At 47.5% G+C, this 57,671-nt stretch carries 49 protein-coding genes (1 of these 49 running past the window's edge); 25 read left to right on the top strand and 24 right to left on the bottom strand.

Going from position 1 to position 57,671, the window contains the following annotated elements:
* The 8 genes in view from DW896_RS04025 to DW896_RS03990 are tightly spaced (at most 30 nt apart) and all read left to right on the top strand, a layout consistent with a single transcriptional unit that may run on beyond the window.
* Positions 1-162: the 3' end of a sugar transferase gene (locus DW896_RS04025; protein ID WP_087333155.1), read on the top strand. 1,005 nt of this gene lie to the left of the window's left edge; the window shows 162 of its 1,167 coding nt (coding positions 1,006-1,167); its start codon lies beyond the left edge, outside the window; its stop codon occupies positions 160-162.
* 30 nt (positions 163-192) lie between these two features.
* Positions 193-1,029, top strand: coding sequence for a TolC family protein (locus DW896_RS04020; protein WP_165859044.1), 837 nt, complete (start codon positions 193-195; stop codon positions 1,027-1,029).
* A gap of 8 nt (positions 1,030-1,037) precedes the next feature.
* Positions 1,038-3,197, top strand: coding sequence for a hypothetical protein (locus DW896_RS04015; RefSeq protein WP_005827501.1), 2,160 nt, complete (start codon positions 1,038-1,040; stop codon positions 3,195-3,197).
* Positions 3,198-4,655, top strand: a complete 1,458-nt coding sequence (locus DW896_RS04010; protein WP_005827499.1) for an O-antigen ligase — start codon at positions 3,198-3,200, stop codon at positions 4,653-4,655. It abuts the gene before it with no gap.
* 23 nt (positions 4,656-4,678) lie between these two features.
* Positions 4,679-5,884, top strand: a complete 1,206-nt coding sequence (locus DW896_RS04005; protein ID WP_005827498.1) for a glycosyltransferase family 2 protein — start codon at positions 4,679-4,681, stop codon at positions 5,882-5,884.
* Positions 5,881-7,002, top strand: a complete 1,122-nt coding sequence (locus DW896_RS04000) for a glycosyltransferase family 1 protein (RefSeq protein WP_005827496.1) — start codon at positions 5,881-5,883, stop codon at positions 7,000-7,002. The genes DW896_RS04005 and DW896_RS04000 overlap by 4 nt, the downstream gene beginning before the upstream one ends.
* Before the next feature lie 12 nt (positions 7,003-7,014).
* On the top strand, positions 7,015-8,217 hold the full coding sequence (locus DW896_RS03995; RefSeq protein ID WP_057256463.1) for a glycosyltransferase: 1,203 nt from the start codon (positions 7,015-7,017) through the stop codon (positions 8,215-8,217).
* Positions 8,214-9,215, top strand: coding sequence for a phosphoribosyltransferase (locus tag DW896_RS03990; RefSeq protein ID WP_005827492.1), 1,002 nt, complete (start codon positions 8,214-8,216; stop codon positions 9,213-9,215). Before DW896_RS03995 ends, DW896_RS03990 begins: the two co-directional genes overlap by 4 nt.
* Here the strand turns inward: DW896_RS03990 and DW896_RS03985 are convergent.
* The gene (locus DW896_RS03985; RefSeq protein ID WP_057256462.1) at positions 9,150-10,214 is read right to left on the bottom strand and encodes an acyltransferase; all 1,065 of its coding nucleotides are present in this window, start codon (positions 10,212-10,214) and stop codon (positions 9,150-9,152) included. The genes DW896_RS03990 and DW896_RS03985 overlap by 66 nt on opposite strands.
* 698 nt (positions 10,215-10,912) lie before the next feature.
* Here DW896_RS03985 and DW896_RS03970 point away from each other — a divergent pair.
* The 7 genes from DW896_RS03970 to DW896_RS03940 all read left to right on the top strand — a co-directional run bounded on the left by DW896_RS03970 (position 10,913) and on the right by DW896_RS03940 (position 17,133).
* The gene (locus tag DW896_RS03970; RefSeq protein ID WP_117945591.1) at positions 10,913-11,932 is read left to right on the top strand and encodes a DUF4373 domain-containing protein; all 1,020 of its coding nucleotides are present in this window, start codon (positions 10,913-10,915) and stop codon (positions 11,930-11,932) included.
* A gap of 219 nt (positions 11,933-12,151) precedes the next feature.
* A complete protein-coding gene (locus DW896_RS03965; protein ID WP_119992898.1) occupies positions 12,152-13,966 on the top strand; it encodes a bifunctional DNA primase/helicase in 1,815 nt (604 codons plus the stop codon).
* Between the two features lie 112 nt (positions 13,967-14,078).
* Complete coding sequence (locus DW896_RS03960; protein ID WP_005827481.1) at positions 14,079-14,327, top strand: DUF4248 domain-containing protein; 249 nt, start codon at positions 14,079-14,081, stop codon at positions 14,325-14,327.
* Positions 14,328-14,734: 407 nt separating this feature from the next.
* Positions 14,735-15,250 carry an HU family DNA-binding protein gene (locus tag DW896_RS03950; protein ID WP_022401197.1) on the top strand — a complete coding sequence of 172 codons (516 nt, stop codon included), beginning with the start codon at positions 14,735-14,737 and terminating at the stop codon, positions 15,248-15,250.
* Positions 15,251-15,283: 33 nt separating this feature from the next.
* Entirely contained in the window at positions 15,284-15,397 is a 114-nt protein-coding gene (locus DW896_RS21420; protein WP_022401196.1) for a smalltalk protein, read from the top strand.
* A gap of 33 nt (positions 15,398-15,430) precedes the next feature.
* Entirely contained in the window at positions 15,431-15,874 is a 444-nt protein-coding gene (locus DW896_RS03945) for an N-acetylmuramoyl-L-alanine amidase (RefSeq protein ID WP_119992896.1), read from the top strand.
* Between the two features lie 107 nt (positions 15,875-15,981).
* Positions 15,982-17,133 (top strand): AAA family ATPase, encoded by a 1,152-nt coding sequence (locus DW896_RS03940; protein ID WP_181980672.1) that lies wholly within the window; start codon positions 15,982-15,984, stop codon positions 17,131-17,133.
* A 23-nt stretch (positions 17,134-17,156) separates the two neighbouring features.
* On the opposite strand, the gene DW896_RS03935 is transcribed toward DW896_RS03940, so the two are convergent.
* Positions 17,157-18,224, bottom strand: coding sequence for a glycosyltransferase family 2 protein (locus tag DW896_RS03935; protein ID WP_005827470.1), 1,068 nt, complete (start codon positions 18,222-18,224; stop codon positions 17,157-17,159).
* Positions 18,209-19,195: a glycosyltransferase gene (locus DW896_RS03930; RefSeq protein WP_005827468.1), complete on the bottom strand. Its 987-nt coding sequence runs from the start codon at positions 19,193-19,195 to the stop codon at positions 18,209-18,211. Before DW896_RS03930 ends, DW896_RS03935 begins: the two co-directional genes overlap by 16 nt.
* A gap of 94 nt (positions 19,196-19,289) precedes the next feature.
* Here DW896_RS03930 and DW896_RS03925 point away from each other — a divergent pair, with 94 nt between their 5' ends.
* The gene (locus DW896_RS03925; RefSeq protein WP_005827464.1) at positions 19,290-20,825 is read left to right on the top strand and encodes a lipopolysaccharide biosynthesis protein; all 1,536 of its coding nucleotides are present in this window, start codon (positions 19,290-19,292) and stop codon (positions 20,823-20,825) included.
* Here the strand turns inward: DW896_RS03925 and DW896_RS03920 are convergent.
* The 8 genes from DW896_RS03920 to DW896_RS03885 form a co-directional block, all read right to left on the bottom strand.
* Positions 20,819-21,595 carry a glycosyltransferase gene (locus DW896_RS03920; protein ID WP_229031895.1) on the bottom strand — a complete coding sequence of 259 codons (777 nt, stop codon included), beginning with the start codon at positions 21,593-21,595 and terminating at the stop codon, positions 20,819-20,821. The two genes, DW896_RS03925 and DW896_RS03920, sit on opposite strands and share 7 nt — an antisense overlap.
* A 419-nt stretch (positions 21,596-22,014) precedes the next feature.
* Positions 22,015-23,055: a glycosyltransferase gene (locus DW896_RS03915; protein ID WP_005827459.1), complete on the bottom strand. Its 1,041-nt coding sequence runs from the start codon at positions 23,053-23,055 to the stop codon at positions 22,015-22,017.
* A 6-nt stretch (positions 23,056-23,061) separates the two neighbouring features.
* The gene (locus DW896_RS03910) at positions 23,062-24,096 is read right to left on the bottom strand and encodes a glycosyltransferase family 2 protein (RefSeq protein WP_229031896.1); all 1,035 of its coding nucleotides are present in this window, start codon (positions 24,094-24,096) and stop codon (positions 23,062-23,064) included.
* A gap of 16 nt (positions 24,097-24,112) precedes the next feature.
* Positions 24,113-26,014, bottom strand: coding sequence for an asparagine synthase C-terminal domain-containing protein (locus DW896_RS03905; protein WP_009038293.1), 1,902 nt, complete (start codon positions 26,012-26,014; stop codon positions 24,113-24,115).
* A gap of 37 nt (positions 26,015-26,051) precedes the next feature.
* Positions 26,052-27,224, bottom strand: coding sequence for a glycosyltransferase family 2 protein (locus tag DW896_RS03900; RefSeq protein ID WP_034529734.1), 1,173 nt, complete (start codon positions 27,222-27,224; stop codon positions 26,052-26,054).
* Between the two features lie 640 nt (positions 27,225-27,864).
* The gene (locus DW896_RS03895) at positions 27,865-28,533 is read right to left on the bottom strand and encodes a bifunctional 4-hydroxy-2-oxoglutarate aldolase/2-dehydro-3-deoxy-phosphogluconate aldolase (protein ID WP_009038291.1); all 669 of its coding nucleotides are present in this window, start codon (positions 28,531-28,533) and stop codon (positions 27,865-27,867) included.
* Positions 28,534-28,619: 86 nt separating this feature from the next.
* Positions 28,620-28,985: a four helix bundle protein gene (locus DW896_RS03890; protein WP_009038290.1), complete on the bottom strand. Its 366-nt coding sequence runs from the start codon at positions 28,983-28,985 to the stop codon at positions 28,620-28,622.
* A 51-nt stretch (positions 28,986-29,036) separates the two neighbouring features.
* Positions 29,037-30,062 carry a sugar kinase gene (locus DW896_RS03885; RefSeq protein WP_008664335.1) on the bottom strand — a complete coding sequence of 342 codons (1,026 nt, stop codon included), beginning with the start codon at positions 30,060-30,062 and terminating at the stop codon, positions 29,037-29,039.
* Between the two features lie 341 nt (positions 30,063-30,403).
* Between DW896_RS03885 and DW896_RS03880 the strand changes: the two genes are divergently transcribed.
* The 5 genes from DW896_RS03880 (at position 30,404) to DW896_RS03860 (ending at position 36,518) form a co-directional block, all read left to right on the top strand.
* Positions 30,404-31,459, top strand: a complete 1,056-nt coding sequence (locus tag DW896_RS03880; protein WP_009038289.1) for a LacI family DNA-binding transcriptional regulator — start codon at positions 30,404-30,406, stop codon at positions 31,457-31,459.
* 114 nt (positions 31,460-31,573) lie between these two features.
* A complete protein-coding gene (locus DW896_RS03875; protein ID WP_009038288.1) occupies positions 31,574-33,085 on the top strand; it encodes a UxaA family hydrolase in 1,512 nt (503 codons plus the stop codon).
* A gap of 176 nt (positions 33,086-33,261) precedes the next feature.
* Complete coding sequence (locus tag DW896_RS03870) at positions 33,262-34,572, top strand: Na+/H+ antiporter NhaC family protein (protein ID WP_117713713.1); 1,311 nt, start codon at positions 33,262-33,264, stop codon at positions 34,570-34,572.
* A gap of 176 nt (positions 34,573-34,748) precedes the next feature.
* Positions 34,749-35,297 carry a 30S ribosomal protein S16 gene (locus DW896_RS03865; protein ID WP_005837359.1) on the top strand — a complete coding sequence of 183 codons (549 nt, stop codon included), beginning with the start codon at positions 34,749-34,751 and terminating at the stop codon, positions 35,295-35,297.
* A gap of 123 nt (positions 35,298-35,420) precedes the next feature.
* Positions 35,421-36,518: a TlpA disulfide reductase family protein gene (locus tag DW896_RS03860; RefSeq protein ID WP_005827423.1), complete on the top strand. Its 1,098-nt coding sequence runs from the start codon at positions 35,421-35,423 to the stop codon at positions 36,516-36,518.
* Positions 36,519-36,674: 156 nt separating this feature from the next.
* Here the strand turns inward: DW896_RS03860 and DW896_RS03855 are convergent, their stop codons facing one another.
* Positions 36,675-37,646: a hypothetical protein gene (locus DW896_RS03855; RefSeq protein WP_005827419.1), complete on the bottom strand. Its 972-nt coding sequence runs from the start codon at positions 37,644-37,646 to the stop codon at positions 36,675-36,677.
* A gap of 419 nt (positions 37,647-38,065) precedes the next feature.
* On the opposite strand from DW896_RS03855, the gene DW896_RS03850 reads away from it, so the two are divergent.
* Complete coding sequence (locus DW896_RS03850) at positions 38,066-40,273, top strand: anaerobic ribonucleoside triphosphate reductase (RefSeq protein WP_098032254.1); 2,208 nt, start codon at positions 38,066-38,068, stop codon at positions 40,271-40,273.
* Between the two features lie 13 nt (positions 40,274-40,286).
* Positions 40,287-40,793 (top strand): anaerobic ribonucleoside-triphosphate reductase activating protein, encoded by a 507-nt coding sequence (gene nrdG / locus DW896_RS03845; protein WP_005827412.1) that lies wholly within the window; start codon positions 40,287-40,289, stop codon positions 40,791-40,793.
* 164 nt (positions 40,794-40,957) lie between these two features.
* Here nrdG and DW896_RS03840 read toward each other — a convergent pair whose 3' ends face one another.
* Positions 40,958-42,304 carry a threonine/serine exporter ThrE family protein gene (locus tag DW896_RS03840; RefSeq protein WP_005827410.1) on the bottom strand — a complete coding sequence of 449 codons (1,347 nt, stop codon included), beginning with the start codon at positions 42,302-42,304 and terminating at the stop codon, positions 40,958-40,960.
* Positions 42,305-42,416: 112 nt separating this feature from the next.
* Here DW896_RS03840 and DW896_RS03835 point away from each other — a divergent pair, with 112 nt between their 5' ends.
* Positions 42,417-43,139 carry a DUF6064 family protein gene (locus tag DW896_RS03835; RefSeq protein WP_005827409.1) on the top strand — a complete coding sequence of 241 codons (723 nt, stop codon included), beginning with the start codon at positions 42,417-42,419 and terminating at the stop codon, positions 43,137-43,139.
* A 28-nt stretch (positions 43,140-43,167) separates the two neighbouring features.
* Here the strand turns inward: DW896_RS03835 and gpmA are convergent, their stop codons facing one another.
* Both gpmA and DW896_RS03825 read right to left on the bottom strand, forming a co-directional pair.
* On the bottom strand, positions 43,168-43,914 hold the full coding sequence (gene gpmA / locus DW896_RS03830) for a 2,3-diphosphoglycerate-dependent phosphoglycerate mutase (RefSeq protein ID WP_005827407.1): 747 nt from the start codon (positions 43,912-43,914) through the stop codon (positions 43,168-43,170).
* Positions 43,915-43,950: 36 nt separating this feature from the next.
* Entirely contained in the window at positions 43,951-44,247 is a 297-nt protein-coding gene (locus DW896_RS03825; protein WP_005837364.1) for a hypothetical protein, read from the bottom strand.
* 243 nt (positions 44,248-44,490) lie between these two features.
* Here DW896_RS03825 and fldA point away from each other — a divergent pair, with 243 nt between their 5' ends.
* Positions 44,491-44,997, top strand: a complete 507-nt coding sequence (gene fldA, locus DW896_RS03820; protein WP_005837365.1) for a flavodoxin FldA — start codon at positions 44,491-44,493, stop codon at positions 44,995-44,997.
* A 124-nt stretch (positions 44,998-45,121) separates the two neighbouring features.
* On the opposite strand, the gene DW896_RS03815 is transcribed toward fldA, so the two are convergent.
* The 9 genes from DW896_RS03815 to DW896_RS03770 all read right to left on the bottom strand — a co-directional run bounded on the left by DW896_RS03815 (position 45,122) and on the right by DW896_RS03770 (position 57,362).
* A complete protein-coding gene (locus DW896_RS03815) occupies positions 45,122-47,686 on the bottom strand; it encodes a glycosyltransferase family 1 protein (protein ID WP_005827401.1) in 2,565 nt (854 codons plus the stop codon).
* A 30-nt stretch (positions 47,687-47,716) separates the two neighbouring features.
* Positions 47,717-49,378 (bottom strand): glycogen/starch synthase, encoded by a 1,662-nt coding sequence (locus tag DW896_RS03810; RefSeq protein ID WP_005827398.1) that lies wholly within the window; start codon positions 49,376-49,378, stop codon positions 47,717-47,719.
* Positions 49,379-49,673: 295 nt separating this feature from the next.
* Positions 49,674-50,093 (bottom strand): ATPase, encoded by a 420-nt coding sequence (locus tag DW896_RS03800; RefSeq protein ID WP_005827396.1) that lies wholly within the window; start codon positions 50,091-50,093, stop codon positions 49,674-49,676.
* A gap of 33 nt (positions 50,094-50,126) precedes the next feature.
* Positions 50,127-51,953: a V-type ATP synthase subunit I gene (locus DW896_RS03795; RefSeq protein WP_117959241.1), complete on the bottom strand. Its 1,827-nt coding sequence runs from the start codon at positions 51,951-51,953 to the stop codon at positions 50,127-50,129.
* Complete coding sequence (locus tag DW896_RS03790; protein WP_005827391.1) at positions 51,950-52,555, bottom strand: V-type ATP synthase subunit D; 606 nt, start codon at positions 52,553-52,555, stop codon at positions 51,950-51,952. Before DW896_RS03790 ends, DW896_RS03795 begins: the two co-directional genes overlap by 4 nt.
* 120 nt (positions 52,556-52,675) lie before the next feature.
* A complete protein-coding gene (locus DW896_RS03785; protein ID WP_005827389.1) occupies positions 52,676-54,001 on the bottom strand; it encodes a V-type ATP synthase subunit B in 1,326 nt (441 codons plus the stop codon).
* A gap of 140 nt (positions 54,002-54,141) precedes the next feature.
* Positions 54,142-55,896, bottom strand: coding sequence for a V-type ATP synthase subunit A (locus DW896_RS03780; protein ID WP_005827385.1), 1,755 nt, complete (start codon positions 55,894-55,896; stop codon positions 54,142-54,144).
* Positions 55,897-55,915: 19 nt separating this feature from the next.
* Positions 55,916-56,755, bottom strand: coding sequence for a DUF2764 domain-containing protein (locus DW896_RS03775; RefSeq protein WP_005837370.1), 840 nt, complete (start codon positions 56,753-56,755; stop codon positions 55,916-55,918).
* A 16-nt stretch (positions 56,756-56,771) separates the two neighbouring features.
* A complete protein-coding gene (locus tag DW896_RS03770; protein ID WP_119992894.1) occupies positions 56,772-57,362 on the bottom strand; it encodes a hypothetical protein in 591 nt (196 codons plus the stop codon).
* Positions 57,363-57,671: the final 309 nt, after the last annotated feature.

Genomic DNA, 57,671 nt, shown 5'->3' with positions numbered 1-57,671 from the left:
ACGGGACTGTGGCAAGTGGAGAAACGAGGCGGTGCCGGGAAGATGTCGGCCGAAGAGCGCAAGCAACTGGACATTAAGTACGCCAAAGAATTCTCATTCTGGCTGGACATGAAGATACTGTGCAAGACGCTGACGGCGTTTGTGCAAAAAGAGAATGTATAAAAAGATAATAGGAATTATATGGTTTTAGAGATGATAAAAAGATATATCAAGTCCATCATTTACAGTGTAATCCTTTTAGGATTGTTGGGGGTACCTTTGTCTGTGGCTGCGCAGCAGGAGTTGACACGGGAGGAGCGCATCAAGATATTGGAGCAACTCAAGATGGAGGATAAAAAAATAGAAGTCAACACATTGGGTTTAATCAGTCCGAAGACATCAATAGATATTGAGAAATTAGAATTGCCCCCTCTATCTGTCTTTCTTGATGCAGTGACAGAGAATGCGTCAGTAAAAAGAGCACAGTCCCAAGTGGAGCAAGTGAGGAACCAATATCGCCTGGAAAAAAGGAGTTGGTGGAACTACATCAGACTGAACGGTAACTATTCTTACGGACGCTACAATATCATAGGCAATGCCAGTGACGAGTTCACCCCTATGTACCAGACAACCATGTCGAGTGCCCAGCACAACTTCAATGTCGGGGCCAGCTTCGGCATCACCTTAGGAGACTTGTTCAACCGACCACTGAAACTGAAAGACTACCGCTATCAGATAGAGCAATTGCAGTACACGCAGGAAGGAGTTATGGAGGAGCGAAGGCTAAAAGTTCTGGAAGCCTACAATGCGGTTACCGAGCAACTGGCTACCATAAAGGCCAAAGCGGAAACGGCTGCATTGTATAACGCACAGATGAAAATATCTGAAAATAATTTCATACAAGGAGCCATTGATATCATTGCACTTTCTTTGGAACGTGCACGCCGCACCGGTGCCGTGACTAATTATGAGCAAAGCCGCGTAGCTTTACACAATTCAATCGTATTGTTAGAGATGCTGACTAATGTTAAAGTTATAACAGACAAGTAAAACTAATTATGAATATAGTACAATTTTTGGCAAGCTTCTTTTACCGCATCCGTTATTGGTTATTGTGGGGAAGCCTCCTTGTTACAGCATTAGTCATATACTTTACACAGTTTTTACCATACAGTTATACGGTAAACAGCAGTCTATATGCAGGTGTAACCAACAGCACCAATCTGGACGGAAGCCAGCTTATCAATATCAACAGTACCTTCGACAATATCATTAATATAGGCAAGTCCAAAAACACTTTGGCAAAGGTTTCGGTACGTCTGCTTGCAACCAGCCTCGTATACGGTGATGAGTGGAAAGACAACATGTACATTCAAGCCAAACATTATAGGCAGCTCGTCCAAATCCTTCCTAAAGAAGTGCTGGCTTTGGTAGACCGTTCCTCTTTGGATAAAACTACAAATAATCTGATGAATTACCGGAAAGAGAACAGCAGTAATTTTGTCTATTCCATATTCAACCGTCCCTACCCTTATTACAGTTATAGCGCATTAAGCACAATCACCATTAAACGACTGGGTACCAGCGACCTGATAGAATTGGTATATACCTCCTCCGATCCCGGTATTACGCAAAACACCCTCAAGATATTGGAAGATGAACTGTTAAAGGCTTATGAGCAACTCCGGTTCAGTGCCACGAACAGTGCCATCGCCTATTTTGAAGAACAAGTGCGCATAGCCAAAAAAGCACTTACTGCAGAAGAAGATGATTTGACAGACTATAGTGTTCAAAAACAAGTCATCAACTACGACGAGCAATCCAAGGCATTAGCTTTGACCAAATATGCGACGGACGACCGTATGGAAGAAGTGCAGCGAAACTATGGAAGCGCAGTGGCTTTACGCCAGATGTTAGAGAATAAAATGGACATACGTGCCAAGATTATACGCACAAATACTAATTTGTTGCAAGAACTGGAAAAAGTTAGTACCCTGAACCAAAGTATTCTTGAGCAAGAAATATTCACCACAGAACAGAGCCAGCAGAATAGTGATAAACTTCAAAGAGAAAAAGACGCTCTGCAAAAGGCAGAAGAAAAGATAAGCCATCTCTCCGATAATTTAAACGAGTATGGTTTCTCCAAGGAAGGGGTAGGCATTCAAGAAATGGTGACAGAATGGCTGACGGCATGCATCAATGAGGCGAAAGCCAAAGCTGAAGTGAAAGTATTGGTTGACCGCCAACGGGACATTATCGACCAATACCGGGAATTCTCACCCGTAGGCACTCAAATCAAGCGGAAAGAACGTGCCGTAGGCATTGCCGAAGACAATTATCGCCGACAAATAGGAGGCCTTGCCGAAGCACACCTCCGTTTGCAGAATATCAAGATGACAACTGCCAACCTGCAGGTCATAGCATCCCCCGAGTATCCGCTGACAGACAATGGCAGAAAAAGAATTATCTACGTCCTTGCCGCATTCTTCGGCAGTATGATATTCATAAGCGGCTACTTCCTGCTGATTGAATTGTTAGACCGCACTCTCCGCGACCCGGACCGCAGCAAACGCCTGACCGGACTCTCTGTCATTGCAGCATTCAACGGTGTAAGCAACTTGAAGTATCGTGGATTCCTCAAGGCCTGTAACCGGCTTGCCGCTGCCTATAGTTGCCGGCAATTGAACAACTACCTGCACCCGGACCGTCCTACTGTCATAAACCTGCTCAGCATGGAGAAACGTGAAGGAAAATCATTCCTTGCCAAATATTTCATTGATTACTGGGAAACTGAGGGGATAAAAGTGCGCCTTGTAAAATATGACCACGATTTCGATACCCAAAACAAGGGATATGTACAAGCTCAAGAATTGTCTGACTTCTGGGTTCTGAATGAAGCAGAAGAAATACCGGACATCATTTTAGTGGAATATCCTGCTGTCAGTACCGCAACTCTACCTATGTCGGTATTGAAAAAAGCAGATTTCAATTTGCTGATAGCCAACGCCGCCCGATTGTGGGGCAGAGATGACGACACCCGGTTGAAACCGTTAAAGGAAGAATTGGAAGGAACTCCTCTATTTATGTATCTCAACAATGCAGACCGCGAAGTGGTTGAAAGCTTCACCGGAGAATTGCCTCCTCACACCCCGGTTCACAGCTTCTTCAGCCGGTTGGCACAATTAGGTTTAACATCAAAATCAGCAGCTGTCAAATAAATGCAAACGGATATCAAAGGACATAGCATATCTCCCTTGGCGGTAACATTATTAGTGTTCATCATCGGACTGGGTGCACTCATCTATAGCATATTATTCAGTACTTGGGATATCACTGCATACGTTTGCCTTTCCCCTTTCTTCCTGATAATAGCAATACAAGCATTAAGAAACCCTTTTGCCGGTGTATGTTTCCTATTCACATTCAATTACTTTTTCATTCCCTGGTACAGATACACGCAGGGCAGTGGGTTGAGTGTCTGGTATGATGTCGCAACCGTCACCCTGCTTGTGACGCTCCTGATATATTCCTATCACCAACAAGGTAAGATTGCATGGAAATACACCAAAAACATTCTGACGTTCGGAGGTTGCATATGGGCCATATATACTGCGGCTGAAATCATGAATCCAACAGCTCTCACGGAAGCTTGGATTTACTCCCGTGGAATCATATACAGTACCCTTGTCATGTCATTAATTGGCGTTTTAACAATGACCTCCTACAAGCGGTTGCGCGTCATTATGCTTTTTCTGTCCATATTCACATTGACAGCCGTAGCCAAAGCTGTTTACCAGAAATATGCAGGTTTTGATGAGACAGAAACAACCATGCTGATTGAAACGGAAATGTACAAGACACACCTTTTATCCGATGTCACCCGATATTTTTCCTTTTTCACAGATGCCGGAAATTTCGGTTCCAACATGGGCTTTGCCGCCATTCTGTTCGGTATCTCGGCTATCTTCATAAAAGAACGTTCCATAAGAATCTATTATGCAATTATTGCCGTCTGTTCCATATATGCCTTGTTCATTTCCGGAACCCGCGGTGCACTGTTTGTCCCCATCGGAGGAATCATATTGTTAACTTTCCTCAGTAAAAATATCAAGCTCATGGGAGCTACAGTCTTCTTCGGATTGTTTTTTTATGTCTTTTTCGCCCATACCTATATCGGTGAAAGCAACACTTCCATCAGACGCATGCGTACAGCTTTCAGACCTACAGAAGACGCCTCATACATTGTCCGCAAAGAAAACCAAAAAAGATTGGCTGAATATCTAAAATACAAACCTTTCGGAGAAGGACTTGGTTTGGGAGGGGTAGAAGCCAGAAAATATGGTTCCCGTCTCACAACACTCATTCCCCATGATTCTTTTTATGTCAAGATATGGATGGAAACCGGCATTGTAGGATTAGTGCTTTTTCTTACCATATATGTCTGTACATTGTTAAGAGGTTGCTATCTTATCATGTTTCGGATTAAGAATAACGAGCTACGTGGAATACTCACGGCCATTGCTTGCGGTATTTTCGGACTAATGATAAGTGCCTATGGAAATGCCTTTTTCTTTCAATTCCCTACAGGATTTATAATCATTTTATTTTTGTCAGTCCTGATTAACGGGGAGCATATCGACCAACTGCTGACCCAACAAAAAATGAAAAAGAAATAGAAAATATTAAATAGAAAACATATATGAACGACATTTTTTCCATATTCAATCCCGACTGGTGGATGGACGAGAACAACAATGCCTTGCAAATGACAGACGCGGTTCTTTTCTTATTGCTGGCCATCCCCGTAGCCTACTTGTTTATCTATGCATTGGCCTCCTTGCGGAAATACAAGAATCCCTATCCACCGTCCCCCAAGCGACATCGGTTCCTGGTCCTCTTTGTTGTGCTGAAAAACGGCAAGGAAGTGATAGAGTCCATCAATCATTTCCTTGACACGCAGACGTATCCGAGAGAAAAATACGACATCGCAGTGGCTGCCACACAACTGTCCGAAGAAGATTTGGTTACGCTGCTCCAGATGCCGGTCAACATTGTCGTGCCCGATAAAGAACATTGCACAAAGATATATGCCATACAGCAGGTCATGGAGCGCTATTCTCCTCATGAGTACGATGCCATCACCATATTCAATTCAGACAACAAAGTTGTTCCTAACGCATTAGAGCTTTTCAACAATGCCTACTACTCCGGATGTGATGCCATCCAAGCCCACCGCATGACGGAAAACCTGAATACCAACATCGCCGTATTAAACGCCACCAGCGAAGAAATCAACAACCACCTCTTCCGCAAGGCACATACGGCACTGGGATTCTCCTCCGCCCTCATCGGTTCGGGCATGATGTTTGATTTTGAGATGTTCCAGGAAATCGCTCCCAGATTATCAGGAAGCGATTTGGCCAAAGCTACAGAAATGGAACTTCTGAAGGAAAACATATATACCGAATACATGGAAGAAATAGTCTGCTATTGCAAAAAGACGGACGATACATCGGGGTACAGCAAAGAACGCCAGCGCTGGTTGGGCTCACAGTATCGCAGCTCCATACTGGCATTGCAACAATTTCCGATAGCATTCTTACAAGGAAAGTGGGATTTATGCGAAAAATTATTCCAATGGCTACTTCCATCCCGTTTCCTGCTCATCTTATATATCACGATATGTGCCGTGGCAATGACGTTTCTGGAGTGGCCGCTTGCTACAAAATGGTATGCACTTTTAGCCGTTTTATTCATCACTTTTTTGATGGCCATGCCCGAAGGGGAAATCAGCCGCAAATTCCGGAGCGCTTTCTGGTCTCTGCCCATATTGGTAGTCACCTCTTCCATGAGCCACATCACAAGAATCTTTAAACGGAAAAAGAAAAGAAAGGCAGCAAAATGAGAATCGCCATCGAAGCCCAACGCATTTTCCGCAAAGACAAGCATGGCATGGACTTTGTCATCCTGGAGACACTGAAAGAACTGCAAAAGCGGAAAGACGGTAATGAATATTACGTATTCGTTGCTCCGGGGGAGGACTGGTGCCTGGAAGAATCGGAAAACCTCCATATCATTGAGCTTCGCTGCCCTACTTATCCTTTGTGGGAGCAGATAGCATTGCCCCAGGCCGTCAGGAAACTGAAAGCGGACTTGCTGCATTGTACATCGAATACAGCCCCGTTATGGTGTCCCGTCCCTTTGGTGCTGACGCTTCATGACATTATCTATTTGGAGCCGCGTCAGCATCGCAGTCCTTCCTTCTATCAGGAAATGGGATGGCATTACCGTCGCCTGATTGTTCCCCGCATCCTGAAGAAAGCAAGAAATATTATTACAGTTTCTCAGTTCGAGTGTACCCGCATACGCGAAGCGCTGCAACTTCCCAAAGAAGTCATTAAAGCCGTTTACAACGGCTACAGCGCTTACTTTACGATGCAGGAAACACCCGATGAGAGTATTGTGCAGAAATACATACCGCACCCAGACTTTCTTTTCTTTCTTGGAAATACAGACCCCAAAAAGAATGCGGCACGTACCCTGAAAGCATACGCGTTGTATCTGAAAGCATCCCAAACGAAACGCCCCCTTCTCATTGCCGATTTAAAAGAAGAATATATCGACCAGCTTCTTCAGCAAGAAGGAATCACCGGGATAAAAGAACATCTGTATTATCCGGGATATATCGGCAACAAAGATTTAGCAACCCTTTATAATGCAGCATTTGCATTTCTCTATCCTTCCTTGCGTGAAAGTTTCGGGATTCCGATACTGGAGGCTATGGCTTGCGGCACTCCCGTAGTGACGGGCAACGTTTCGGCAATGCCCGAAGTAGCCGGTAAAGGTGCCATTTTAGTCGACCCTCAAGAACCGCAAAAAATAGCAGATGCCTTGCTACGCCTGGAAAATGATGCGACACTCTATCAGCAACAAGTAAATTACAGTCTGGAACGTGTAAAACTGTTCTCCTGGAAACACACTGCAGAAGAATATGTAAAGATATATCACTGTATTCACCAGTAACCGGCAAACATCATGAGAGACTTCATCATCACCAGCCTGCAAACATGGGACATCGAAATAGGTAGTACCATCAAGAATACTGCATTGGAAATTTCAAAGCAGAACCGAGTGCTCTACATCAACACTCCGATGGACATTTCCATCCGGCTGAGAGGGAACAGACAATCTCCGTCCTACATCCGGCGCATGGCTGTCATCAAGGGAGAGACTTCACCGCTCCGGCAAATCAACGCCAACATGTGGGTGCTGGACTGTCCTTTCATGTTGTTCTCGGCCAACTTCCTGCCTGCACCGCTTTTCAATATCGTCAACAGAAAAAACAATGCCCGCATAGCCCGATGGATTGTAGAGCAGGCTGCCGCGCTCGACTTCAAAAATTACATCCACCTCATCGATACAGACATTTACCGCAGCCGCTATCTGAAGGAGTATATCCATCCGTCTGTTAGCATCTATTACCGGCGCGACTACGTCATAGGCGAAGCCTACTGGCGCAGGCACGGCACCCGTCTTGAACCGGAACTGGCTGCTTCGGCCGACCTTGTTCTGGCAAACTCCACCCGTTTTGCCGCAGAGTTGCAAGCCTACAATCCCCATACCTACCCCATCGAAACCGGCGTAAACCTAAAGCTGTACAATCCGGCCAAGAAATACGAAACACCCGGTGACATGCAAGACATTCCACGCCCTATCATCGGATATATGGGTACGATAAACAGTACCCGCCTTGACGGAGACCTGCTCTATCAAATAATAAGCCAGCGTCCCGATTACAATTTTGTGTTCACCGGACCGGAGGACGACGGTTTTCGCCAACACCACATCCACAGCCTGAAAAATGTGTATTTCACCGGGCAGAAAAAGGTGGACGAGTTGCCCGCTTACATCACAGCCTACGATGTCTGTATCAACCCGCAAATGGTGAACGACATTACCGACGGTAACTATCCATTGAAAATAGACGAATACCTGGCTATGGGTAAACCCACTGTCGCAACCAGTACCCACACCATGCGCCACATATTCGCAAATCACACGCACCTGGCCACCACCCCGGAAGAATGGCTTTCGGCCATAGACCGTGCTGTGACCGAAGCCGATGACGAAGAACTTGCCAAACAGCGCATAGCCTTTGCCGAGACCCACAGCTGGGGGCACAGTGTAAAGAAAATATACGACATAATCGATAATTTTTTGAAGGAGAAAGCTACATGAACTATCGTAACATAGACGACCTAAACCATTGCATCCTGCAACATCTCAGCATTCTGCCACGGGATTTCGACCTCATTGTCGGCGTGCCCCGCAGTGGCATGTTTCCCGCCAACCTGCTGGCGCTCTACCTGAACCTGCCGGTCACGGACATAGACTCTTTCCGCAACGGGCATATCTATCAGACCGGAGAACGGGGGAAAACTTTCAACATGAACAATATACATAATGTATTGGTTGTGGATGATAGCATAGCCACGGGAAAAGCCATGAAGAAATGCCGCGAGCTCCTGAAGGACATAGAACATTTATACAACATCCAATATTGCGTCATTTATGCAGTCCCACTACACTCCCATTCCGTAGACTATTTTTTCGAAATAGTCGATTATCCCCGTTTCTTCCAATGGAACATAATGAACCACTCCATCCTGCAAAAAACGTGTATGGACATTGACGGCGTGCTTTGCGCAGACCCCACTCCGGAAGAGAACGACGACGGCGAGAAGTACCGTCATTTCCTGCTGAACGCTCCTCCGCTATTCATTCCCAAAGTCACCATCGGCACACTGGTCACTTCACGCTTGGAGAAATACCGTCCGGAGACGGAAGCCTGGCTCCAGAAGAACCATGTAAAATACAATAAGCTCGTCATGCTGAACCTGCCGGATATGGCTGCACGCCAACGAGCGAATTGCCACGCCTCCTTCAAAGCCAAAGAATACGGTTCATCCACAGACAACATGCTGTTTGTAGAAAGTTCCATGACACAAGCTGTCGAAATCAACCGCCTAACCAAGAAACCGGTACTCTGTACGGAAACGTTCCAGATGATTTATGAATCCAAATCGTTGTACTACAACCTGAAGTCGGGAGAAACATTCCCGTGGCTACGGCGTTTTATGATAAGGATGCGCAACAAATTAAGCTCTCATTCAACCTCTTCCACCTGTAATAATGGCTGTAAAATGTGGAAAAAGTTTTTTCAACGAAGCGTATAACAAAAGATTAACAAGAATAATCACCAAAGGGCTAACAATATAAATAAGCATAAATTGCCAATCTGAAACGGGAGACATAAACTTAAACAGAATACGGACGAACATATTCAAGGGAAGCTGGTGACATGCATACACTAAAAAACAAGAGCTTATCAAAAAATAAGAAGATTTCCATCTTTCCCGTTCCACAAAGTAAGCAGTCAAAGCTATAATCGATACAATGCCCAATAATATGCCGGCATTGGCTACATATAGAAATCCATCTGCTCCTCTTACGCCAATTGTACCTATAGCAAAAAGAAAGTACAAGGCTACTCCCCAAGGAAAAAAAGATTTAAAGTCAGCAACAAAGTTACGTCCGGTAATACTAAACCATGCTCCCACAAAAAAGAAAAAGACAGCATCCATTCTTGGAATCTCCAAAGTTCCCCCTACCAGCCAAATACAACCAAGCACTACCAATATATACCAACGAAAATAACGAAGACACCAGTATACTAATGGAGAAAAGGCCAACATGACCATTAAATCACGTATAAACCATAAAGCTCCATTTACCGGCATTCCATTAATATTCCAAAAACTAATCAGATAATCACAAACAGTATAATCGCTCACTTGTTTATAAGCACCTGATGTCAATTGTACCGGTGATAAAACTGTAACAATCCAATGTCCCACAAGTACTACAAAGTTCCAAAACAAATATGGTATTAATAAGGTTTTAATCCTTGACTTTAGCTTCTTTTTATAGACATCAACAGAAAAGGCAGTGCGAAAGAAAAAGAGATACCCTGAAATAAAAAAAAATAAAGGAACTGCCACTGAAGCCAAAATACGTGATATAAAAAAAGAAGTAGTATGATATATCGGTATCCCTGAATCCGGAATATCCAATCCCATAATACCTTCAAAAAAAGAATGCCACAGAACGACTCCAACAATCATAGGAAACCGCAGTACATCTATAACTCTTGATTGCAAAATATTTTTTTCCATTTGATTTAAATAATCATGTACAAAGTTAATGATTTATAGATGTTTTACAAATTCTCCCCCATTTTTTTCGTGCACTTTTCTTTTTCGTATAGTAAATGGTAGAATACCAATAATTAAGTATCTTTGCCAAGATATTTTTTAACTAATAATGAACATAAAAAAACAACCTTGACCCTCCAAAGCGGAGGTCAAAACGCAGTAAGCATCGAAAAGAATACTGCACACAGTAGAAATCCATTATTGGATCAGTTAGAAATCATTGCAGAGGCAATTGGCGGCTTGTTGGAAGGAAAATCGTCTTTCTCCCAAAGCGAACTGCGCAGTCTGGCCCACATAAGGCAGATGACACGTATGCACAAAACAAAGTCCGGAGAGTAATAGCCACTGTGAGTCAAATGTTTACGAATGTAACAAGTAGAAGGCCGCCTAAAGAGCGAGCTCCACCGGCTACTTTCTATAAAAAAACACATATTTCTCCATTGTAGGCTTCAGTTCCCCAGACGAAGGCCAGAACACCCATACAATAGCTTCTGGACACGCCCAAACATACATTAAGCCTACAAAAGTCCATTTGCAGGCTTATCCTATTATCCCTACCTTTGCATCACCAAACAAAGAGAAAAATACTACGGAAAACGCCGTCGCCACAACAAGCAGCCCCGCTTTACGCACTACTTTTCCCCTCTAAAAAAATATATATGAAAAAGAATTTTTATTTCCAACACTCCTTAATGTCAATGTTCGACCCCAGAATGAAACACTTGGTAGACAACGAAGGACTCAGAGGACTGGGTGCCTACTGGATTATCATCGAAAAACTGTCAATCTTGCCAGAACCGCGCGCGCAACTGGATTATCTCCGTGCCTACTGCGACAGCAAGAAAATCACCTTATGCTACCTTAAGAAAATCATCCTGGAATACGACCTTTTTGAACTGGAAGAAGACGGATACTTTATGCCCAAAGAGTTGAATCCCCTACACAAAAAAGGCGAAAAAACGGAAAAAACTACTCAGGAAAAGCCGGATTCCAAAGCAAAAAATGACGAAAAACAGCAAAAAGTATCGAGGAATAAAAGCAAAAAACAGTCTGATTTGTCAAGCAATACACTAAACAACAAGTATTTAGCTAAAAACGCCACAAATACTAATAAGAAGACTATAGATATTAATAAAACAACAACAGCAACAACAGAAGAAAAAGAAGCTGCTGCTGCCGGTGCACTTTCATCACCCCAAACAACACCCGCTCCCATCGAACCCTGGCATACGCTGATAGACAAACTCACCGAAGAAAGTGCCTGGCTGGACGTGGCCTGCATGCACAGCGGCTATGGCAGTTTGCTGAAGACGCACATCAAAGAGGCTGTGGAGGTATTCAGGCAGCACGTCATACTGCACGACAACGGCAATGTGCTGCTGAACATGAAAGACACCCGACAATATTTCGTCAACTTCGTAAGGGCCGGCCAGCGCACCTCGCAGGAGCTGCATATGCTGTTGCAGGGCCTCGAAAAGCAGCAGTCCGCCGCCGCACCTCCCGACCCCTACCGCTACGAGCTGCTTGTGGACGGACGGCGCACCTACCTGGGCTGCCCCATCCCCGACGAAGCGCCACCCCGACCGGACAATACCGCCTTCTGGAACGAAACGACCCGTTCGTGGACGTCGCAAACCCCGCCGCCGTCATCGAAAAAGCCGAAACAGAAACCCGGCTGAAACGCCACACTCCGGCACCCGGAATGCCACACGTCAGCGTTCCGAATGCCACATGTCAACGTTCCGAATGCCACACCTCAGCACGTCCCAAGTGTGGCATTTACCCCCGTGAAGTGTGGCATTTCAACCCGCTAAGTGTGGCATTTCAACCCCTCAGGCTGCCCTGAAACTAAAATCTGCGTCTAAAAAATTATCAGAAAACTACTAAAGCAAACCTATATGAGAAATTTCCATCAACACGGCATTGATACCCGCGGCCGCATCAGCGGCAAAATCAAGATCATCTGCCCGCAATGTAACGACACCCGCGGACACAAAGGCAACAAGTCACTCTCCGTAGACCTGGACAAAGGCCTGTGCTACTGCCACCACTGCGGCTACAAGCTCTACGTGCCCGACGATGCCGAAGAACGCCTCAAGCAGCAGCGCCGCGACATGCACCGGAAGCCCGCCGCACCGCCCCAGCACTTCCGCCGCCCCACCTTCGACCCTGCCCGGATGCAACTCTCCGAGAGCTTGGAACGCTACTGGACCACCGTCCGCTGCCTGCCGCAGGAACTGCTGCGTACCCTGCGCATCACCGAAGAGACGGTGCGCCTGCCGGAAAGCAACCAGGAGGAGAACTGCATCTGCTTCAACTACTTCGAGAACGGGACACTCGTCAACACCAAGTACCGCAGCGCCCTGAAACACTTCATGATGGTGAAGGGCGCCGAACTCATCCCCTACAACGTGGACAGCATCCTCGGCACCCCGGAGTGCATCATCACCGAAGGCGAGTTCGACGCGGCAGCCATCATCGCCGCCGGACGCAAGGACGTCATTTCCGTGCCCGCCGGCGCCCAGAGCAACCTCACGTGGCTGGACCGCTTCGTGGAGTCGCACTTCGAAGACAAGCAGGCCCTCTACATCGCCGTAGACGAGGACCCGGCAGGGCAGTCGCTCCGGCAGGAACTCACGCGCCGCATCGGAGTGGAACGCTGCCGCATCGTGCACTTCGGCGAGGGCTGCAAGGATGCCAACGAGCATCTGGTGAAATACGGCGCCGAAAGCCTCCGCATCTGCATCGAGCAAGCCGAAGAAGTGCCCCTGGAAGGCATCTTCACCGCCGAAGACTGCCGCGACGACCTGCGCTCCCTCTACGAGAACGGCCTGCAGCGGGGTGCCGACACCGGCTGGGACAACTTCGACGAACACTGCACCTTCGAGCCCCGCCGCCTGCTGGTGATGACCGGACGCCCCGGCGACGGCAAGTCCGAATTCACCGACGAGCTGGTGCTGCGCCTCTGCCTGCGCCACGAGTGGAAAATCGCCTTCTTCAGCCCCGAAAACATGCCCATCGCCTACCATCTGCACAAGCTGGCGGAGAAGCTGACCGGCCACCGCTTCACCCCCGGACCGGGCATGACGGAAGCCGTCTACGGGCAGGCAGTGGGCTGGCTGGACCGCAACGTGTCGCACATCCTGCCCGACGACGGGAGCTACGGCATCGACCACATCCTGGAGAAAGCCCGCCAGGTGGTGCGCCGCAAAGGGGTGCGCATCCTCGTCATCGACCCCATGAACCGCCTGGAACAACGTCTGGAACCGGGGCAGACGGAAATGGACTACATCACCGACACGCTGAACAAGCTGGGACGCTTCGCCACCCGCAACCAGTGCCTCGTCATCCTCGTGGCCCACCCCCGCAAGGTGAACCGCAACGAAAAGGACGGCACCCGGCGCCGTGTCGAGATGAACGACATCAACGGCTCTGCCAACTTCGCCAACATGTCCGACTTCTGCCTCGTGGTAGACCGCAACGACACGAAGCAGATAGCCACCATCTACATCGAGAAGGTCCGTTTCAAACACTTGGGCAGTGCCCACACCGAAGCCAAGTTCGTCTACAACCACCTGAACGGACGCTACTGGCCCTGCGAGGAAGACGTCATCCACACCCCCCAAGGAGAGCAACTGGGACCGGTGAACACGCAGTTCGACAATGAGAATTGGTTGAAAAATAATGAAGAACAAGGCAGGTTATTCGAGTAAAAATCCGTATCTTTACAAGACGGAAAGAAGAGAATAGGTGCAAGCATGTGCAAACTGTGCAATCACGTGTTATCCCTATTAAAGAAAACATACAACCTGAACTTTAAAGAATATGATGAAACAGAATGATTCCTTTGCAGAGCCTCGCTTCCCCGTCCGCAGTTACGGGAAAGGCGAACTGGCCATGTACTACCTTCCGGGCATTGCCCAGCAGACTGCCGTCAACCGGCTGAACGAATGGATACGCACCGCCCCGGGGCTGGAACAACGCCTGCTTGCCACGGGCATGAACCCTTATTGCCGACGGTACACGCCCGCACAAGTGCAGCTTATGATTAATGTCTTCGGGGAGCCTTCTTAGAAGGTTCCCCCCCTTTTCACATAAATCCTCACCCCCACTCTGTCTATATGCTCACGCAATGCCTCGTTTTCAAGATTGGCATATACCACCACTTCACGCACTTCATCAAAACGAGCTAAAACAGCACATATCCTGATTACTGTTTTCCAACATATTCCATATCTTTTTATTCAGTTTACGCACATCTATGCGAATACAAATATACCTCCTATTTGTCACAAATCCAAAACAAAAGAAACAATAACCTCCCTTATCCTCTCCCAACCTCCTCCTACCTCCCCCAACCTCCCTTCCTCCCTGCCCCATGTCCTATCTTTGTATCAACGAAACGGAGCAGAGGCCATCGCCGCGGAGACACCTCCTTTCCCCTTTCGGAATGAAACATTAACCATTAAACATCAAACATCATGTCAACAGCATTAGTAGTGCGCACACAGCGCCACAAGAAAATCGGGGACAGTAGCTCCCCCATGGTCTACACCCTGAAACGCAAGCCCCAAGATGCCAAAATCTTCGACCTTGCCCGTATCGCGCAAGACATTGAAGCACTGGGAGCCATGTCGGCCGAAGACGTGGAGCACGTAGGCAAAGCCATCGTACGACAGATGCGCCAGACGCTGACGGACGGCAACAGTGTCCGTCTGGACGGCTTCGGCATCTTCCACACCACCTTTAAATGCCGTGCCACCGAACTGGCCAAAGACTGCACCGTGAAAAACATCGAACGCGTCAATATCCGCTTCAAGGTAGCCAACACCCTGCGGCTGGTGAACGACAGCAACGCCACCACCAAAGGTGGAGCAAACAACCTCATCTTTGAGCTTGTAACTGCCGACAAGGATAGTACCGGCGGAGGTTCCGGCGGCAATAATCCCGATGGCGGAGGTTCCGACGGAGACCAGGGGGAGAATCCGCTGGGATAAAAAAGAGGGATTAAGGATTAAACATCAAACATCATGAGTACAAAATCATCAGCCTGGGACAAGATTCTGAAAGTAATCATCGCTGTAGCTTCGGCACTTTTGGGTGCATTCAGCGCACACGCCATGAACAGCGGTGGTCCCCTTTAGCGAACAGCCCCCAAAGGCAAACAGTAGAAAGAAATGAGAAAAATTGATTTGATTGTGATACATTGCAGCGCCACGTGCGAGGACCGTCCCTTTACCGGGCAAGCTCTGGAAGCCGCGCACCGCCGACGTGGATTTGATGGCACGGGCTATCATTTCTACATCCGCCGTGACGGACAAATCCTGACCACACGCCCGGTCGAGAGGGCCGGCGCCCACGCCCACGGCTACAATGCCCACTCTATCGGAATCGCCTACGAAGGCGGATTGGACCACTATGGGAATCCCAAAGACACACGCACGGAATGGCAGCGCCACTCGCTCCGCGTACTGGTCAGCGCTTTGCTGATGGACTATCCGGAAGCAAAAGTGGCGGGACATCGCGACCTCAGCCCCGACCTGGACAACAACGGAGAGGTGGAACCGATGGAATGGACGAAACAATGCCCGTGTTTTGAGGTGAAAAAAGAGAAGTGGTAACCAAGAAAAGGGAGGTGACAAAGCATGACAAAAGCTTTGCCACCTCATTTTTTATTCATACATTTGTTTTGATTAAGCAAAAAGCGCATCAAAAAAAATTCAGCCGTATGAAGTACCCTATTGGAATACAGAGTTTTGAGAAAATCCGTCTTGGTGAGTACACCTATGTAGACAAAACTGCATTGATTCACCAATTGGTCAATACAAGTAACTACTACTTCCTAAGCCGCCCACGGAGATTCGGAAAGAGTCTGCTCATCAGCACACTGGAAGCCTACTTCAACGGACAGCAGGAACTATTCAAGGGACTGGAAATAGAACAGCTTGAAAAAGAATGGACGAAATATCCGGTACTGCATTTGGATTTGAACACAAGCAAATACGATGAAAAGAACAGCCTTATCAATGTATTGAACGATACCCTCTGCCAGTGGGAAAACATCTACGGAACTGTCCCCAGCGAAGTCAACCCCGAACTGCGTTTCAAGGGAATCATCCGCCGCGCCTACGAGCAGACCGGCCAGCGCGTGGTCATCCTCGTGGACGAATACGACAAACCCATGCTCCAAGCCATTGGTGACGAAGAGCTGCAAAATGAATATCGCAACACACTCAAAGCCTTCTACTCCGTAATGAAAACGCAGGACCGGTATATCCGTTTCGGCTTCCTGACGGGAGTGACGAAATTCGGAAAAGTCAGTGTGTTCAGCGACCTGAACAACCTGATAGACCTCTCCATGGACCGACAGTTCCAGACGCTCTGCGGAATGACCGACAAGGAGATACACACCTATTTTGAAGAACCGCTGCACCAGATAGCCGAAAACTACGGTATCACCTACGACGAGGTCTGCCTGCGACTGAAAGAACGGTACGACGGCTACCGCTTCCGCCAGAACGGAACCAATCTGTATAACCCCTTCAGCCTGCTGAATACCTTCCGTTCCCTGGAGTTCGGCAGCTACTGGTTCGAGACCGGCACCCCCACCTACCTTGTGAAACTGCTGAAAGACAACAACTTCTGTCTGCCCGACCTTACGAGTGAAGGAGTGACTGCAGAGACACTGACAGACGTGGAGTCGTTCAAGGATAATCCCATTGCCGTGATTTACCAAAGCGGCTACCTCACGATAAAGGAATATGACGAAGAATTCAACATCTATCGGCTGGGATTCCCCAACAAGGAAGTGGCCGAAGGATTCATCAAATATCTGGTTCCCTACTACATGCCGATAAAGGACAGTGAATCCGTCTATTAATAGATGAACAACAATGCCACTTGCTAAAAATGAAGCCAGCGCTTCACCTTATCCTTCAGATTTATATTGACCATGAAGCCAACCAACCACTTTTTAGCGGCCATAGGCATCATATAGAACAGAAGAAAAGGAAGCAGCTTCATCAAATTTTTATCCAAATGCCAATGTGACGGATAAGAAAAATGGCGGGATAAAAGATTTTCCAGATATTGCCGCTTCTTCTCCGGCGAAATACATGCAGAAGCATATACCCGGTTGGCATGATAAAGGCTCATTTTCATGATGTCCAACATCAGTCCGTTATAGAAAGACTCGCCGGTCAAAGAGTGTATATACCCAGACTTCAACAACTGCGTACCAATATATTGTTCTGTCAAAAACTCTGAATACCCTTGCAGCTCTTTCAAACTGGTGACCGATTGAGGATTATAAGTAAAGAACAGTGTACAATCCGGCAACAAGCGGCAAGAACGGGCCCGCAATATCACTTGATACGTAAACCAAGGGTCATCAATCAGATAATGAGGAATACAACGAACCTCATTTTTGCGCAGAAAATCCGTCCGATAAAGCTTGTTCCAAGTAGCTACAAAGATATTCTGCCCCCGTCCGTAACGATATTTAGCCACTGCATAATCTCCATCAGTAATTAGAGTATCCTCGTACTGGCATCCACCGGGATACACTTTTCCTTCCAAATCACGCCGGACGAAGGATGCCGCCACAAAATCCACTGGATGTTCCTGCATCTTATTATACAGCAATTCAATGCACTCCGGTATAAGCACATCGTCGCAATCCATTGTAAACAGATATTCCCCCGTCGCCTTCTCGACAATGGTATTACGTGCCGCCCCCGTACCCTGATTGACCACTTGGTCGATAATACGGACAGCACTTCCGCGTGGATGTTCCCCGGCTACCCTGCGAACTATATCCATACTATCCCCTTTATCATCGACAAAAATAAATTCAATGTTCGGATACGTTTGGTTAAGGGCAGACAATAATGTACGCTCTATAAGACCCGCAGCATTATAAATAGGTATGCCCAGCGTTATAAGCGGAAGAGTATTCATCTTTTTATCCATCGTTTCATTGTACGTAAAAAACGTTGCACATCCAGTATCAACAGAGGGGAAAGCGAAGCCAGACATAAGACAGCATAATCAATGGACAACCGGAAAGGCAATCGCTCTAACGCCGACCTTAGAGCCAATCTCTCCCGGCCAATGAACTCGCCTTTCTCTTTTCTATTATCACAAGCTGTATCCAGCCAAATGTGTACCCGTCGTATATCGTGTACACAAACCCTCATCCAGAAATCAGGGGCCGGATGTTCTTTCACATAGTCACTGTGGTTTTCGAGCCCTTCCAATAAAGACTCTATAATTCTTTTCTGATTATCAACATGATGAGACACCGACTGACTACGCATCCGATAATAATAAGCATCGACCGGAAGTGAACAGACAGCATTGGCATGATAAAAACAAAGAGGATTCAGCACACAATCCTCTGCCTTATTCCCTGGAATATAACGCAAACGGTGCTTTATCAGCAGGTCACGGAGTATCAAGCGATTGGTCAGTACCGGATTGTAATAGAAATCCTGATAGAGCTCTATCCCCGTCTTTATCGGTGATTCAGGTACGTCAAATCCGACAAAACGCCTGCATTTGCCGTCTTCAAAAGCCACATTATTGAATATCAGCATGTCCAAATGGCTTTCGCGGGTCTTCTCATAAAAACGAGACAACAAGCCGGGAGCAATGAAATCATCGCTGTCAACAAACCAGATGTATTTGCCGACCGCCTTTTCAATGGCTTCATTCCGAGTTTCAGCCGCTCCGGAATTAAGATGGGTAAAAACACGGATATTAGCATAATCAGCCCCATATTTCTGTGCTATCCGCAGACTTCCGTCAGTAGACCCGTCATCATAGAGTATTATCTCATATAGCTCTGACGGAACATCCTGATTCAACAAGCTATCTACACATTCAGACAGATAATCTTCCACATTGTATACCGGAACAATAAAACTCAGCCATTTCTCCATAAATTCATTATTCAACCATTTACCTACAAAAATACACAAAAAAAGGGAGCATACTATTTTTTTGTGTACTTTTGCTGGTAATAACAAAAAACTTATGCCTCAGGAGTCACGCCTTAAAAAATCATTGCTCAATGCGCGGGTTAATCTCATTTTTTATTTCCTGAGTTTAGCCCTATCATTTTTTTCCAGAAAAATCTTTCTGGATGCATTGGGCGCAGACTTTATGGGGCTGATAGGTACACTGAACAATCTCTTGGGTTTTCTGAACCTTGCAGAATTGGGTATCAGCACAGCCATCGGCTACGTTCTGTATAAACCCCTCTTTGAACACGATGAAAAGAAAATCAATGAAATAATTTCCGTTTTCGGTTTCATCTACCGCCGTATCGGTTTTATCATTCTAAGTGCAGGATGTGCCTTGGCATGCTTCCTGCCCTTGATATTCCCCAATAATGTCTTTGATTTAGGCGTCATCTATTTTGCATTTTTCTCGTATCTGACCACTTCACTAATAGGATATTTTGCCAATTACAAGCAAACCCTTTTGGGAGCAGACCAGAAGAACTATGTAGTGACAGCCTATTTTCAAAGTGCCGTACTGATAAAGACTTGTCTGCAAATGGGATTAGTCTATTATACGGGCAACTATTACCTATGGATTAGCCTGGAACTTCTGCTGGGCATTGTCTATTCCATTATCCTGAACTGGAAAGTCAACCAGGTATACCCTTGGCTGAAAAGCGAAGTGAAACAAGGAAAGCTGCTTTTCAAGAAATATCCGGAAGTAACCCGGTATACCAAACAGCTCTTTGTCCATAAACTGGGCAGTTTCGTACAGTTCCAAACCACTCCCTTCCTGGTATATGCCTTCGTCTCACTCAAAACTGTGGCTTACTATGGGAACTATACGCTCATTATTGATAAGATAAGTATATTTATCAGCAACCTATTAGGGAGTACCAATGCAGGAGTAGGTAACCTGATAGCCGAAGGTGATTCCAAACGTATCCAGCAAGTATTCTGGGAGTTGATGGGTATCCGTTTCTTGATAGCCGGAACCATTTCATTTGCCCTGATTCGACTGACCGGCGCTTTTATTTCATTATGGCTGGGAAGTGAATACGTATTGCCCCAACATATTCTGTATCTGATTATCATCAACTCGTTCATCAGCTACACCCGAGGTGCCATAGACCAATTTACCTATGGGTATGGTTTATTTCAAGATACTTGGGCTCCCATTGCGGAAGTAATCATCAACCTGACTGTTGCCATCATTGCCGGACATTTTTGGGGACTGCCGGGAATTTTGATGGGCAACATAACCAGCCTATTTCTCATCATAGTCATTTGGAAACCTTACTTTCTTTATTCGCAAGGATTCAAAATACCCGTTCTTCACTATTGGATGGGCTACATCAAGCATCTGCTGATTATACTGCTGCCGGGAATAGTATGCTACCATCTCTATCCAAGCAATGACTTTACACCGGAAAGCTCTTTTACACATTGGATTCTCTATGGAATGATTCTGATTTCCACTTATGGGATATTGACCTGCTCGTTGCTCTATCTTTTCACTCCGGGCATACGTGCATTCGCTCACCGGATACTGAAAAGGCATCATTGACGAGCTGTTGATTTCAGTCGGTCAAAGGCATTTTCCCACTCGTCCGCCACATTCTGTATGTCAAAGCGCCTCACATACTGCACACAATTTTTTGACATCTCCCTGCGCAGTTCTTCATCTTTCATCAATGAGCCCAACTTCCGGGCAAACTCCTTATGCGAGAACGGAGGAACCAACAATCCGTTCTTCCCATCATCAATAATATCTGTGATAGCTGCATACGAATTGAACGCCACCGGAACCGCCCCGAATGTCATGGCTTCGGTCAATACCATTCCCCACCCTTCAAAGTCACTCGTCAGACATAGGATGCTTGCATCCCGGTAAAATGGTTCAGGGTCTTGCCAACCGGTGAAAACAACCCGTTCCATCTTTAAGGCTTTCTGTTCCAATGTCTGCCTTATCGGCCCGTCTCCCACAATGACCAACTCCCAATCGGGAAATTTTTTATATATACGCTTCCAGATATCAATCAGCCGTCCTACACGCTTCTGGCGCCACTCTATCCGGCCTACATACAATATCTGCTTCTTCTTGAGAAAATCTGTATTTTCTTGAGCAGGATATGTATTCGGATTGGGGATGGCAATCACCCGGCTCAAATCTTTTGAATATATCTGCCACAAATCAGGAAGAAATTTCAAGGAAAGTAAACATAATGCATCTGTATATCGAAAAATGCCTCCATAATCTGATTGTAATGTACGCTTGTAATCATACTTAAGCATGGGAATTTTGAGGATACGGGCCACCTTTCTGATTTTTCCCATGATTGTGTTTTTTCCTGATACCCACATTACGAACTCTCCCAAATGATGATATATGCCAAGAGGATTATAATGTATCACGGAAATAATATACACGTCCCGCAAGGTTTTAGAGAAGGAATATAATGTATAATAAGTCTGCGGGTCCTGGTCTATGACCATATCAATACGGTGCTCTTGCAGGAAACTACGGAAAAACAACCCGTTCTTTTCTACTTCCCGAACCTGATATGGGAAAAAATAAGAGGATGCAGGATATGCATAATCCATGCGGCTTTCATCCCGCACACTATGTAAACAAAGAACATGGTGTCCCCGTCTTATGAATTCACGGCACAAAAGGTCACTTACTCTTTCAATCCCTCCCCGTTGGGGATGGAACATGACAGGATGTATAAACAAGATATTCATAATGCCCTCCGTTATTTCGCTCCAAACATTTTCTTGAATTTTATACCTGACAAGAAACGCATCCACCCATCAAAAGCCGATGCCCCCACCCTGCAAAGCAAGAATTTGCCCAACACATCCGCTTTATACTGTGGAAGAAAAAATCGTCTTATCCATTCTTTGTCTGATAAAAGGACTTGATGTAAAAAAGACAACCGTTCCTGCCGGGTATACTTATGCTCTGGTTTATAGATGGCCAAAATCACTTTATGGAAAAAGACAGTCAATGAATTCCATGTTCTATCCAGTGAGCTATCCTCCAAATTAAATTTCTTTTGATACACATAGACCCTTTCCAAAAAATTGGAGAATGCTGCATATTCTGCCGGAAAGCTGTTTATACGCACAGACAACACATCTACAGAATACCCTACTCTATAAACGTAATTATTGTAATCACGAATAACCATAAAATCCGCATACATCAGGTAGTCCAACATAAACAGCATATCTTCCAGTCCGGAAACAAAAGGAACAAAGCCCACCCGGTATTGCTTGATAATCCGATGGTCGTATAGCTTGCTGCCTGCGTACGCAACACGCTTGTCTATCAAGTCTGTCAATATAAGATACATCTGTTCCGAAGCTATATCTTGTTCGGGAACGTGAAACGTTTGAAAGTCCCCATTTGGCAGATACGCATCAAGAGAACCGACTATTACTCCCTCCTTCGTTTTATCGGCAGGCAATGCACCGTACAGCCTTTCAAGATAACAAGGCTTTACATAATCATCTGAATCAATAAAGGTTACATATCTTCCACGAGCATTCATCAAACCAGTATTCCGGGCACAGCTCAATCCTGCATTAGCCTGATGGAACACCCGTATCCTCGTATCCTTCCCGGCATACTCTTCACAAATCTCCCCACAACGGTCAGGGCTCCCGTCATCTACCAGCAACAGCTCAAAATCCGTAAAGGTCTGTGCAAGAATACTGTCAATGCACTGGGGCAAGTACTCTTCTACCTTATAAACGGGTACTATAACGGATATTTCCGGAAGATTATTCATATTCGCTCATTTTGCATGAAACACTGCCTTCATTTTTATAGACAACACCAACAAATAGTAGGCTGACTTTACAAAAGCCTTAAAATACAGATAGCCGGCATACGTAGGAAGCACATAATGGATGTTCTGCAGCATCAGCTTCCATTCGGGACGCAGGCCCGTCATCTCCAACAAAGACGCATACTTTTTGTTCCTGAATACCAAATAACTCTGATAATGAAAGGATGTGTCTTTCGTGAAATACAGAATACGGTCAAAATATTTCGCCTTCAGACTCTCAAAGTATATATATATCAGCCGGTTATCCTGCAAACACCGGGAAGACCGGATAAAGTCGTAGATATAACCAAGCACCAGCACACGACATTCCAAATTACGCATAGACGGCGCTCGCATGATGGAATCTGGCTGCATGGAATAATAGTAAGTGGTCTCATTGACGACATACATACTTTGAGACATACATGCCAACTTAAATGACCATAAATCATCCTCGTGTACAATGCCCTCCTGGAAGTAGAGTTTATGCTGCAAAACGAGGGGACGACTCACCAGCTTGTTCCATGCCATGACATACCATTTTCCCTGCACATAAGTGGAAAGTACAAGAGCATTCCCTTCATAAAACCCGGTGCCTAATGATAAAGGAGGAGCCCAACGTCTGGCGCCGGTCACCTCGTAATTGCCTATCACAAAATCCGGTCGCTTCTGCACCGCTGCATCCGCCAAAAGCTCTATTGCATTCGCTGAAATATAGTCGTCGCTATCCAAGAAGTACAGATAATCGCCAACAGACGCTGAAATACCGGTGTTTCTTGCAGCAGAAAGCCCTCTGTTCTCTTCATGTTCCAGACATCTCACCACCGTTCCGCGCGGATGCGAAGCCACCACCCGTCTGGCTATCTCCATAGAGTTGTCCGGAGTGCAGTCATTCACAAGAATGACTTCCAAATCCTGCCAAGTCTGGTCCAACACGGACAACAAACACCGTTCTATGTACTTGGCAACATTATAAACCGGAACAATAATGGAAACTTTCATGCTTTCAATCATATTTTCAGAATTTCACCTCATGGCCTTCCACAAACTCTTCCCACCACACAACAAGCGTCAACAGATTGAAATATTGCAAAGCCTTGTTCTGCCTATGCCAGAACCAACCACCCTCCTTCTCTGCAACTTGTTCATAATCTGTAAGAAACTTCTCCACTGCATCACGACGCAGATAGTTGTCCATAATGCCGGAAGCAAGAATAAATTCCTTAAAGAAAGCACGTCGGGCCCTATCACGGAAGAACAGTGGCATAGGTGCAAAACCGCCCTGCTTCTTCTTCAAGGTAATGGCCTCGGGAAGTAAAGGTTTATAATGGCGCTTTAACAGATATTTAGAAACGGAACGGCCCCGCGCAATGTCCAGTACACTGTTGCCCCTGCACTTCAACCCTACCGGCAGCTCCTGCAGGAAATGGAAAAGCTCCAGGTCCATAAAAGGATACGTCAGATTGTTACCGAACATGCGTGCCATGCTGGAAGCCTTGAAAAGAATGATACGGTTGATTACAGTCTCCAAATCGGAAAGAATGGCATGCTGCGCGTAAAGATGTTCGAAACTATGGATATCGGGCCGTAGTGATTTTACCGGCTCAAAATCTTCTTTCGGATTTTGCAGAAGGGCACACAAGGCAGAATCGGAGAAGCCGAAACGCTCCCCTTCCAGAATATGAAGTATCTTATCCAAATGGAAATTGATGCGGGAAAGCTTTCCACCGGTATCAAAGGTTTCATGCTCCAGCAGACGGCTGATGCCACGTAGCAAGGGACGCAATCCTATGCGGGCGGATAGATAATGCAACGCCACTTCGCGACCGGAAGTACCGAAATACTGGTCACTGCCGTCACCTCCCAGAATCACGTCGGGCTTGTCATCGCCTATCATGCGCATGGCACAATAGTTTACCATCAGCCCGCCTTCCATAAAAGGCTCACCCAGAAAACGGACAATGTCGGGCAAGGCACTGGTTTCCGTACCGTCAATCTCGTACTCGTGGTGGCGGGTACCAAAGGTTTCAGACATCAGACGGGCCATGGGCAGCTCCGTCCAGGCATCTCCTTTAAAGCCCACGGAATAGGAGTCAATCTGGCCGTCGTAAATGCTGCGCAGCGCAGCAAGGTTTGAACCGGAATCATAGCCGCCACTCAGCAGGATACCTACCCTGCGGCTATGGCCGATACGCCGGCGGATGGCTTGCGCATGCAATTCTCCATAACGGCGGGAGTAGGTTTCTACATCCGGATTCCGTTCAGTCGCCACCTTGGGTTCATGCTCAAAAACGCTGTCGCGCTTCAGACAATAAATGTCATCTGCCACCTTTTCATATAAGCTGGGATTTCTTTCCTTCAGCGAATCAAACATGGAATGTACTTTCGCTTGTGTCTCTAACTTTACAGAAGCCCAAACCGGCATCAGATAACCAAGCTCTGTCAACATGTAGAACTTTTCGCCGGCACCTAAAGAATGAACATCGAATAGGGCGAAATTATTCTTCTTCAAAATGCCACGCTGAAGGAATGTACTCAATGAAACCAGATTAGGCTCGAAATTTTCTTCCAGTTGGTCCTCTAAAAATTGCCAGGAAGTGGCAAAATTACCATCAATGTGACAATAGACGGGATAATGCGTGCCATGATGGTCGCGCACCACTCCGCATTCATTTTCTGAATAATATACTATGGTGAACGAACCGTCCAGGCGTGAAAAGCCATATGCCGGATCGGATAGAAACGCATCAGCAGCAAGCTTGGCATTGGTATCATCCGGAGTTGCCTGCAAGGTGTCCCGATTATACAAAGTTCCGAAAAAGAAAAGTCTCAGATTATAACTTTCAAAAGAAGATTCCGGCTCTTCTCCCTCTACACAGACTGTACGCCAATCTTCTAAAGTGATTTTTCCGTATATCATTTGTTTGCTTATAGACTTGTTTATTGTGTATCCCTTTCTATTTTTCCGCCACCCCATGCCTGGTATGTATAAAGGTCTTGTTTGCTCCCCTCAGCTTGAAGATGTTTCCTGCCATCAGCAGGAATGTATAGGGTATCTTTTGCAGGGCCATTGCCAGGCGGCTGGTGCAGAACCTTTTGGGAACGGCAACGAGCAGTGCGACAGCGAGCAACACCAAGAGCAGCCACCACTTCAGCCCCCATGTCCAGCGATAAACCGTAAACAACACGGAGAAGAGGAACGTGAAGCCCATCAACAGCAGGCGGGGAATGGAAAGCTGCTGGAAAAGCTTGTCGCAGAAGTCCCAGTTACGCGCAACAAGCGCCTTCCACAGAAACTTGGCGAAAGTCTGGCAGTAGTGCCATTGTGCCGACAGCCAGCGGCGGCGCTGACGGGAGAAATCGCCGGTGTTCTGTATCTTCTCATCGAACACAAAGGTTTCGGGCAGATAATAAAAACGCTTGCCGCGATAGAGCAGGGTCAGCTCCAATTCACGGTCGAAACCGCCCACAGCCTTGATGTCAGCCATCGTATCACGAAACAAGTCATAACGGAACGCCATACCGGAACCGATAAGGGCAGCCGACAAGCCCAGCTTGGCATGCCCCAGACGGAAAATGGTATTGTTGATTTCCTCACTGATGGCATCGAGCAGGGCCATGTCATTGTTCAGGTTCTTGGCACTCCGGTGGGTCTGCACAATCTCGACTTCCGGATTGGCGAAGAGGTCGTTAATATCACTCAGATAATCGTAAGGGATGACATTGTCCGCATCGAGCACCAAAGCGATGTCATAGTCATTGCCGATGGCAGCCATGGCGGCATTCAGAGATTTGGACTTGGTGCTTTTCTCAAAATGCACTTCAACCAGGCGGACAGGAAGCACAGCGAGGGAAGCGTTGGTTTCGGGCTGCATACGGTCCGAAATGACAACCGTATCAAAACAGTCGGCGGGATAATCCTGCTCCAGACATGAATGGACGCACTCGTGTATCACGGCATCTTCGCGGTAGGCAGGAATCAGTATGGCAAAACGCTTGTGTTCCTTGGCTGGAGGGGGCAGAGGCAGGTCACGCCGGCGTGACGCCAGACTGTAAACCAATAGATACAGTATGTTTATTGCAAACCATATGTATAAAAGCCAATCGAATATATTCAATATATGTTCCAAATTCAGAGCTATTTAAGCTTTAGAGTTGCTGCTTGTTTTTAATGGGTATCCGACACAAAGATACAAAAAAGAAGTAGAGTCCGGACAAAATATACAAAAAATGCGAAGAATATAGGAATAAAAAAACGAGCAAGCTCTCACGAACCCCTCGCCCCTGTAAGAAAAGCCTTAAAGGCTTTTCTTTTAAACTGCGTCAATGTTACCTAAAAATCAATCTTTCTCTTTACCTGAAAAATAAAACTTCAATTACCTATTCTGAAAACTTCAAAATCCAATTTTTACCTTTACCTAATTTACCTATTTATTCAAAACATTTAGCTTATGAAAAAAATCTATTTTCAATCCTTTTACCTAACAACTAATATCCTTTATTGAAAACTGTTTTTATTATTTATCAAATCCAAATGCAGTTTCCCAACTGCACTGCAAAGGTAAGTGTTTTCTCCGCGCACGCAAAATACCGGCACATTTTTCGCATGTTTTATAACATTGTTTTAGAGTTTAAGGGTGTAGTTTACACTTATAAACAGTTTGTTGTTCATCGGGAGTATACTTTCCAGTAAAAAACAAGCCACCGAAGCGCCGAAACGCTTCGATAGCTGTCCCCTTTAAACACCTTTAAACAAAATGAATTTCTTATTTATTTTCTTGCTTCGGCAATATACCCCAAAGCTTCTTTACATTTTTCTGTAACGTAAGTCCAGTCTTCGGCAGCGACCTTATCCTTCGGGAAGAGTTTGGAACCCATACCTACGCAGAACACACCCGCCTTAATCCAGGAGGTCAGGTTTTCCTGAGTCGGCTCCACCCCACCGGTCACCATCAGCTTGGACCAGGGCATCGGAGCCAGCAGACCTTTCACGAGTTTGGCACCAAGCACGTCGCCCGGGAATATCTTGCAGAGGTCGCACCCTACTTCTTGCGCGAAGCCCACTTCTGAAACGCTTCCGCATCCCGGAGTATAGGCTACCAGGCGACGGTTACAAATCTTAGCAATCTCCGGGTTGAACAACGGGCCTACAACGAAACATGCACCCAACTGCAAATACAGCGCCGCAGTAGCAGGGTCAACGATGGAACCTACACCCATAGCCATCTCCGGGCACTCTTTTGCCGCAAATTTCACCACTTCGGCAAACACCTCGTGGGCAAAGTCACCACGGTTCGTGAACTCGAACGCACGAACACCTCCATCGTAACAAGCCTTTACAACTTTCTTTGCAACTTCTGCATCCTTATGATAAAAGACGGGCACCATGCCGGTAGAACCAATCTTATTCAATACTGCGATTTTATCAAATTTACTCATCTTTTTATTTACGATTTGACGATTTACGATTTACGATTAATATTACTTTACTTTATATCTATTCTTTTTATTTACGATTTGACGATTCAAACTTCCTTTGCTAACCGATTTCTTGTAGTGACAATAGAACTCACTATTATTTTATACAATTCATGCGCCTCTTGTTGCAACCCAAGCAGTTTATTAGCAGGAATCATCTCACTTTCAGCAATAATTTCCAACCAGTGTATAGTTTCATCCAGTTCTTCCTCTACCATTTTCAGTTTATTCAGAAAATCCTTATCAGACTTTTCCAAACAAGCTGCCCTATAATTGGCAGCAGGTGAAGTCCCTGAACGCACTATTTGTTTAGCTATAGCCATTGACGAAATCCGATTAGGCATACAATCTACCATCTTGATTATTCTCAAAGAGAACACCTTCAATCGTATTTTCAATTCCTCCGAGTTCACTGTAGAAGTAATTTCAATCGTACATCGTAAATCGTCAAATCGTAAATGAGCTTAGCGTTGTACTCGTCCGCTTGCATCCCCTCCTGCCAGCGCTTCTACCTCTTCTGTGGAAACAAGGTTGAAGTCACCGTTGATAGTGTGCTTCAAGGCGGAAGCGGCTACTGCAAATTCGAGGGCGGCACCCTGGTTGGGTTTTGTCAGCAGGCCGTGAATGATACCACCTGAGAAAGAGTCGCCGCCACCTACGCGGTCGATGATAGGATTGATGTCGTAACGCTTTGACTCGTAGAATTCCTCGCCGTTGTAAATCATTGCTTTCCAGCCGTTGTGGGTAGCGGAGAAAGACTCGCGCAACGTAGAGATTACGTATTTGAAGCCGAATTCCTTCGCCATCGCCTTGAAGATTCCCTTGTAGCCTTCAGCGTCCGTCTTGCCGCCTTCCACGTCTGCATCGGGCTTGAAGCCCAGGCAGAGTTCAGCATCCTCTTCATTGCCGATACAGACATCCACATACTGCATCAAAGGCTTCATGATGGACTGGGCTTTTTCTTTGGTCCAGAGTTTTTTACGGAAATTGAGGTCTACCGACACCGTAACGCCGTGACGTTTGGCAGCCTCGCAAGCCAGGCGGGTCAACTCGGCGGCCTTGTCGGAGATGGCGGGAGTGATACCTGACCAGTGGAACCAGTCTGCACCTTCCATGATGGCATCGAAATCAAAGTCTGCCGCATCTGCCTCGGCAATGGCAGAGTGTGCACGGTCATAGATTACCTTACTGGGACGCATGGAAGCACCGGTCTCAAGATAGTAGATACCTACACGGTCACCACCACGCGCAATGAAATCTGTTTTTACGCCATACTTGCGCAATACGTTGACAGCCGACTGGCCTATTTCATGTTTCGGCAACTTGGTTACAAAATAAGCATCATGTCCGTAGTTGGCACAGCTGACAGCCACGTTGGCCTCGCCGCCGCCATATACCACATCAAAAGAGTCGGACTGCACAAAACGGGTGTTTCCCGGAGTAGACAGCCTCAGCATGATTTCACCTAATGTAACTACTTTCTTTCCCATAATCTTTCTATGTTTTATTTTAATATGAAATTAATTTGTTTCCTTTCAATTTATCATTTCGAGGTATAAACAGAACCTAAACACCTGAAACTATGGAGAGTAAATCAAAATAATATTCGTTCTTCATAGTCTTCGTGTACGGGCACAAAGATACAACAATTTTTGAAATACAAAAAATTATCATATATTTGTATCGAAAATATTAAGATTATAATTGTGTGCGAGCACAAGAAGATGTACGATGGGACGATTTACGATTAGACGATTGAGATTACATTGTAGAATCGTAGCCAAAGCAACATCAATCGTACATCGTAAATCGTTAAATCGTAAATATACAGATGGAAAGAGTCAGAATAAAGGATATCGCCAAGATGGCCGATGTATCCGTGGGAACCGTCGACCGTGTGATTCACGGGCGTAGCGGTGTGTCCGAGTCCAGCCGGAAGCGGGTGGAAGAAATCCTGAAACAACTGGATTACCAGCCCAATATGTATGCCAGCGCACTGGCTTCGAACAAGAAGTACGCATTTGCCTGCCTGCTGCCACTGCACGAGAAAGGTGAATACTGGACAGACGTGGAGACGGGCATACACAACGCCGTAGAGACTTACTCTGACTTCAACGTGGCCGTGCACCTCTCCTACTATGACCCGTATGACTATCATTCATTCGCGGAAGCCTCCGGACAGATTCTGGCACTGGAGCCGGACGGAGTGATGTTTGCCCCCACCGTTCCGCAATACACCAAGCCCTTCACGGATGAGCTGACGCAACATAATATACCTTATATATATATAGACTCCAACATAAAGGAAGAGCCCGCCCTCTCCTTCTACGGGCAGAACTCGCACCAGAGCGGATATTTTGCCGCCCGCATGCTGATGCTGCTTGCCGGAGAAAACGCGCAGGAAATCGTCATCTTCCGCAAGATAAATGAAGGCATCGTGGGGTCGAACCAGCAGGAACGCCGCGAAATAGGTTTCCGCGAATACATGCAGGAGCATCATCCCGCCTGCCGCATCTGGGAACTGGACCTGCATGCCAAGCGCGACAGCGAAGACACACTGATGCTGGACGAGTTCTTCCAAGAGCATCCTACCGTAAAGAACGGAATCACCTTCAACTCCAAAGCATACATCATCGGGGAATACCTGCTGAAGAAGCAGAAAAAAGACTTCAACCTGATGGGCTATGACTTGCTGCAACGCAACGTAGACTGCCTGAAACAAGGAAGCATCTTCTTCCTCATAGCACAGCAGCCCACCCTGCAAGGATTCGACGGCATCAAGGCCTTGTGCGAATACCTGATTCTGAAGAAGGAAATCACAAGGGAAAACTTCATGCCGATTGACTTGCTGACGAAGGAGAATATAGAGTTTTATTACAATAAATAGTTGCATGTACAATGTACCATCTACAATGTACAATTCGACCATGCGGAAGGGGACTAATACTAGCGCAGCGCAGCCAAATTGTACATTGTAGATGGTAAATGGAAAATTTAAAAGATGGAGGCAAAGTACCTGAAAATCAACCCTGCCGACAATGTTGCAGTGGCTATCACAGCACTCCCGGCCGGTGAAAAACTCACGGTGGACGGAAAGGGAATCACCCTGAACGAGGATGTTCCTGCCGGACACAAATTTGCACTGAAAGATTTTGCGGAAGGCGAAAACGTCATTAAATACGGATATCCCATCGGCCACGCCCGGAAAGCGCAGAAGCAGGGGGATTGGATGAATGAAAACAATATCAAGACCAACTTGTCCGGGTTGCTGGAATACACTTACAACCCCGTCAACGTAGACCTCAATACTACAACCCTAAACCTCAATACCGGCGCGCCAAACCTAACCTTTAGAGGGTACAAACGTAAGAACGGCGACGTAGGTGTGCGCAACGAGATATGGATTATTCCGACAGTGGGCTGCGTGAACGGAATCATCAACCAGCTTGCCGAAGGCCTGCGCCGCGAAACGGGCGGAAAGGGCGTGGATGCCATCATGGCTTATCCCCATAACTACGGCTGCTCCCAGTTGGGCGACGACCACGAGAATACAAAGAAAATCCTCCGCGACATGGTGCTGCATCCCAATGCGGGAGCCGTACTCGTGGTAGGCTTGGGGTGCGAGAATAATCAGCCGGATGTATTCCGCGAGTTCCTGGGAGACTATGACCAGGAGCGCGTAAAGTTTATGGTGACCCAGAAAGTGGGTGATGAATACGAAGAAGGAATGGAACTGCTGCGCGAACTTTATGCCAAAGCCATCCAGGACCAGCGCGAGGATATTCCCTTAAGCGAACTGCGCGTAGGCCTGAAGTGTGGCGGTTCGGACGGTTTCTCCGGTATCACCGCCAATCCGCTACTGGGCATGTTCTCCGACTTCCTCGTAGCACAAGGCGGCACCAGCGTACTGACGGAAGTGCCGGAAATGTTCGGCGCAGAAACCATCCTGATGAACCGCTGCCGCACCAAAGAGCTGTTTGAGGACACGGTGAAGCTGATTAATGACTTCAAGGAATATTTCCTCTCACACGGTGAACCGGTAGGTGAAAACCCGTCTCCGGGAAATAAGGCGGGTGGCATCTCTACATTGGAGGACAAGGCCTTGGGATGCACACAGAAATGCGGCACAAGCTACGTGGAAGGGGTACTTCCATATGGCGAACGCCTGAAAGTAAAGGGACTGAACCTGCTGTCTGCTCCGGGAAACGACCTTGTAGCCGCCACTGCCCTTGCCTCTTGCGGATGCCACATGGTGCTGTTCACCACAGGACGCGGAACCCCCTTCGGAACCTATGTGCCGACCATGAAGATTTCCACCAACTCCACTTTGGCAAAGAACAAGCCGGGCTGGATAGACTTCAACGCCGGAGTTATCGTCGAGAACGAACCGATGAAGAAAACCTGCGAACGCTTCATCGAATATATCATCAAAGTAGCAAGCGGTGAATTCGTGAACAACGAAAAGAAAGGCTACAAGGAAATAGCCATCTTCAAGACCGGAGTAACTTTGTAAATTGAAAATTAAGGGCTGATAGATGGAGGGCGGGACAAAACCATTTTGTGCCGCCCTTTGTTTTTGTTACCTTTGCGGCGAAATTGATTTCACCACAGATAACACCGATTAACATGGAATTGATTGAAAGATAGAAATCTGTGGTGAAACATTAATCTCAACCAAACAATACAACTATGTCAGCAACAACCGATACAACCCCTAAAACCAAAGGCGGCTGGTGGGCACTCAGCCCGTTGGCGGTGTTCCTTTGCCTCTATCTGGTGACCTCGCTCCTGGTGAACGACTTCTATAAAGTCCCCATCACGGTAGCCTTCCTCGCCTCGTCCTGCTATGCCATCGCCATCACGCGCGGCCTGAATCTGGAACAGCGTATCTACCAGTTTTCCGTGGGCGCCAGTAACAAGAACATCATGCTGATGGTATGGATATTCATCCTTGCAGGAGCATTCGCCCAAAGCGCCAAGCAGATGGGCGCCATTGATGCAACCGTAAATCTGACCCTGCATATACTGCCGGACAACCTGCTACTGGCGGGCATCTTCATTGCCGCCTGCTTCATCTCCCTCTCGATAGGAACAAGCGTAGGAACTATCGTCGCACTGACTCCCGTAGCCGTGGGACTGGCGGAAAAGACGGGCATCGACCTGCCCTACATGGTCGCCATCGTGGTGGGAGGCTCGTTCTTCGGAGACAATCTTTCCTTCATATCCGACACCACCATTGCATCGACCAAGACGCAGGACTGCGTGATGAGGGACAAGTTCCGCGTCAACTTCATGATTGTAGTCCCCGCAGCTCTTGTCGTGCTGGGTCTCTACATCTTTCAAGGACTGTCCGTCTCCGCCCCGCCCCAAGTGCAGACCATCGAGTGGATAAAGGTAATCCCCTACCTCATCGTGCTGGGCACGGCCGTAGCAGGTGTCAACGTCATGCTGGTACTGCTGCTGGGCATCCTCTCTACTGGAATTATCGGTATCTATACCGGTACCGCCTTCTTCGACTGGTTCGGAGCCATGGGAACGGGCATCACCGGCATGGGCGAGCTCATCATCATCACCCTGCTGGCCGGAGGCATGCTCGAGACCATCCGCTACAACGGCGGCATCGACTTCATCATCTCCCGGCTGACCCGCCACGTCAGCGGCAAGCGGGGAGCCGAATTCAGCATCGCTGCCCTGGTCAGCATCGCCAATCTCTGTACCGCCAACAACACCATTGCCATCATCACCACCGGCCCCATAGCCAAGGACATCGCCCTCCGCTTCCACCTGGACCGCCGGAAAACAGCCAGCATACTGGACACCTTCTCATGCCTCGTGCAAGGAATCATCCCCTACGGAGCGCAAATGCTGATAGCCTCCGGACTTGCCGGCATTTCACCCATCAGCATCATCGGAAACCTGTATTACCCCTTCTGCATGGGAACATGCGCCATACTCGCCATTCTGCTGAGATACCCCAGGAAATACTCGGGAGAAGGATGAGTGACAAGTGATGAGTTATGGGTGACGTTGTGTGAACATTTAAAAAAAAACACCCCTCGTGCCAACAAATAACTCATAACTCATAACTCAAAACTCAAAATCTTTTCTTACCTTTGCACTCGCTATTACGAGATAGTAGCATAATTCAAATCATTAACTAAAAACATTTTAATTAAATGGCAACAAAAATCAGATTGCAAAGACATGGACGTAAAAGCTACGCTTTCTACTCTATCGTTATTGCAGACGTAAGAGCACCACGTGATGGTAAATTTATTGAGAAGATTGGTACTTACAATCCTAACACCAATCCTGCCACAGTAGATTTGAAGTTCGACCGCGCACTTGACTGGGTGTTGAAGGGTGCACAACCTACTGACACAGTTCGTAACATCCTCTCTCGCGAAGGTGTTTACATGAAGAAGCACTTGCTGGGCGGTGTAGCGAAAGGCGCATTCGGCGAAGCTGAAGCTGATGCTAAGTTCGAAGCCTGGAAGAACAACAAACAAAGCGGTTTGGCTGCTCTGAAGGCTAAGGAAGACGAAGCTAAGAAAGCTGAAGCAAAAGCACGTCTGGAAGCTGAAAAGAAGATAAACGAAGAAAAAGCAAAAGCACTGGCTGAAAAGAAAGCTGCTGAAGCTGCTGCAAAAGCCGCTGCCGAAGCACCGGCCGAAGAGGCCCCTGCCGAAGAAGCCCCTGCTGCTGAAGAAGCTGCTGCCGAATAATAGTAAGCACAGCGTTATCGCTAAAAATGGGATTAAAACTATAAAAATCCTCTCCGGTTCATATCGGAGGGGATTTTTTATTACTATATTTGCAGCTATAATCATTCATTAAAAAAACAAACAATGAAAAAGTTTACTTATCTGCTCGCTGTAGCCGCTGTATTTACAGCTTGTAACAGTGGAAACAACGGTTACACCGTAACCGGAACTGTAGAGGGTGCAGCCGACGGCGACACCGTATATCTGGAAACCGTGGAAGGACGCCAATTCGTAAAATTGGACTCTGCTGTCATCAAAGATGGAACATTTACCTTCAAGGGTACACAAGATACTGCTGTCAACCGCTACATCTCCTACAAAGCCGAAGGAAAAGACGGCGCAGCCATCGACTTCTTCCTGGAAAACGGCAAGATTAAAATCAACTTGTCGCAGGAAAACAACTCTGCCACCGGTACTGCCAACAATGATGCCTACCAGGAAATCAGAGCCCAAATCAACGGTCTGAACAAACAAATGATGAGCATCTACGAATCCATGTCGGACACCACACTGACCGACGAACAACGCGAGGCTAAAGGCAAAGAGATGGAAAATCTGGAAAACAGCATGATATCCGCCATCAAAGCCGGCATCAACAAGAACATCACCAACCCGGTGGGTGTACTCCTGCTGAAGCAGAACTACTACTACATGGATGTGGCAGACCTCGACCCGCTGATGCCCCAAATCCCTGCAGCTTACGACAACGACGAAGCCATCGTCAAGATAAAGAACAACGTTGAAAAGATGAAAGCCACTGCCGTAGGCCAGAAGTTTACAGACTTCGAGATGCAGACGCCGGAAGGAAAAACGGTAAAACTGTCCGACTACGTAGGCAAGGGCAAAGTTGTCCTTGTTGACTTCTGGGCAAGCTGGTGCGGCCCCTGCCGTCGCGAGATGCCCAACCTGGTGGAAGCTTACGCCAAATATAAGAACAAGAACTTCGAGATTGTAGGCGTATCTCTGGACCAGAGTGCTGACGCATGGAAAGAAGCCATCAAGAAGCTGAACATCACGTGGCCGCAAATGTCCGACCTGAAATACTGGAACTGCGAAGGCGCACAGCTTTATGCCGTAAGCAGCATCCCCCACACTGTGTTGATTGACGGTGAAGGAACTATCCTTGCACGCGGACTGCACGGTGACGAGCTTCAGGAAAAGATAGCCGAAGCTGTCAAATAATAAAACCGGACACACCGGAAACTAAAAAAGGAGTGCCACACTTCGTCAATCGAAATGCCACACTTCACGAGGCCCAATCAATGGCATTTACCTCTGTGAAATGTGGCATTTTCCTTGCTGAAGTGTGGCATTCGGAATGATGGAATGCGGCGTTTTTCAAGAGAAGATACGCGCAGCCATTTCCATCCCCAACCTTACGGTTTCCCACTGTTTCTCCTCATCGGCCTCCGAAGGCGAAAGAAGCGCATTGGCATCCGGCAGACATAAAGTGAAACGTTTCAAAGGAATATAGTTCAATACACTTTCGGTTTTCGCCTGCAATTCATCCAATTCGTCTTCCTGAGGATAATGGGACAGCACGAAACCGAACACCGCTTCCTTCTCGTGTATGAACCAGAGCAGACGGTTACGGTCGCACGCGCCACAGTCGTAATTCAGGAAATAAGCATCGGCCCCATGCAGTTGCACCAGCATATCCGTAGGTGCATGGAATGCAACATACATCCCTGCAGGACGCTCACGCAAAACCCGGTTGTTGAGCCGGATGGTATCTTCCATTATCACCGAATGTACCCCGTCGAACTGGACGTAGCGGCAGCCTGCATCATAAAGTTTGGTAAGCAAAAATTTGTAGCAGGAAGCAATATCATCCGTCAAAAGCCGGATGTCGGAGTAAACGGTTTCTATCTGAGTCCGCTCCACACGTTGAATAATCTGGGTCATAACCTCTGCCGGCGAAGGGATATGCTGTTTTTTCATCACCCCTCCGTCCACAATGGAATCAAGAAATGCGAATTCTTCCAGAATAGGATGCCGTAGCAAACTGAGTCGTCCTGTAATCTCCAAAGGAGAGCCTTCGGAGAAAGGCCGGCCGTCTTTGGAACAAATACCCTCCCAGCTTTCCAAAAAATCGCGACTTCGGAAACCACCATCGGAAACAACTTTCATGCCTCCCAGCTCCAGCCGTTCCACCAGACTGCGCACTTCCGCATCTTCAACAGCCTGCAATATCTGCCGGCTCACCTGCCCGTTCTGATATTGCTCGCGGACATCCTTCAATGCACGAGGTACACAAAAAGCCCCAGCTATATCAATTTTAAACGGAGGAAATACATTTGCCATGTTCATCCTTTCTTTGATTATTATAATAATGATACTTTTGCCCCAATACCATGAGCAGCAAAGCAATACAATCGAATGGCAACAAGAAGTATTATCAAGGACTAAAAACCTTAAATAAACCAATTCGTTGCAAATATAACTAAAAAAATCGAAGATTCACAATCTGCCCAAAAGATTTATCTTCATTTGACACTTCGAAATCAGATGATGCTTATGCATGCAATAATAATCAGTAATGAATAACTTTAAAAGTTATTTTTCATTAGAAGTTTTCCACTTTAAACAATTATATCATTAATAATCAATAGATTAACACTTTTTAAACCACAAAAAGTTTTCCAAAAAGCAAAACCTATCAATAACTATAATATCTTTGTTTCCGCAATTAAACTAAAAAAGACAGTCACATTTAAGCATAAAAGGTTATGATACAGACAGTACTCAAGCGCGACGGGCGCGTCGTCGGATTCAACGAAGAAAAAATAGCAACGGCCATCCGCAAAGCCATGTTGCATACAGACAAGGGGGAAGACCTGCAACTGATACACCAGATTACGGACCGCATCTCTTTCAAGGGAGATTCGCAGATGACGGTGGAAGCCATCCAGGATTTGGTGGAAGTGGAGCTGATGAAGAGCAGCCGCAAGGACGTTGCCCAGAAATACATCGCTTACCGCAACCAGCGAAGCATTGCCCGCAAAGCAAAGACGCGCGACATGTTCCTGGAAATCATTAACATCAAGTCCAACGACATCACACGCGAAAATGCCAACATGAATGCCGATACCCCGGCGGGCATGATGATGAAGTTTGCCAGCGAAACCACCAAGCCTTTTGTGGACGACTATCTGCTGAGTGAAGAAGTTCTGGATGCCGTCACCCAGAACTATCTGCACATCCATGACAAGGATTATTATCCCACCAAGAGCCTGACATGCGTGCAACATCCGCTGGACCATATTCTGAAATACGGCTTCTCTGCCGGACACGGCGAATCGCGCCCGGCCAAACGCATCGAGACTGCCAGTATCCTGGGATGCATCTCGCTGGAAACAGCCCAGAACGAGATGCACGGCGGACAAGCCATCCCTGCATTCGATTTCTACCTTGCCCCCTACGTGCGCAACAGCTTCATCGAGGAAGTCAAGAACCTGGAAGAACTGAATGGAAAAGACTATTCCCATCTCTATCAGAAGGAACTGGCCGACTATCTGCTGCAGCCGTTGGACGGACTGACGGACGAGGACCGCATCGTGCAGCATGCTGTCAACAAGACCGTATCGCGCGTGCACCAGTCCATGGAGGCGTTTATCCATAACATGAACACCATCCACTCACGCGGCGGCAACCAAGTGGTGTTCAGCTCCATCAACTACGGCACAGACACCTCTGCCGAGGGGCGCTGCATCATCCGCGAGCTGCTGAAAAGCACCTATCAAGGGGTAGGAAACGGAGAAACCGCCATCTTCCCCATCCAGATATGGAAAAAGAAACGGGGTGTGAGCTACCTGCCTGAAGACCGCAACTACGACCTCTACCAACTGGCCTGCAAGGTGACGGCACGGCGTTTCTTCCCGAACTTCCTGAACCTGGACGCCACCTTCAACCAAAGCGAGGACTGGAAAGCCGATGACCCGAAACGCTACCAGCATGAAGTTGCCACCATGGGATGCCGCACCCGTGTATTCGAAAACCGTTTCGGACCGAAGACCTCCATCGGACGCGGCAACATCTCTTTCTCTACCATCAACATCGTCCGTCTGGGCATTGAGTGCATGAACATCGAAGACAAGGAACAGCGCATCGCCCGGTTCTTTGCCAAGCTGGATAGTATGCTCGAAGTGACCGCACGCCAGCTGCACGAGCGCATGGAGTTTCAAAAGACCGCCTTCGCCAAGCAGTTCCCGCTACTGATGTCTGCCTTGTGGATAGGCAGCGAGAAGCTGAAACCGAACGATACGATTGCTTCCGTCATCAACCAGGGAACACTGGGAATCGGTTTCATCGGGTTGGCAGAATGTCTCGTGGCATTGCTCGGAAAACATCACGGCGAATCTGGCGAAGCCCAGGAGCTGGGACTGAAAATCGTGACCTACATGCGCGACCGTGCCAACCAGTTCTCGGAGCAATACCAGCACAACTACAGCGTGCTTGCCACTCCTGCCGAAGGGCTGTCGGGCAAGTTCACCCGCATCGACCGTAAAAAGTTCGGCACGCTGCCGGGCATCACAGACCGTGACTACTACACCAACTCCAACCACGTGCCCGTATACTACAAATGCAGCGCCCGCCACAAAGCGGAAGTGGAGGCTCCTTATCATGAACTGACCCGCGGCGGACACATCTTCTATGTGGAGATAGACGGTGACGCCACCCACAATCCGGAAGTCATTATGCGTGTAGTGGACATGATGGACCAATACAACATCGGCTACGGTTCGGTAAACCACAACCGTAACCGCTGTCTGGAGTGCGGCCACGAAAACTCCACCCCAAACCTGGAAGAATGCCCGAAGTGCGGCAGCAAGCATATCGACAAGCTGCAACGCATCACCGGCTACCTGGTGGGGACAACCGACCGCTGGAACAATGCCAAGCTGGCAGAGTTGAACGACAGGGTCGTTCATAATTAAAAATTCCCTACTCATGCTTTCTATTCTCGACATTTTAGAAGATACCACAGTAGACGGTCCGGGCTTCCGGACCGCCATTTATGCTGCCGGATGCCCCAACGGTTGTCCCGGTTGCCACAATCCGGAGTCGTGGGACATCAACCGCGGGCACTGGATGAGTACGGAAGAGATTCTGGAAAAAGTCCTTGCCGACAACTTTGCAGACGTCACCTTCAGTGGTGGAGACCCGATGTTCCAGCCGGAAGGATTCACCCAACTGGCACATGCCATCAAGGAGCGGAGCCGGAAAAACATCTGGTGCTATACGGGCTATACTTTCGAAAAACTACTGCGCAACCCGCGCCAAGCCCAACTGCTGAAGTACATCGACGTACTGGTGGACGGCAAATTCAAGAAAGAACTGAGGGATGAGGAACTCTATTTCCGGGGAAGCCGCAACCAGCGTCTGATTGACGTACAAACATCCCTGCAAAAAGGCGAAACCGTCATTTACCACTATAATCCGAAAAAGGGCATTTAAAAAAGAAGAGAAGTTTTCAAAAATATATGAGCACTTTTATAATGTTATAATATCAGGCGCGAATTACACGGAATAACACGGATTCAATAAACAAAATCCGTGAAATCCGCGTAATCCGCGCCTAAAAGAAAGTGTTAAGAGTTTTTTGACACCCTCCACCTATATCACCATTCTATAAATTTCCCTCTTTCCCTGCGCTTCTGCAGCTCCTCCTGAAGAAAGCGCTGCCTATCCTTGGCAATATACCGGCGGGCAAAGATATTGGGCACCGCCACTCCCAGCGCTATGCAGAGAATAATCAGTGAAGCCGTGATGCCGTTGGAAACAACCGCCGTCACCTCGCCTACCACACCGTGCATATTGATAAGCCCGAAAAGTGCACGATACATCAGCACTCCCGGAATCATCGGGATGACAGAAGGAATCGTCAGTACGTGATTGGGAACATGGAACCAATGCACTGCCTTCACGGCTATCAGGCTGACAACCATGCTGCCCATGAACGAACCTATCACCGGTCCGTAACCCAATTCGAAATTGACAAAGTTACGCGTACAAACGGCAATGATACCGCCCACCGCAACAACCCACAACAAGCGCCGCTGTATGTTGAATATCATGGAAAATCCCATGGCAGCTATCGCCGCCGCAATGGCATACACCAGATAACTGTCATGAGGCACCATACTCAATTCGCTGAACTTCTTGTCAATCACGACATCCTCCACCGTCAGCAGGCGCATGGCTATTACAATGCCGAAGGCCATTGCACAGACCATCAGCACCGTATTCACAGCCCGCACAATGCCCACCTGGATATAATTGTCAATCATATCATCCACAAAGTTTATCAGCGGCACCCCCGGAACGATGAACAGTGCACACGCCAACAACGGATGATAGGGAGTTTCCGAGAGCCCGGCAAACGAAGACACATAGGCCAGACAGGTAGAAATCAATGCGGCAATGGCAATACTCATATAGTGATTGATGCCGAACTCCATGCAACGGGCACGGACGCGGAAGCCGGCAAAAGCGCAGATAGAGGTAAACAGAAACGCCATCCAGTCACCACCGAACAGTTTACAGAAACCTCCGCAGGCAAAGCCGGCACCGATGGCAACAACGTATGGCACATAGTTCCGCTTCTTGTTTTTGATTCTTTCCAGTTCCTCCTCATACTGGTCGAGGGAATAGTCATTCTCAATAGCCCGCCAGGACAGTTTGCTGATTTCGGAAATGGCCGTCATGTTGATGCCATGCTTTTCACATTTCTGGAATTTGGAGAACGAATGCAGGCCGTCGCTCACATTCACCACCAGCATGGTATAACTTACGTCGATGTGGAGCTTTTCTTCCGGCAGCCCCAGATAGGCGGCAACACGGTTCAGGTTACGAACAACACGGTTCGTATCAGCCGCACTCTCCACCAGCAGCTGTCCGGTACGAAGCAATAAATCGAGTTTCCTGCGCAGCAGGGCAATCTCTTGTTCAGTCAAAGTCTTATCCATGAATCTTTTTACCTATTTTTTTGGAGGCACAAAGATAGGCAAAATGTAGAAAACGATTTCATTCTTTCGGCAGAAAACTCTACCTTTGCAGCCGTTTTTTTAATGGACACAAATGGAAATATTCTGGAATACTATCGCACAATACAACGAGGCCACCTGGTGGACACAGCTCCTCATCACCGCAGCAGGTATCCTGCTCACCACGCAACTCTACTGGAAACCGACCTTATGGGCAAAACGCTCCATGAAAATCTACATGGTATTTCTGAACGGGTGGATATCCATCGTGTACTACATGATGTATTGCGGAGCGCGCGGACACCACCATATACTCGCCATCTTCTGGGGAGTGATTGCAGTGTTGTGGCTATGGGATTTGTTTACCGGCTACACTCCGTTCGAGCGCAACCCGAAATACAAGGTACTGGTGGGGGTACTCTATGCAATGCCTTTCCTCTACCCGCTCCTTTCGTGGGCACGCGGAATGGAATTTCCCATGATGACCACCACCGTGATGCCCTGCTCGGTAGCAGTTTTCACCATCGGGCTGCTGCTGGCTTTCTCGCGCAGGGTCAACCTGCTCGTCATTCTGTTCCTTTGCCACTGGGCGCTCATCGCCTTTTCCAAAGTCTACATCTACAAGATTCCCGAAGACCTGCTACTGGCAAGCGCCACTGTGCCTGCCATCTATCTGTTCTTCAAGAACTACTTTGAACAGAACTTGCACAAGGAAACCAAGCTGGGCGCACGGCTCATGAACTGGTTCCTTATCCTCATCTGTATAGTGGTCGGGGTACTGCTCAGCATGACGCTGCTCCATGGAATGAGAGGATAAAGAAATAGCGCGCTTCCGCGCGCCAAAATCATTTCTTCTTTCCCTGATTGGCCACAGCCTCCATCAATTTCTTTATCTCCTCGGGATCACCCAAGAAATAGTCTTTCGTCAAGTTCAGCTCATCGTCAAACTCAAAGACGTAGGGCACCGCCGTAGGCAGGTTCAGATGCACAATTTCATCGTCCGAAATATGCTTCAGATGCTTGATAATACCCCGCAGGCTATTGCCATGAGCCACTACCAGCAATTCGTCGGCCGTCTTCAGATTCGGGAAGATGACACATTTCCAGTAAGGCATGATACGCTCAATCGTATCTTTCAACGACTCCGTACGGGGCAGTTCGGCATCGGGCACTTCTTGATAACGGTCCTCAAAACGCGGATTACGCGGGTCATCCTCGGCCAATGCATGCGGAGCCACATCAAAGCTCCGGCGCCATACCAACACCTGCTCGTCACCGTACTTGGCAGCCGTCTCTGCCTTGTTCAGCCCTTGCAACTGGCCGTAGTGTTTCTCATTCAACCTCCACGATTTCTCCACCGGAATCCAGTCCTGGTCGAGGCGGTCCAGCACACAATCCAGTGTCTTCACGGCACGCTTCAGATAGGAAGTATACGCCTTCTTGAAGCGGAATCCCTTTTCTGCCAGCAGCTCACCCGCCCTTACAGCTTCAGCAACGCCTTTCTCTGTCAAATCAACATCCGTCCACCCCGTGAAGCGGTTTTCCTTATTCCATGCACTCTCGCCGTGGCGAAGCAAAACAATCTTTTTCATATAGTCTCCTTTCAGTTTTACCTATAGAACACCCGGCTACCTCCTCTTGTTCATGCAATAGCGGACCACATATACCAAAAGTATCAGAAACGCCACCCACACCATGCTGATGACCGGCAGGTAGCGGTTATACAAATATTCCCCTTCCTTCGGGACACGGTTGAAAGTACAGATTATGCAATTACAGCACGCATCGAGTGCATCATGCGAGAATACCGAAAAAACAATGATAGCCACCCCCGCAAGAAGCATCATCAAAGTCCCCCACACCAGCCACTTACCAGCCACGGAAGGATGGAATTGCGAATGAGTGGAATGTACGAATCTAACCATAAACACTTGTCTATTATTACCGGTACAAATGTCCTTCATTTTTAACAATCCGGCAATACCTACTTTTCATCAAAAAGAGAGTCTGCCATCCCAATTAGTAGGTAGCCGCGACCTCTATAAACCACGCCACAAGCTAACCCGAAATGGGGAGCGGCACAACACTAAAAGCCCTACATGTAGGTATTTCACGTTCTCCGGCAAAGCCTTTACTTTGCAGCAAACAATTTAATCACTTTATTTACAATGAAAAAGACTGGTGTTTTTTATGGTTCCAGTACCGGAACCTGCGAAGAGTTGGCTAACCAGATAGCCGAAAAGTTGAGAGTTTCCTCCACCGACGTACATAGTGTTGACAAGATGACCGCCGATAAAATCAAGGAATATGAAGTGCTGGTTCTAGGTACCTCCACTTGGGGAGACGGCGAACTGCAGGACGACTGGTATGACGGTGTAAAAGTACTGAAGAGCGCCGACCTTTCCATGAAGTTCGTAGCCCTATTCGGTTGCGGTGACTCCGAATCCTACTGCGACACATTCTGCGACGGCATCGGAGTACTCTACGAGGACCTGAAGGATAGCGGATGTACCTTCTTGGGCAACAAAGTCAGCACGGACGGGTATTCCTTCTCCTCTTCCATCGCCGTGGTAGACGGTGCATTCGTAGGACTTCCCCTCGACGAAGTGAACGAAAGTAACAAAACCGCCGAACGCATTGACGCCTGGACAGCCGAAATAAAAAGCAAGCTCTAGAAAAGAAACAGACCATCCGTTTACTTTAAACGGATGGTCTGCCTGCATCATGCAGATGATATCTTTTATCTGAACAGATAATGTGTTCCGCCATATCCGCAGGCACATTATCTTTTTTATGCTCTTATACGAACCAGCGAACGTAGCAGAAGTCCTGACGGTGAGGCAGGTCTGCATTCTTCGGGAACATACGGTAAGAAACCTTGAAGCTACCCGCATTTTCCATCTTGTGCTTAGCTTGGAAAGTATAAAGGTTACCTTCTTTCTTCACTACATTGAACGGTTCTACGGAGTAAACATGCTGTTTGCCATCCTGAGCCGTATAAGTAGTCACCAGTTCCAGACCGATAGCATCGTTCAAGCCCTTCTCGTCGATAACGTAAGTAATGGTGTATTCCTTACCGCTCTCGATGGAGCCTTTCACCAGGTCTTCGGTCTTTTCGCAAGACACCACTTCAATGCTGTCCCACTTCTCGGCAACTTCTTCCTTCCAAGCAGCTATTTCCTTAGCCTTGGCACAACCGTCGGCAGCCAGCATCTTGAAACGTTTGGCCTCCTTGATGTAGAACTTGTCGTAATAGTCGTCCAGCTGACGCTTCATTGTATAGTGGGGAGCAATCTGTGCGATGGAGTTCTTGATAGTCTTCACCCAACCTTCAGAATATCCCTTCTTGTTGCGTGCATAGAACAACGGCAGAATTTCTTGCTCAAGAATGCTGTAGATAGTAGCGGCATCGAGCTGGTCCTGATGTTCCTGGTTCTGGTAAGTACGCTTTTCGGTCAATGCCCAACCGGCACCTTCACGATAGCCTTCCAACCACCAGCCGTCGAGTACGGAGAAGTTTACAACACCGTTCATCAACGCCTTTTCGCCGGAAGTACCGGATGCTTCGAGCGGACGTGTCGGAGTGTTCAGCCAGATATCCACACCTGAAACGAGGCGACGTGCCAACTGCATGTCATAATTTTCCAGGAAGATAATCTTGCCCAGGAACTCCGGACGACGGGAAATCTCAATGATTCTCTTAATCAAGCCCTGGCCGGCACCATCGTGCGGGTGAGCCTTACCGGTAAAGAGGAACTGTACCGGATAGTCGGGGTTGTTCACAATCTTGGCCAGACGGTCGAGGTCGGTGAACAGCAAGTGTGCACGCTTGTAGGTAGCGAAACGGCGTCCGAAACCTATCAGCAGAGCGTTCGGATTGATTTTGTCCAGCAGGGAAACGATGCGTGAAGGGTCACCCTGGTTCTTCAACCAAGTTTCACGGTATTGCTTGCGAACATAGTCAATCAGTTTGTTCTTCATCACCATGCGCGTCTTCCAGATTTCTTCGTCGGACACGTTATAGATAGCCTCCCAAATCTTGGGGTTGGACTGGTCGTAGAGGAAGTTCTCATCAAAATGCGCAGCATAGAGATGTTTCCACTCCGTAGCGCTCCAAGTGGGGAAGTGTACACCGTTGGTAACGTAGCCCACATGGCTTTCTTCGGGGAAGTAACCCTTCCAGATGGAAGCGAACATCTCCTGGGAAACCTTTCCGTGCAGCCAGCTCACACCGTTCACCTCCTGAGAAGTGTTGCAAGCGAATACAGACATACAGAAACGTTCACCCTTGTCGCCCGGATTGTTACGTCCGAGGTCCATCAGGTCGTCCCAGCTGATACCCATTCTTGAAGGATAGCCGCCCATGTACTTGCCGAAAAGGCCTTCGTCGAAGTAGTCGTGACCGGCAGGAACCGGAGTATGTACAGTATAGAGAGAAGAAGCACGTACCAGCTCGATAGCCTGGTCGTAAGTCAGACCTTCGGCCACGTAGTCACAGATGCGCTGTACGTTGATTAAAGCAGCATGTCCTTCGTTGCAGTGATAGATATCTTTCTTGATGCCCAGCTTCTTCAGCGTCAGAATACCACCGATACCGAGCAGGATTTCCTGCTTCAAGCGGTTTTCCCAGTCACCGCCATACAGCTGGTGAGTGATGGAACGGTCGAACTCGCTGTTCATTTCATTGTCAGTATCAAGCAGATAGAGAGAGATACGTCCAACGTTCACTCTCCACACATAAGCATGCACGTAGTAGTCCAGATAAGGAACATCCACTACCATCTGCTCGCCCTTCTCATCCAATACACGGTCGATGGGCAACTGGCCAAAGTTCTGTGCCTCGTAATTGGCAATCTGCTGGCCGTCCATAGACAATGTTTGTGTAAAGTAACCGTAGCGGTACAGGAAACCGATTGCACACAAGTCGGCGTTGCTATCGGAAGCTTCTTTCAGGTAGTCACCGGCAAGTACACCCAGACCGCCGGAATATATCTTAAGTACATGGCTCAAACCATACTCCATACTGAAATAAGCCACGGACGGGCGCTTGCTGTCAGGCTTCACATCCATGTATGTGCGGAACTTGGAGTATACGTCATCCATTCTGCGCAGAATAACTTTGTCATTTGCGAGTGCCTCGAGTTTAGCATAACTCATACGTTCCAGCAGAAGTACGGGGTTCTGTCCCACTTCTTTCCAGAGAGCAGGGTCAAGGTCTCTGAACAGTTCGGTGGCTTCATAATTCCATGCCCACCAGATGTTATGTGCCAGTTCAGACAGTTTCTCCAGTTCGGCGGGAATGTGCGATTTCACATTCACATCTTTCCAGTTAGGAGTGTTTACATTACTAACTTTAATCTTCATTGTATGATAACTAATTGATTAATAATTCTTTTATTTTAGTTGACGCTTCATGGCATTGCGCAGTGCAATGTCGTAAGCCTCGTAATAATATTGTATAAAGTGCTTCCACAAAGCCTGCTCTGCCACCTGGCCTGCACGCTTGCGTATTTCCTTGATTTCGGCTTCCGTCTTGGTAGAGAACAAGGCTACGGTGTCCTTGATGCCGTCTGCCACTTCGGAATAGTTATAGTCCGAACGGTGCAGCACTTCCACTCCGTCGTTTATGCCATGCTGGTTTTTCAGACTGTTCACCCAAAGTCCGAAACCGGCAAGGTCGGTGGTGATGGTAGGCACCCGGAAAGCCACGCTCTCCAGCGGGGTATATCCCCACGGTTCATAATAGGACGGATAGACACTGAGGTCCTCGCCTAAAATCAAGTCATAATAATGCTTGTTGAGGATGCCATCGTGACCATCCTGATAGCAAGGTACAAAAATTACTTTCACCTTATCTTCGGGACGATTGCCCATACCGAGGTATTTCAGCATATCCAGCACCTGGTCGTGCGTCATATTGTGCAGCCAGTGGGTGATGAAAGGACACTGCAACGGTTCGGTGAACTTATCTTTGCTCTTCAAGCGCTTCTGCAAGTCCTCGCGGGGGTCTCCCACCCAGCTGGGCACGTTGACAAACGCCAATACTTTCTTCTTTAAATCTTTATCGCGGTTCAGCCGGTTCAATGATTCCAGGAACACATCGATACCCTTATTTTTGAACTCATAGCGTCCGCTGGTACCGATAATCAGCGTATCGTCGCCCAAGTCCTCACCCAGCAGGCAGTTTGCCACACGCAGCATGGTGGAACGGGCACGTTTGCGCTTGCCGGTAAAGGTGGCGCCTTTCGGTACAAAATCATCTTCAAAACCGTTCATCAGCACAACATCCGCAGGCTTGTCAAGCAATTCCCTGCATTCGTTGTTTGTGATTTCGCTCACAGTGGTGAAACAGTCCACATAGTGGGCCGTCTGCTTTTCAATGGAATGTTTGGACTGCATGTTCAGCTCCTCCGCCATCTGGTCGCCGTTGTAGGCGAAAAGATAATCGTAAAGCGGCTTGTTGTTGCCAGCTATGGAGCGGCCGATGGACGTGGCATGGGTGGTGAAGATAGTCCCTATCTCGGGAACGGCAGACTGAAGATAGAGGGCGGCCATGCCGGTCATCCACTCGTGTGCCTGGAACACCACTTTGTCCGTTTCCGTCAAATTATAGCGATAGAAGCTCTCTATCACCTTGCCGGTAGCGAAAGCAAACATGGATGCTTCGTCATAATCACCATATCCATGCAGTGAATCCACCTGATAGCGGTTCCACATTTCTGTATAAATCTCATTTTTTTCTGCAAAGAACGGTTGGAAATCAACCAATATAACAATAGGTTCTCCCGGAATGTTCCAGCGACCTACGCGGACGGAAAGATTGTCTTTCAACGCTGCATGTTTTTTCCACGCTGCACAAAGGTTATCAGACTCAATGAACAAAGGGTTCTCTTTTCCCTGCCAGAAATCCGGCCCTATAAAGAATAATCTATCGCGAAATTTAGTCTGTAAAGTATTTGCCCTTGTAGACAAAACTGTATAGATACCGCCTACTTTATTACACACTTCCCAACTCGCTTCGAAGATGTAATCGGGGGTAAGTAGTTCTTTAGTCATATTATGTTATAATCTCTTTATCTTAATTACGGCTGCAAAAGTACGTATTATTCTTTGAAAAATAGCCTTTTAATCGAAAAAACTGATTAAATATGCATAAACAATCGTTTGCGGAATGTCATAGTTTAGCCACAAAAGCCCCATTGGCTCGCCCATCCATGCATTTTTCGTCTAAAATTCCCGAAGTTTCAAAAAAGAATTCCTGGAGTTTTCAGTTGAAGCCCCAGGAATTTAAACAAAAAACCCCAGGGATTTCAATTGTAAATCCCTGGGGTTTATTTTCTTATAATCCGGATTATACCATCAATGCAGCTACCAGCGCCAAAATAGCATAGAATTCAGGAAGCGCGGCGTAAATCATTGTATTGGTCTGTACGTCGTGTCCCTGGGAAATACCCACAATACCGCTAGCACAAATCTGTCCCTGACGGATAGCGGAGAACAGACATACCAGTCCGACACCCAATCCGATGCCCAGCATCAAAGGACCGTCTGTCGCAAAATCCCTGCCCATAGACATCAGGAAAGCCACGAAGCCGTAAAGTCCCTGCGTAGCCGGAAGGGCCGACAAAATCATATAACTTGCTGACTTGGAAGGGTCTTTCTTCAACGCACCTTCTGCCGCACTACCGGCGATAGTTGTACCGAAGCAACTGCCAATTCCTGCAAGGGCCAACATCAGGCCCAGACCGAGATAACCTAAAATTTCATTCATAATGTTTCTATTTTTATTTGTTTTTTAATTTGTTTATTTCTTTACTACTGTAAAAGGTTTATAGGCTTCGCCCTTACCTTCGTAACCGGAATTCTTGAAGTATTCCACAAATGTCAGACGGAGCGGGTGTACAAAGGCACTCAGACAAGACATGGCAATGTTCAGCGTATGCCCGAATATCAGTATCAGACCGCAGAACAGCCATCCCAGGGCCGGACCTGCAGCATCGTTCACCATGAAGGCAAGCTGGTTGAACACGCCTCCAAGCATACCGCCTGCCAAGCCGAGGGCATAGAGACGGATGTAGGAAAGTATATCGCCCATCAATCCGGTTGCCATGTTATAGGTATCCCATACTCCGGCACCGATGTTGACAAATACATTCCGGTGGATATTGTTCAGCAGGTAGATACCGATGGCAGAAACACCGCCAATCACGATAAATGCCCACGTAGACACGTCTTCCGAAATTATTTTGAAGAAGGAAAGTCCGCCGGTGCAGATAAATCCCACCACCAGCAACAGCCATCCCCAAGCACTGAGCGACTCCTTGAAGCCGAAACGAACGGTCTGTCCCACGGCCTTCACCGTCATGGCAATGCAGATGTGCACCGCACCGATAATCAACGCCAGCAGCATTTGCTTGTCATAGGTAGTCTCACCTATCTTACCCACAATCATGAATTCCTTCAGTTTGGCGGGTATCTCCAGGTCAAAGAGGCTTACACCGAAGAAGGTTCCCAATATGACACCGATGACGGACGTAAATATACCCAACGTAATCACCAGGTTCATCATGCCTTTCATGGACTTGGACATCTTCCTTTTCAAAATGAACCCGAGTGCAATCAGTACCAGACCGTAGCCCGCATCTCCCATACAGAAAGCAAAGAAGAGCGAGAAGAATGGCGCAAGTATCGGTGTCGGGTCGAACTCGGCATATTCGGGCATACCGTACATTTTGGTAAGCACTTCGTACATGCGTGTATAGGCGTTGTTTTTCAGCTTGATGGGAGCATTGTCCTCGCGCTTGGCAGCCCTTATCTCATAATAAGTGCCGCTTTCATCGAGAAGTTTCCTCACATCCGCCTCGCAGTCTTCGGGAATCCAGCCTTCCATCAACACTACGGCACCTTCTGCCATATGTTCGCTGTTCAGCTTGACTTTCAGCAGGTCTATCTCTTCCTGGAGCTGTAGGTTGTACTTCTCCAACGTGCAGTAATTCGCTTTGCAGAATTCTTTCAATCCGGCATGTGCCTGCACAAGGGCCTCTTCCGTATCGGCTTTCTTCCGGCTCAGTTCGGAGAGGCTGAGTGAAGGTAGACGGAGCGGTTCCACATCCAGTTCTACCGGTTGGGGAGTGACGGTCACGAAATAAAGATGTCCGCCGTTCTCTTTCACCACGATGGCATTGTAGTCCTCTGCCCACGCTTCGTTATAGTCTTTCTCCGGGCAGGTATAGAACTGCACGAACCAACCAGCATCTTCCAGCTTGCGGATGGCTCTCCAATCGAAATCGCCCCAGACTTCCATCTGCGCCACATCCTTGTCGATGGCGGGAATCTGCTGGTTCAAGTCTTGTATCCGCGCCTGCAAGTCCTCGTAGAATTTCACCAGAGCATCGGCCGACAACTCTTTATGCACCTTTTCTTCCGGCTGTTTGTCTGCCAGGGTGTGCATGCTCTGAAGCATATTCTTGTAGAGCGTACGCTTCTGCATGAATTGCTGCAAGGTGTCGTCCATCTCGCCGCACTGCCTTTCCACAACGTGCACCACGCCCAGTTCCCGGATTTGTGCCAGAAATGCTTCGTACTCCTTATGATACACAAGGAACGTGAGCTTCTTCATTTTCGTAATCATGCCTCTGCCTCCTTCCTTTTCTCCTGATGGGATTTCATGATTTTCTGCGATGACTTGGAAAGGTTCTCCTCGTCTTCCATAAACCGCTTGATTTTGCGCAGAGCATCCTGATAACCCGGAATCTGTACTTTCTCAAAAAGATTCACCTTCTGGGTGGTCTTTTTACGCGCATGTTCCAACAAGTTCAACTTGGCAACAGTAAATTCACGCTCGATGGCAGTATGTGCCAGTGACTTAAGCAAATGCAGCCCGTCTGCATACCATTTGGGCGCATTGAACAAGCTGTAAGGGCGTATCTCGAAATCTACATTCTCGAGCAACGGCACCCGTACACCGGCAATCTTCTTTACACCGAGATGAACATCGCTGACCTTTATCAATGAAGCGTCGAACTCATTCCAAAGGGCGAACATGGCTTCGTAAGCTTGGATTTCCTTTTCCAACCTCGCGTCCAACGCGGCAGCGTCTCCCTTGCAGCGCTTCACTTCCATACGCAGGGCACTCTCCTTATTCTTAATAATGGGGAGTGTACGCACGCGCACCTTCAGTTGCTTTTCGAGTTGCTGAAGCGAGGTTTTGTTATATTGAAACTTAATAGCCATTTTATTTACGATTTAACGATTTACGATTAGACGACTGAAGCTACTCAATTTCTCAATTTACAGATTTACAATTTCAGTAATATCAATCGTAAACCGTAAATCGTCTAATCGTACATTTATTTAGTTTGCTTTCGGCCAGAACTGGTCCACAAGCTCTTTCTTGATATTCACCTCTTCCGGACGGAAATACTTGCCGAACAGACTCCATGCCACATCGAGCATCTCTGTGGTATCGAGGTTGACATCGATGGCCAGTAGCTGGTTGGAGTAGTCCTTGGCAAAGGCAAGGGTACGTTCGTCGTAGTTCGTCAGGTCGAAACCGTTTTCAAGCTTGGTTTTGGCGTTGGCGGCATCGGCGTACAGACGTACAGCGGCATTCATCACCTGCGGATGGTCCTTACGTGTCTTTTTGCCCGTCACAAGCTGTTTCAGACGGGACAAGGAACGGAACGGGTCAACGATAACCTTACCGATGTCGCTGTCACGACGGAGGAACAACTGGCCTTCCGTGATATAACCCGTATTGTCAGGCACGGCATGCGTAATGTCGCCACCGGACAGAGTCGTCACCGCAATAATCGTGATGGAACCGCCGCTTGGGAACTGCACCGCCTTTTCGTATATCTTCGCCAAGTCCGAATAAAGGGATCCCGGCATGGAGTCCTTCGAAGGAATCTGGTCCATACGGTTGGATACGATGGCGAGCGCATCGGCGTAGGAAGTCATATCCGTCAGCAGCACCAGCACCTTTTCATTATTATTTACAGCAAAATACTCGGCCGCCGTCAGTGCCATATCCGGAATCAGCAGACGCTCTACCGGAGGATTCTCGGTGGTATTCATAAAGCTGACGATACGGTCGAGCGCACCGGCATTGGAGAATACGTTCTTGAAGTAAAGGTAATCATCGTTCGTCATACCCATACCGCCAAGGATAATCTTGTCAGTCTCCGCACGCAGAGCCACATTCGCCATCACCTGGTTGAAGGGCTGGTCGGGGTCGGCAAAGAACGGAATCTTCTGTCCGGACACCAGCGTATTGTTCAAGTCGATACCTGCAATACCGGTTGCAATCAGTTCCGAGGGCTGCTTACGGCGCACCGGATTCACGGATGGACCGCCAATTTCCACCTCCTCGCCTTCAATGGCCGGACCACCGTCGATGGGGTCGCCAAAGGCGTTGAAGAAGCGTCCGGCAAGCTGCTCGCTCACTTTGATTGTAGGAGCCTTGCCCAAGAATACTACCTCTGCATTGGTGGGAATACCTTCCGTACCCTCAAACACCTGCAAAGTCACTTCGTCGCCGGCAATCTTCACCACCTGGGCCAGCTTGCCGTTTACGGTCGCCAACTCGTCATACCCCACTCCGGTTGCCTTCAGCGAACACGTAGCTTTCGTAATCTGAGTAATCTTGGTATATATTTTTTGAAATGCTTTTGTTGCCATCTATTTATTTACAATTTAGCAATTTACTATTTACTATTTAAATCTCTGCCATCCTATTCTACTATTTTCCTATCTACAACCTCCGTACACCTGCATCCGCAAGGCAAATAGTAAATTGTAAATAGTCACATAGTACATCCTTAGGCTTTACGTTCCTCAACCAGTTCCTGCAACTGCTTATGGAACTTGTCGTATTCTTCCGACTTAAACTTCGAGTAGTTCATCTGCTTGCAGATGTTAATCATCTTCTTGAAGTAATCCATTACTTCGTTGAAGTTGTCGAACTCAAATTCGGTATGACAGATTTCTATTACCATATTCAGAATCTCCTCCTGGCGCTCCATCGGAGTCACGGCATCAATTTCGTCAAAGGCATCCTGCTGCAGGATAACGAAGTCAATCAGTTCCGATTTCCAGAAAGTCACGTGATATTCTACGGGCACGCCGTCGTCACCCAGAATGTTGATTTGCTCGGCAATCTCCTTACCACGCTGCAAACGGGTCTTGATTTCATTCACCTTGCCAATCCACTCACCGTTGATGTGCTTGGTGATATACTCCTCGAATTCAGGGTATTCAATGTATTTGGAATATGAGTCAATCGGATTTACGGCAGGATAACGCTTCTTGTCGGCACGGTCCTGCTCAAGGGCATAGAAGCAGCGAGCCACCTTCTTCGTATTCTCGGTTACCGGCTCCTTCAGGTTACCGCCGGCAGGCGATACCGTACCGATGAAAGTAATGGAACCGGACTCGCCGTTGTTCAGCTTCACATAACCCGCACGGCCGTAGAAGTTGGAGATGATGGAGGACAAGTCCATCGGGAAGGCATCGGGACCGGGCAACTCCTCCATACGGTTGGACATCTCGCGCAATGCCTGCGCCCAACGTGAAGTGGAGTCCGCCATCAGCAGTACCTTCAATCCCATGCTTCGGTAGTATTCTGCAATCGTCATAGCCGTGTAGACAGATGCCTCACGGGCAGCCACCGGCATGTTCGAAGTATTGGCAATGATAATCGTACGTTCCATCAGCTTCCGTCCCGTATGCGGGTCAACCAATTCGGGGAATTCTGTAAAGATTTCCACAACCTCGTTGGCACGCTCACCGCAGGCAGCGATGATTACGATGTCCGCTTCCGCTTGTTTTGAAATGGCATGCTGAAGCACCGTTTTTCCAGTACCGAACGGACCGGGGATAAAACCCGTACCACCTTCCACAATCGGGTTTACGGTGTCGATTACACGCACACCGGTTTCCAGCAATTTGAAAGGACGCGGTTTTTCCTTATAGTTGGTCATGGCGCGCTTCACGGGCCATTTCTGTATCATGTTCACCCGGATGTCATTACCTTCGCTATCCGTCAGCACTGCAATGGTATCCTCAATGCTGTAATCACCTTCCTTTGCAATGGATTTCACGGTGCACACACCTTTCTGTTCAAAAGGCACCATGATTTTCAGAGGTTGGAAGTTTTCGTCCACTTGTCCCAGCCAGGCAGCGGCTTCCACTTGGTCGCCCACCTTTGCCAAAGGCACAAAATGCCATTTGCTTCCTTTATCCAGCGGATAGGTATATTGCCCGCGTTTCAAGAAAACACCGTCCATCTTATCGAGGTCGTTTTGCAGACCGTCGTAGTTCTTCGAAAGCATACCGGGCCCCAGTGTTACTTCGAGCATATGTCCGGTAAACTCAGCTTCGGCCCCCACTTTCAGTCCGCGGGTACTCTCAAATACCTGCACGTAGACCTGGGTACCTACTACCTTAATCACCTCCGCCATCAACTTGTCTCCTCCGGTCGAGATATAACAAATCTCATTCTGCGCTACCGGTCCGTCGACGACGAGGGTCACCATGTTGGCTATTACGCCACTAACAGTTCCTTTTGTTGCCATATATTTTTAGTTGTTTATTTTATCTGAATTCTGCGGGTATCTGCACCTCGTCTTTCAAGGCAGCGATAATGCTGCGGAACAGTTGGTTACCCTTCTCTTTATCCAACGAAATCCACCGTTCTATCATCTCCAGCTGTAGCAGGAAGACAAACAGACGTTCCACGGTAAAGTAATCGAAGAATGTGGCCTCCTCCATCCAGTCCCAGCGAAGCTGGTCCAGTTTCTTTTCCCGGTCCACCAGTTCCTCCGTCTCACTGATTTTCACCAGCTGCTCCAGATAATCCACCTCAGTACCCAGACCGAAGTCACGGGCATTGGAAGTACGCAGAGCCTCGCACACTTCCGTATCACCCACAATCAGCGGAGCAATGTCCAGCTTGAACTTACGTGCTGTGAGCGCCACCAATATATTATTGAGAGTGAGGTTGAAGCCAAACCAGGAAGACACAAACTGATTCCTGGATTCCATAGCATAGGCGTAATAGAGCGCTGCCAGGCGGTCTTCATACAAGAAACCGTCCTCGGCAGGCAGGCTGAAGTATTCGGAAATGAACGTAGAGAGATAAGATGGGAATACACTGTCAGAGACTTCGTCGCCATCCTTCAGTTGTGAGATATATTCCACCAGTTCCTCCGACGAATAGTTTCCGCGCGGGTCGATGGCAGCATCCTTATCCTTCAATAGTTTCAAGACATTCGCATTATCGAATTTCAGATAAAACAAATCTATCAACTTTTTATCATCTTCCGACAAGGCAGGATATAGTTCCGTCTTGAAATCGGCTACTGTATAGCTCAGTTTACTGTCTTCCAGAGTAAGTTCAGGCAAACCGGCTACCAAGTAATAGTATTTACTCATAATCCTGTGGGAGTTTTTAGAACAGCATTTCCACTAATTGCGGACGCAGGAATTCCTTGAAGTAATTCATAAATTCTTCTTCGCCAAAGTTCACCTTGTACGAACCATCGGCAGGCGATACGGAGAACAAGGTTTTGATGCCATTCACTTGCTCAATCTTCACACCCTTGTCCAGCAGGTCTTTCGCCTTCACTGCGAAATATTTTGTCAAGCCTTCCGCATCGGCAGTAGAGATAACGATTGGTTCGTTCACACTCCATTTGGACGCCAATGCAACGATGAAGGCATTAAGATAATCCTTGTTTGCAGCAAATGCCTTTACATCGGCATTCACAATGTTGTCCGTCACCAACGTAGCGATTTCGGACTTCAGAGCATTCACAGCCTGACCGGCAAACAACTTTAATTCAGATTTTGTATTCTCTGCCAGTTCATCGGCAGACTTATGAGCGGTAGCCACGATAGAATCCGCTTCCTTGTGAGCATCCTCTATAATTCTCTTGGCTTCTTCCTGAGCTTTTGCGATAAGTTTCTGTGCCTCTTCGTTTCCTTTCTCTACGCCTTCGCGGTAGATCTTATCGGTCAGCTCTTGAATCTTGTTTTCCATATTTGCAGGAGTTATTATATGATTTATATTACAATATTAATTGCGTGATTTTTTCCCTTCCTATTAGATTCACGCCAAATTTACAAAAATCCATTTGATATTGAATAGAAAGAAAGGAAGAAAAGTTCTTGCTCTTCCAAAAAAAACTCATTTTACACCAACTTTGTTCTGTAATGATAACAAAAGAATGACAAAAGAAGCAGAAAAATACGTATGCAACAACGCATGACAGGGATTAAGGGGAGCAGTTCCGGAGGTATATAAACGAACAAAGCCTCCGTATCCTTATCAGACACGGAGGCTTCTTCT

The sequence above is a fragment of the Bacteroides sp. AM41-16 genome, from assembly GCF_003603495.1.
Taxonomy (GTDB): Bacteria; Bacteroidota; Bacteroidia; order Bacteroidales; family Bacteroidaceae; genus Bacteroides; species Bacteroides uniformis.
The sequence above is the reverse complement of the archived record's forward strand: the minus strand, read 5'-3'. Positions and strand labels throughout refer to the sequence as shown.

Coding starts and splice junctions, on each gene's coding strand:
- DW896_RS03785 (WP_005827389.1), bottom strand. CDS start 54,001: ATGGCAACAAAAGCATTTCAAAAAATATATACCAAGATTACTCAGATT.
- DW896_RS03970 (WP_117945591.1), top strand. CDS start 10,913: ATGAAAAAGAATTTTTATTTCCAACACTCCTTAATGTCAATGTTCGAC.
- DW896_RS03795 (WP_117959241.1), bottom strand. CDS start 51,953: ATGATTACGAAAATGAAGAAGCTCACGTTCCTTGTGTATCATAAGGAG.
- DW896_RS03880 (WP_009038289.1), top strand. CDS start 30,404: ATGGAAAGAGTCAGAATAAAGGATATCGCCAAGATGGCCGATGTATCC.
- DW896_RS03920 (WP_229031895.1), bottom strand. CDS start 21,595: ATGGGAAAAATCAGAAAGGTGGCCCGTATCCTCAAAATTCCCATGCTT.
- DW896_RS03940 (WP_181980672.1), top strand. CDS start 15,982: ATGAAGTACCCTATTGGAATACAGAGTTTTGAGAAAATCCGTCTTGGT.
- DW896_RS03915 (WP_005827459.1), bottom strand. CDS start 23,055: ATGAATAATCTTCCGGAAATATCCGTTATAGTACCCGTTTATAAGGTA.
- DW896_RS03895 (WP_009038291.1), bottom strand. CDS start 28,533: ATGAGTAAATTTGATAAAATCGCAGTATTGAATAAGATTGGTTCTACC.
- DW896_RS04015 (WP_005827501.1), top strand. CDS start 1,038: ATGAATATAGTACAATTTTTGGCAAGCTTCTTTTACCGCATCCGTTAT.
- DW896_RS03875 (WP_009038288.1), top strand. CDS start 31,574: ATGGAGGCAAAGTACCTGAAAATCAACCCTGCCGACAATGTTGCAGTG.
- DW896_RS03865 (WP_005837359.1), top strand. CDS start 34,749: ATGGCAACAAAAATCAGATTGCAAAGACATGGACGTAAAAGCTACGCT.
- DW896_RS03825 (WP_005837364.1), bottom strand. CDS start 44,247: ATGGTTAGATTCGTACATTCCACTCATTCGCAATTCCATCCTTCCGTG.
- DW896_RS03810 (WP_005827398.1), bottom strand. CDS start 49,378: ATGACTAAAGAACTACTTACCCCCGATTACATCTTCGAAGCGAGTTGG.
- DW896_RS03780 (WP_005827385.1), bottom strand. CDS start 55,896: ATGGCAACAAAAGGAACTGTTAGTGGCGTAATAGCCAACATGGTGACC.
- DW896_RS03950 (WP_022401197.1), top strand. CDS start 14,735: ATGTCAACAGCATTAGTAGTGCGCACACAGCGCCACAAGAAAATCGGG.
- DW896_RS04020 (WP_165859044.1), top strand. CDS start 193: ATGATAAAAAGATATATCAAGTCCATCATTTACAGTGTAATCCTTTTA.
- DW896_RS03815 (WP_005827401.1), bottom strand. CDS start 47,686: ATGAAGATTAAAGTTAGTAATGTAAACACTCCTAACTGGAAAGATGTG.
- DW896_RS03935 (WP_005827470.1), bottom strand. CDS start 18,224: ATGGATAAAAAGATGAATACTCTTCCGCTTATAACGCTGGGCATACCT.
- DW896_RS03770 (WP_119992894.1), bottom strand. CDS start 57,362: ATGGAAAACAAGATTCAAGAGCTGACCGATAAGATCTACCGCGAAGGC.
- DW896_RS04010 (WP_005827499.1), top strand. CDS start 3,198: ATGCAAACGGATATCAAAGGACATAGCATATCTCCCTTGGCGGTAACA.
- DW896_RS03965 (WP_119992898.1), top strand. CDS start 12,152: ATGAGAAATTTCCATCAACACGGCATTGATACCCGCGGCCGCATCAGC.
- DW896_RS03850 (WP_098032254.1), top strand. CDS start 38,066: ATGATACAGACAGTACTCAAGCGCGACGGGCGCGTCGTCGGATTCAAC.
- DW896_RS03835 (WP_005827409.1), top strand. CDS start 42,417: ATGGAAATATTCTGGAATACTATCGCACAATACAACGAGGCCACCTGG.
- DW896_RS04005 (WP_005827498.1), top strand. CDS start 4,679: ATGAACGACATTTTTTCCATATTCAATCCCGACTGGTGGATGGACGAG.
- DW896_RS03925 (WP_005827464.1), top strand. CDS start 19,290: ATGCCTCAGGAGTCACGCCTTAAAAAATCATTGCTCAATGCGCGGGTT.
- DW896_RS03990 (WP_005827492.1), top strand. CDS start 8,214: ATGAACTATCGTAACATAGACGACCTAAACCATTGCATCCTGCAACAT.
- DW896_RS03885 (WP_008664335.1), bottom strand. CDS start 30,062: ATGGGAAAGAAAGTAGTTACATTAGGTGAAATCATGCTGAGGCTGTCT.
- DW896_RS03855 (WP_005827419.1), bottom strand. CDS start 37,646: ATGAACATGGCAAATGTATTTCCTCCGTTTAAAATTGATATAGCTGGG.
- DW896_RS03790 (WP_005827391.1), bottom strand. CDS start 52,555: ATGGCTATTAAGTTTCAATATAACAAAACCTCGCTTCAGCAACTCGAA.
- fldA (WP_005837365.1), top strand. CDS start 44,491: ATGAAAAAGACTGGTGTTTTTTATGGTTCCAGTACCGGAACCTGCGAA.
- gpmA (WP_005827407.1), bottom strand. CDS start 43,914: ATGAAAAAGATTGTTTTGCTTCGCCACGGCGAGAGTGCATGGAATAAG.
- DW896_RS03860 (WP_005827423.1), top strand. CDS start 35,421: ATGAAAAAGTTTACTTATCTGCTCGCTGTAGCCGCTGTATTTACAGCT.
- DW896_RS03930 (WP_005827468.1), bottom strand. CDS start 19,195: ATGGAGAAATGGCTGAGTTTTATTGTTCCGGTATACAATGTGGAAGAT.
- DW896_RS03905 (WP_009038293.1), bottom strand. CDS start 26,014: ATGATATACGGAAAAATCACTTTAGAAGATTGGCGTACAGTCTGTGTA.
- DW896_RS03870 (WP_117713713.1), top strand. CDS start 33,262: ATGTCAGCAACAACCGATACAACCCCTAAAACCAAAGGCGGCTGGTGG.
- DW896_RS03800 (WP_005827396.1), bottom strand. CDS start 50,093: ATGAATGAAATTTTAGGTTATCTCGGTCTGGGCCTGATGTTGGCCCTT.
- DW896_RS03840 (WP_005827410.1), bottom strand. CDS start 42,304: ATGGATAAGACTTTGACTGAACAAGAGATTGCCCTGCTGCGCAGGAAA.
- DW896_RS03910 (WP_229031896.1), bottom strand. CDS start 24,096: ATGAAAGTTTCCATTATTGTTCCGGTTTATAATGTTGCCAAGTACATA.
- DW896_RS03995 (WP_057256463.1), top strand. CDS start 7,015: ATGAGAGACTTCATCATCACCAGCCTGCAAACATGGGACATCGAAATA.
- DW896_RS03985 (WP_057256462.1), bottom strand. CDS start 10,214: ATGGAAAAAAATATTTTGCAATCAAGAGTTATAGATGTACTGCGGTTT.
- DW896_RS03945 (WP_119992896.1), top strand. CDS start 15,431: ATGAGAAAAATTGATTTGATTGTGATACATTGCAGCGCCACGTGCGAG.
- DW896_RS03775 (WP_005837370.1), bottom strand. CDS start 56,755: ATGAGTAAATACTATTACTTGGTAGCCGGTTTGCCTGAACTTACTCTG.
- DW896_RS03960 (WP_005827481.1), top strand. CDS start 14,079: ATGATGAAACAGAATGATTCCTTTGCAGAGCCTCGCTTCCCCGTCCGC.
- DW896_RS04000 (WP_005827496.1), top strand. CDS start 5,881: ATGAGAATCGCCATCGAAGCCCAACGCATTTTCCGCAAAGACAAGCAT.
- DW896_RS21420 (WP_022401196.1), top strand. CDS start 15,284: ATGAGTACAAAATCATCAGCCTGGGACAAGATTCTGAAAGTAATCATC.
- nrdG (WP_005827412.1), top strand. CDS start 40,287: ATGCTTTCTATTCTCGACATTTTAGAAGATACCACAGTAGACGGTCCG.